The organism is Phenylobacterium sp., assembly GCF_036723115.1.
Classification (GTDB): domain Bacteria; phylum Pseudomonadota; class Alphaproteobacteria; order Caulobacterales; family Caulobacteraceae; genus Phenylobacterium.
In genome coordinates this window covers 1-44,549 of sequence record NZ_DAIMHV010000009.1, presented here as the reverse complement: position 1 = coordinate 44,549, position 44,549 = coordinate 1, and the positions used below count along the sequence as shown (strand labels likewise).

Genomic DNA, 44,549 nt, shown 5'->3' with positions numbered 1-44,549 from the left:
GCTGAGCGCGCCGTCATGCGCCTGTCTCATGCCGGCCAGGCCATGATCGAACCCACCGAGGGCGGCCTCTATCGCGTTGTGCTGGACGCCGGTTCCGACGAGGGCCTGGCCTGGCAGGTGCGCGAGCAGGTGGCGCAGGCCGGCTTCTTCGACGCCCGGGTGATCCACCCCTATTGAGCGTGAAGCCCTGGACTTCGCGGGCGAAGCGGACAATTTGGAGCCGTGCGCAGAGGCCGGTTCATCACATTCGAGGGCGGGGAAGGGGGCGGCAAGTCCACCCAGCTCAAGCTGCTGGCCGAACGCCTTCGGGGCCTGGGCCTGGAGTTGGTGACCACCCGAGAACCCGGGGGTTCGCCCGGCGCCGAGGCGGTGCGCGACCTGCTGGTCCAGGGCGCCGCCGATCGGTGGTCGCCGCTCACCGAAACCCTGCTGATGTACGCCGCGCGGCGCGACCATCTGGAGCGGGTGATCACGCCGGCGCTGGAGCGGGGCGCCTGGGTCCTGTGCGACCGCTTCGCCGATTCCACGCGGGCCTATCAGGGCGCCGCCGGCGGCGCGCCGGCCGAGCTGATCGCGACCCTGGAACGGCATGTGGTCGCCGACCATTGGCCGGACCTGACCCTCGTCCTGGACCTGCCGGCCGAGACCGGCCTGGAACGGGCGGCGGCGAGGGCGGGGCTGGAGACCCGTTTTGAATCCAAGGGCGCGGCGTTCCATGCCCGCCTGCGCCAGGCCTTCCTCGACATCGCCCGGGCCGAGCCTGACCGGTGCGTGGTGGTGGACGCCGCCCGCCCCCTGGAGGCGGTGAGCCAGGCCGTCTGGGACGGCGTGGTCGCCCGGCTGGAGCCGCCCGGCCATGGCTGAGGCTGCGCCGCCCCATCCCCGCGAGGTCTTCGATCTGGAGGGCCACGCCGAGGCGGAGGCCGGCTTTGAGGCCGCGCGCGCCCGGGGCCGACTGCACCACGCCTGGCTGCTGGCCGGGCCCGAAGGGGTGGGCAAGGCGACCTTCGCCTATCGCGCCGCCCGACGGCTGCTGGGCGCGCCCGCCGTCGAAGGGGCGTACCCCCTGACCTCTGACCCGGACCACCCGGTCAGCCGGCAGGTCACCGCCCGCTCCCATCCCGACCTGCTGGTGATCGAGCGGCTGGGCGAGGACGGCAAGATGCGCAAGTCCATTCCCGTGGATGAGGCGCGCAAGCTGTCGGACTTCTTTTCCAAGTCGCCGGCCTCGGCGCCGCACCGGGTGGCGATCATCGATCCGGCCGACGATCTGAACGTCAACGCCGCCAATGCGGTGCTGAAGACACTGGAGGAGCCGCCGCCGCGGGGGGTGATCTTCCTGGTCGCCCATGCGCCGGGGCGGCTGCTGCCGACCATCCGCTCGCGCTGCCGGCGGCTCGTGTTCCGCCCCATGGGACTCGAGGCCACCGCCGCCTTCCTGCGCGCACGAACCTCGCTCAATGTCGAGGACAGCCTGCGCCTGGCGCGGATGTCGGGCGAGGCGCCCGGCCGCGCCCTGACGCTCGCCGCAGGCCCCGCCATCGCCCTGGACGATGCGGCCCGCGACATCCTGGCGCGCCTGCCGGACCTGGATGAAGGCGCGGCCCTGGGGCTCGCCGACCGCTTTCGGGGCGGGGAGGGCGGCGCCAACTTCGCCCTCTTCGTGGAGCGGCTCAGCGATCGCCTGCACAGGCTGGTGGCCGAGCGCGCCGCCGCCGGGATCGGCGGCCTTGATCCCTGGGCCCAGGCATGGGAGAGGCTGAACGCCCTGCCGCGGGAGGTGGACGGTCTCAATCTCGACCGGGCCGACGCCCTGTTCTCGGCGCTTCGAGACCTGCGCTTCGCCGCCCGCGCCTGACCCCGGACCGTTCGCCGCCCCGCCATGCTCATCGACAGCCACGTCAATCTGCACGCCCCTCAGTTCGATGAGGACCGGGACGAGGTGATCGCGCGCGCCCGGGCCGCGGGCATCGCCCTGATGGTCAATATCAGCGACAAGGTGTCGGGTTTCGCCGCGGTGCGCGCGGTGGCCGAGGCGCCTGACATCTGGTGCACGGTGGGCACCCACCCGCATGAGGCCAAGGAAGATCCGGACCTGTCGCCCCAGACCCTGATCGACCTGGCCGCCGACCCCAAGGTGGTCGGCATCGGCGAGACGGGGCTCGACTTCCACTACGATCTCAGTCCGCGGGACATCCAGGCGAAGGTGTTTCGCGCCCATGTGGCGGCCGCCCGGCGGACGGGCCTGCCGCTGGTGGTCCACACCCGCGAGGCCGACGCGGTGATGGCCGACATCCTGGAGGATGAATACGCACAAGGCCCCTTCCGCATGCTCATGCACTGCTACACCAGCGGGGCGGAGCTGGCCCGCCGGGCCGCGGCGCTGGGCGCCTGGTTCTCGGTTTCGGGCATCGCCACCTTCAAGGCGGCCGAGGATGTGCGCGCCGTGATCGCCGATATGCCCGCCGAGCGGATCATCGTGGAGACCGACTGCCCCTATCTGGCGCCCGTGCCCCACCGGGGGCGTCGTAACGAGCCGGCCTTCCTCCCCCATGTGCTGGCCCGTCTGGCCGAGATTCGGGGCTGGACCCTGGCCGACGCCGAGGCGCGGACACAGGACGCCTTCTTCGACCTGTTCGACCGGATCCCCCGCCCGTGAGCGCGCTTGAGTTCACCATCCTAGGCAGCGGGTCATCGGGCGGCGTGCCCCGGGCGGACGGGGACTGGGGCGCCTGTAACCCCGCCGATCCGCGCAACCGGCGCAGCCGCTGCTCCCTGCTGGTCAGGCGGCCGACGGAGGGGAGGGCGGCCGACGCCTGGACCACCCTGCTGGTGGACACATCGCCGGACCTGCGACTTCAAACCGCAGGCGCCGGGGTTCAGCGCCTGGACGCGGTGTTGCTGACCCACGACCACGCCGACCAGACCCACGGCATCGATGACATCCGCGCCTTCTTCATTCGTCAGAGAGCGCGCATTCCCTGCCACATGGATGCGGCCACCTGGTCGACCATGGCGCTGCGGTTTGGCTACATCTTCGAGCCGGTGGGCGGCTATCCGGCCATCTGCGACCATCGGCCGCTGCCCCCGCTGGGCGAGAAGTTCGAGATCGACGGCCCCTCAGGCGTCATCCCCGTGACCACCTTCGACCAGGACCATGGCGGCGTCCGCTCCGTGGGTTACCGGTTCGGGGACGTGGCCTATTCCAGCGATGTCGTGGACCTGCCGGAGGGGGCCTTCGCGGCCCTGGAGGGCCTGTCGGTCTGGGTCGTGGACGCCCTGCGATGGCGTCCCCACCCCACCCATGCCCATGTGGATCTGGCCCTGTCCTGGATCGAGCGGGTGCGCCCGAAGCGCGCGATCCTGACCAATCTTCACATCGACCTCGACTATGAAGACCTGGCGGCGCGCTTGCCTGCGGGCGTGGAGCCGGCCTTTGACGGCCTTCGATTCAACGCCAAGCTTGAGCCGCAAGACCTGAATTACTCCAATGCTTAAGCTCGCTTTCCTGGCATCCCGAAATGGGAGCAGCATGCGCGCGGTGCTGCAGGCCATCGCCGAGGGAGAGCTGGCGGCGGAGGCTCGGCTGGCGGTCAGCAACAACCGGGCCGCTCCCGCCCTGGAGGCGGCCGCGGCCGCAGGCGTGGCGACGGCCTGGATCCCGACCCGCGACGATCCCGCCGCCGCCGACATGGCCCTGGCCCAGGCTCTGCGCGACAGCGGCGCAGACCTCGTCATCTTGTCGGGGTACCTGCGCAAGCTCGGCCCGGAGGTGCTGAGGGCCTTTCAGGGACGCATTCTCAATATCCACCCGGGCCCCCTGCCGCAGTTCGGCGGGGAGGGGATGTACGGCCGGCGGGTGCACGAGGCGGTTATCGCGTCCGGCGCGCGGGAAAGCGCGGCCGTGATCCACCTCGTCGACGGCGACTATGATCACGGCCCGGAGGTCGCCCGCCTGAGCGCGCCTGTCCTGGAAACCGATACCCCAGAAAGCCTCGAGGCGAGGATTACGGCGCTGGAGCCGGGCTTCTTCGTGAGGACGCTCAAGGAGATCGTCTCCGGTCAGCGGCGGCTGCCTGAGGCGTAAGGTCTCACCGAACGGGATTCACCCGGCCTTAAGCGCCTTCAGCGCAAGTTTCACCGACTCAGGGGAGCGATTCATGACTGCGTTGGCCGCACAGATTCTAGACCGTGTCCGTATCAGCCCGGCCAAAGCTTTGAATCTACTTGCGGGCGAAATCGCCATGGCCTGCAACGCATCGCAGCATCTGGACGACACGCTGGGCCAGCTGCTCGATCTGATCAGCCCCGAAGAGCGGCTGCGGATCATGCCGGACCTGCACCGGATCGACATGCTGAACCAGCATCTCACGGCCCTGGCCAACTTCGCCCGCGACCTGGGTCTTCAGGCCAGCGAGGAAGAAGCTGTCGATCTGACCTCGGCCCTCAGCCACATCACCCTGGGCGATGTGGTCAAACGCATCCAGGGCGCGGCCACCGGCGAGGACATGGGGCCGTTCCACGAAGACGACGGCGACCTGGACCTGTTCTGAGCCGGCTGGCGGGCGGCGATCGTCAAATCCCGCAAGCTTCGCCTTGCGGGCGGAATTGTGCGTGCTACAACCCCGAGGTGCGTTGATCTGGGGGGATAGATGCGCCGACTGTTCGCCGTGGCCACGGCCTGTCTTCTGCTGGCCGCCTGCACCACCACAAATACGAAACTGGCGACCGAGGCGGGCATAAAGCCCCCGCCGGGCGCGCGCGTGCTTCTGCTGCAACCCGATGTGCAGCTGGGCATGCTCACCGCGGGGGGCGTCACCGAGCCCCGGGCCGACTGGAGCCAGGCGGCCCAGAGCAATCTCGCCGCCCAGCTTGAAGCCCAGCTCGGCGCCCGGTCTCACACGCTCAAGGTGCTTGATCCCGAGGTCGCCATGGACGGCCGCCAGGGGCAGTTGCTCCGGCTTCACGAGGCGGTCGGCCAGTCTATTTTGAACTTCAGCTACGGCCCTCAGAAGCTGCCCACCAAGCGGGGGTTTGACTGGACGCTGGGTGACGGGGTTCAGACGCTCGCGGTCGAGCACGAGGCCGACTACGCCTTGTTCGTTCGCGGGCAGGGGACCTATGCCAGCTCCGGCCGGATGGCGACGGCGGTAGGCATGAGCCTGCTGGGGGTTTCGGTGCCGTTGGGACAGCAACAGATCTTCGCCTCCCTGGTCGATCTTCGGACGGGAAAGATCGTGTGGTTCAATGTCGCGGTCGCCGGACCCCAGGCCGACATGCGCGAGCCGCCGGGGGCGGAATCTCTCACGACCTCGCTGCTGGCGAATGCGCCTCTCTGATATGACGCCGGCCCGCGGCGCGCGCATCTGCGCCATCGCCGTCACATTGGCGTTGACGGGCGCCCAGGCGTGGGCCCAGGCGCGTGCGCCTGGGCTGCGCCCTGCGGCGGAATCCGCCGAGGCCGGCCTTTGGGACATCATGGACAAGGCCGAGGCGCAGGCGCGCCGCTCGGCGGAGATCAATTCCGATCCCGCCTTGAACGACTATGTGCGCAACCTGACCTGCAAGGTCGCGCAGGAATATTGTTCCGAGCTTCGCATTTACGTCATGGACCGGCCGTTCGCCAACGCCACCATGGCCCCCAATGGCTATGGCGAGGTGTGGTCGGGCCTGTTGCTCAGGGTGGAAAGCGAGGCTGAACTCGCCTTCGTGCTCGGGCACGAGGTGAGCCATTTCGCCGAGAACCACAGCGCTGAACAGTTGCAGGCCCGGAAGGTGCGCCAGAACCTGGTTCTCGCCGCCTCGGTGGGCGTGGCGGTGGTCGGTGTGTCCGCCGCGGCTGGCGCCACCACCTATGACGGCGCCCAGGCCATTCTCGATGCGACCGGAAACCTGATCGACGCCCTCTATCTGGGCGCGGTCGCCGCCCATTTCCGCTTCTCCCGCGAGAATGAGAGCGAGGCCGACCGGCTTGGTCTGGCGCGGATGGCCGCGGCGGGCTACCCGGCTGCGGCCGGACCCGCCATGTGGCGCAACACCATCGGTGAGAGCGCCTCGTCGGATTTCGAGCGCGTGCGCAAGCGCGACGCCCGTCTGGGGATTTTCGACAGCCACCCGCTTACCCAGGAGCGCGTGAAGCTGCTGGATGTGGAGGCGGCGCGCCTTGAGGTCACCGGGGCCGATGAGGGGAGGGAGCGCCTGCGTGCGGCGATCCGTCCTCATCTCGGACGTTGGCTGAAGGACGACCTGCGGCGGCGGGACTATGGCCAGACGCTGTTCCTGATTGACCGGCTGGCTCGGCCGGAAACTGATCTCGGCGTGCTCGAATTCTACCGCGGCGAAGCCTACCGCCTGCGACGCCATGCCGGCGACGAGGTGCTGGCCGAAGCGGCCTATGTGGCGGCCAGCGCTCACCCCGACGCGCCGGTGGCGCTCTGGCGCGAGCTGGGCGATCTGCGCAAGCGCCGCGGCGACGCCGCCGGGGCGAGATCAGCCTATGAAACCTACCTTCGTCTCGCGCCAGCGGCTGAAGACGCCTGGCTCGTTCAAGACGCCATGCAAGCCTCGTAAGGACTAAGCGATGACTGTTATACTGCGTCCCGTCTCGGCCGCCGTCGCCGCCAGCCTGCTCCTCGCCAGCTGCGCCAGCATCGCCAGCGTGCCCGCCGGCCCCGTATCGGTGGGGTCGGCCCAGGCCCAGCTGGGTCGGGAGTGGTCCGACATAACCCTCCTGACGCCCGACAGGTCCAAGAAGGTGAAGCTGCTCACGATCGATGGGCCGCTGCTGAACCGTCTGTACATCAGCGATGGCCTGGCGCCCGGAGACTATATTGTCCGGGCGAGCGCCAAAGAGCGGCCGACGCCCACTATTCGCAGCGGCATGTCGGCGAGCGAGCGCATGGAGTTCGTGGCCGACAGTCTGGCGGCCGGAGGGCTGCTGAGGGTTGAGACCTCAAGGCCGGCGCCAGCGACAATTGACGGACATGCCGGCGTCAGATTCGATATCAGCGCAAAGTCAGCAGAGGGCCTGGATATCGCCGGGGTCGCCGTGGCGGTTCAGGCTGGCGACAAGACCTATGTGGCCATCTTCGTCGCGCCGGCTGAGCATTATTTCGCCGCCTTGCTGCCAGAGGCCGAGCGTGTGTTCAGTTCGTTGAAGCTGAAATCCTGATCGCGCCGCCGGACGCGCCGCCCTGTGGGAAATTATGGCACGGCCGGACGTTCACGCTACAATTTCCGATAATGTATATTAGGCGATAAACCGATCCCGACGCAGATGCGCCGGCCGACTGGACCGCGATGGTCAGCGGGTCCCTGCCGCCTGAGGTTTGAGCGTGGGTCGGTACTGGCTGGCGTCGGTGGCGTACTCGGCGTGACCGTAGCGCTTGAGGAGTCGGTTCAGACGTTTCACCAACAGCTTGTCAGCCGGCTTCGCCAGCCGTGGCGTGCGGACGGCGTGCTTGAAGACGGTGAGTTGCAGGCTCAGTCCGGCGAGCGCCAGGCCCGCCACCGCAAGGTCGGCGGGCGTCACGTCAATGCCCATGGCCCGGGCGGCTTCCTGATCTCCGCCCAGGAAGTGGCGCAGGAAGAAGACCTTGGCGAAACGGCGTTCCAGGTGGTTGTGGACCCGGTTGGCCAGCGACCGGTCCGGCGGCAGATAGGCGCTCAGCGTCGCGCGGATCAGCTCGCCGCAGATCTCGTCCACGAAGCCGTCGCGCAGGGTGCTGTTGCGGGCGGTCATCAACCGCACGATCCCCTGAGGCGTATCAGCCAGCAGGTCGGCCGGGAGGCCCAGCAGGAAGCAGCGGTAGCGGCTGAACTCCACCCTCGCCCGCTCGGTGGGATTGAATTCCGTCCGCCCTTCCCGCAGGACGCCGAAGGCCATGAGGAAGACCGGGATGAGCCCTGCGGGCATCTGGTCCACCTGCGGAATCGGCACGCCATAGACCCTGGCGTCCCACTGACCAGAGCGGATGGCGTTAAACCGCACCATGGCGTGCATCAGCCGCACCATGGCTGCGGCCTTGAACCCTGGCCCGAACCGCTCCAGCGCACCGGGCAGCACCGTGGTGGTGAAAAAGGCCGCGGTCTCGTTCACGCGCCGGGCGGCGGTCTCGTGGCCCAAGGTCCCGGTCAGCGCCATGGGCAGGGCCGAGTACTTGTTCAGGAATGTGGCCAGGAAGGCCCCGCGGATGGCGAAGGGCGCCAGATTGGCCATGGCGTTGCGCTCGAGCCGCGCCCCCTCGCCCACCAGATCCATGTCCAGCCAGTTGGGCCTGGCCTCCATGGCATGGATGAAGTCCGCCAGCTCGGGCGGCGCGTCCTGGACAGCGTCGATCCCGTGGTCGCAGGCCAGGGTGAGCTGGTCGATCAAGCCGCGGAAGCCGTATCGCGGCATCAGGGCGGCATAGGCGTCGGCGACGGCGTCGCCCAGCAGGGTGTAGGCGCGGACCGTCTCCAGGTCCTCCGGTTGCACTTCGACGCCCAGGGGGCGGCGGTCCTTGACGATGGCGTCGGCGGCATCGTCGGCGAACCGTTCAGGCATCCGGTCGAAATCGATCTGGCCATAGAGGGCCGGAAGGGCCCGGGCCTGCGCCCTCACCCGTTCCCAGACATTCGATTCGGCCATGGTGGTTTGCTTTCCGCAGGGCCGGCGTCGGCACGACGCCCCAGTGGAAAGATAGGTCGATGATCGCCCGGCCGCCAGAGCCGGCTCACGAGCGAGGGCTGGGGCGCTGCGTCTGGGAAGGGAGCGTGCAACCGGGCGCGGGGGCCGGCTGAGAGGTGGGAGGGGCGAGGCGGCCTCGCCCCCTCGCCCGCTCAACCTGGTCCGCCCGAATTCGGGCGGCCGTGAGGGCGATCAGCCGTTCACGGCGTCCTTGAGGGCCTTGGCCGGCTGGAAGGAGACCTTCTTGGAGGCGGCGATCTGCACCGCTTCGCCGGTCTGGGGGTTGCGGCCGGTGCGGGCGGGCTTGTTCTGGACCTTGAACTTGCCAAAGCCCGGGAGGGACACTTCCTCGCCCTTGATGGCGGCGTCGCGGATAGCGGCGAAAACGCCGTCCACGATCTGCTTGGCCTGAGCCTTGGTCAGCTTCTCGTCGGCCGCAGCCACGCGGTCAATGATGTCGGAGGTGTTCATGGATGGCTCCAGGTTGAGAATCGGCTTCCGACACTGCCAACAGCGCAGACGGGAGTCACGCGGCCAAATGGCTCTAAACCCCCGTTTCAAAGGGTTTTCTGCGCCGGTTTGGTGAATTTCCCGCTTACGCTGAAGCTTATCCGGGGCGAATGGGGTCATTCCGGCCCCGGTTGGACCCGCCGGCCGGTTTCCGGCAAGAAGAGATAATGACCGGTTCCCTCCCCCGCCCCGACTCAAATCTCAGCCAGATGGGCTCGCCGTCCTATCGTCTGGCCGCCCTCGATCAGGACTTCCTCTTGGCCGACTCCATGCGCGGCGTGCGCTTCCTTCTTGAATACGCCAAGGCCGAGGAGGCGCTGCGGAACTGGGGCGTTCTGTCCACCATCGTGGTGTTCGGCAGCGCCCGGGCGACGCCGGAAGGGCCGCCGCGCTCGGCGGGCTGGTACGAGGCGGCCCGCGCCTTCGGGCGGCTGGCCTCCGAACGGGGCGGCGCCCTGCTCGACAGTCTCGAGGGCCGGCGCAACGTGATCGCCACCGGCGGCGGCCCGGGCATCATGGAGGCGGCCAACCGCGGCGCGCACGAGGCCGGAGCGCCCTCCATCGGGTTCAACATCACCCTGCCCCACGAGCAGGAGCCGAACGCCTACTCCACGCCGGAGCTGACCTTCCGCTTTCACTATTTCGCCATGCGCAAGATGCATCTGGCCATGCGCGCCTCGGCCCTGGTCATCTTCCCGGGCGGGTTCGGCACCCTGGACGAGCTCTTTGAACTGCTGACCCTGCGCCAGACTCAGAAGAGCCCGCCCCTGCCGATCGCCCTGTTCGATCAGGACTACTGGCGCACGGTGATCAATTTCGACGCCCTGGCGGAGCACGGCATGATCGCGCGCGAGGACCTGGACCTGTTCGGTTTTGCTGAGACACCGGAGGAGATCTGGCGGGTTCTGGAGGAAAAAGGCCTCCATCTGGTGGATTGAGGCGGGCTGGTCTTGCCGCTAAGCCACCTTCATCCTGCTGCGCCACAGTCGCGCCAAGGTTCGGCCGCAACCTGCCGCGGATTTGATCGGAGGCTGTTCATGTCACGGCTCGCCCTCGTTCTACTGGCGTTGGGGTTGCTGGTCCTCGCGCGCCCCCTCCCCGCTCTCGCCGCCGTTCCGGGCGGCCCTGTGGTCCACGTGACCCTGGCGGAGTCGCTTCAGGCGAAGGCCGATGCGACCTATGGCCGGGCGGAGGTGGACCGTCTGGCCGAGGCCCTGCGGCGCGAGGTGGAGCGGGAGCTGGAGCGGGTGGGCGTCATGGCCGGCGGGCGTGTCGAGCTCATCCTCACCGATGCGCGGCCCAGCCGGCCCACCCTTCAGGAGCTGGGCGCCCGGCCGGGCCTGTCCTCGCGCAGTTTCGGGCTCGGCGGCGCGGCCATCGAAGGCGAGATGATCAGCTTTGACGGCAAGACCGTGCCGGTCTCCTTCAGCTGGTATGCTAATGACATCAACGACTCGCGGCGCCAGGCCGTCTGGGGCGACGCGGAGTGGGCGTTCGAGCGCTTCGCCCGTCGGCTCAGCCGGGGACAGTTCTACGCCCTCCGCTAGGACAGGCCGCGGGCGCCGTCGGGAGTGAACGAAGAGAGCCATGCCGCGTCCCGCCCCGCCGAGTGACCTGGACCCGCTGGAGCGGCTGTTGGCCATTATGGCGCGCCTGCGCGACCCCGTGGACGGTTGTCCCTGGGACCTGCAGCAGACCTTCGCCACCGTCGCGCCCTATACAGTGGAGGAAGCCTATGAGGTGGCCGACGCCATCGAGCGCGATGATCTGGCCGATCTGAAGGACGAGTTGGGCGATCTTCTGCTGCAGGTGGTGTTCCACGCCCGCATGGCCGAAGAGGCCGGCGCCTTCGACTTCGCCGACGTGGCTCGCGCCATCAACGACAAGATGGTCCGCCGCCATCCCCACGTCTTCGGCGAGACCACCTATGAGACCGTCGGCGCCCAGGGCGAGGCGTGGGAGGCCATCAAGGCGCAGGAGCGCCTCCGGAAGGGCCGGGCCGTCAGTCTCCTGGACGATGTGCCCACCGGCCTGCCCGCCCTGACCCGGGCCATGAAGCTCACCAAGCGCGCGGCGCGCGTGGGATTCGACTGGCCCGACATTTCCTTCGTGCTGGACAAGCTGCGGGAGGAGATCGGCGAGATGGAGGCCGAGATCGCCGCCGGCGATCGCGAAAAGCTCCGCGGCGAACTGGGCGATGTCTTCTTCGTCCTGGCCAATCTGGCGCGCAAGCTCGACATCGAACCCGAGGACGCCCTGCGGGCCACCAACGCCAAGTTCGTACGGCGTTTTCAGTTCATCGAGGCCGAGCTGGCCAAACTTGGCAAGACGCCCGATGACGCCGACCTGGCCGAGATGGACGCCCTGTGGGACGCCGCCAAGGTCGCGCTGGCCTCAGACTGAGGCTTCGGCGGCCGCCATCTGCTTCACCTGGGCCAGATAGGCCGGGGCGTCGAAGCTCTTGAACATGTTGGCGCCCATGGACCGGACCGTGCCGAACACCGGCTGGCTTGGCCACGGCCGGTCATGGAGCCCGAAGATCCAGCCGACATTGGCGTAGGAATTGGCATCCCGCCCGTCCAGCAGATAGCGGTTGTTGAGGGACAGCACCGTCTCGAACGCCGCCTCCGGCGTCGCCGACCACTGGAGGATCTTCTTGCCCCAGTACATGCGCATCCGATTGTGCATATAGCCGGTGGCGGTCATCTCCCGCATGGCCGCGTTCCAATAGTCGTCATGGGTGGCGGCCGCTTCCAGGGTGGCAGCGTCATAGAGGTGCGGCCGCGCATCGCTTCCATGGTCTGCGAGGGTGGCCCGCGCCCAGTCCGGCAGGCCCTCATAGCGGTCATAGGTGTCCGGCGCGTGCCAGGCGTGGTTGATCGCCAGTTCGCGCCGGATGATCAGCTCTTCCAGATAGGCCTTGCGCCCCTCCGAGCCCGCCGGGGCGGCGCCCCGCACCGCCGATGCGATCTCCATCGGCGAGATCTGGCCAAAGTGCAGATAGGGGCTGAGATGGGACACGGCGCCCGCCTCGGGCTTGCCGCGCAAGGCGCCATAGTCGGCCAGGGCGTGATTTACAAAGGCGTCCAGCCGCCGCCTCGCCTCCCCCTCGCCGCCTCGGAACCGGCGGACGGGCGGGACGCTCCAGTCCACGTCCAGGCGCTTCAGAGCCGCGAGCGGGTCGGACAGGTCAATGTCGCTGGCGAGATCGATCGCCGTGCGATTGGCCAGGGGCGCAGCGTCCAGCGGGACGAGATAGTCGTCCCACAGCCGCTCGATCTTCGGGCGGATGGTGCGCGCCGCATATTCATGTTTCTGGCTCACCGTCAGCAGGGGGACGACCACCTCGCCTTCCACGCGCACCAGGGGGCGGTCCAGGGCCTGGGCCAGACGCCTGCGCCACAGCCTTTGCAGACGCAGATAGCCCGCGTCGCACACCACCAGCCGGGCTTGGCGGGAAAGCTCCAGCGCCACCGCGTCAGGCTCGCCCTGGCGGATGACGAAGGTCGCGCCCCTGGCCTTCACGCCGCGGGCCACGTCGGCCAGCCCTTCCAGCATGAAGGCGTAGTGGCGCGCCGCGGCCTCGGGATAGGCGCAGGTCAGGCCGAACCCCACCACCAGCGGCAGCCCCAGCCGGTTGGCCTCGGCGACGGCGTGCTCCAGGGCCGGGTTGTGCTCAGTCCGCTGGGCCGACTGCATCCAATAGAGGACGTAGCGGCCGTCAGCCGCCTCCGGCGCCTCTTTCAAGGTCCGGATCCGAGACGACTGAACCCCCATGGCGGTCAGGGTTACTTCTGACGCCAGCCGCCGTCGGCGCCCTGGAAGTACTCCCCGGGCCGCAACCGCGCGGACACCACCTCTTCGTAGGCCGCCGCACCGGCCGCGGCCACGGAGACGCCGTTGCGGGCCGCAGCCTGGCGATAGAGGGCCGCGCGGCCGGCGTTGATCTCGGCGACAGCGGCCTCCAGGGCGGCGTCCGAGGCGGGTCGAACAAAGCCTAAGAATCCGTCGGCCTTTTCGCCCACCACGCCCTGGGCCTTGGCCGCGTCCACCAGGGCCTTGGCCTGGGCGGTCTGGGCCACAGCCGCGCCGGCGTGGACGCCGACCGTGACGACGCCGGCCGCGCCGAGGATGGCGGCGGCCAGGGCGATGAACTTCAGTCGAGTCATGAGCGCGACTCCTAGAACAGGTTGGGGTTCTGCTGGATCAGGGCGCGGACGTCTTCGTCCAGCCGCAGTCGCACATCGGCGTCCAGCTTGGCGTAGATGTTGATGGGGTCGACCTTCACCCGCACGGTGGGGGCGCAGGCGCCGAGGGTCGCGCCAAGCGCCGCCACGCCGAGCACGGCGCCGATCAACGGTCTTTGAGGGGGTGTCAAGCGCTTGGCTCCTCTGGTCTGCGGCGAAGGGGACGGGTCATGGTCGCCCCTAGTCTGGTTGTTCTGGCTGAACCGGGGCTGAACCTGTCTCGCCCCGGGCGCGGGAATAGTCCGCCAGGAGTTGATCGAGGTTGAGCGAGGTGTCCAGCGTCAAGTCCACCTCAGTGCCCGACGGCAGGGGGAGTTCCCGGTTCAGGAAGTCGCGGCGGATCAGCTCGCCGAGGGTCAGGCGGATTTCCTGTCGCTGCGGCGGCGCGTGACGCCCGCGCACGTGGAACAGCACCCCCAGCCGGCCGCCGGGCAGGCTGTTGACCTCGGCGTCGAGCAGATCGAAGGCGAGGTTCTCCATGGCTTGGTAGGCGAACTCCACGGCGGTATTGGTCTGTTCCACCGCCGCGCCGGCGCCCTCCGTGCGCGCGGCCCCGCCGGTGGCGTCCACCTGGGTGATGGCGTTGCGGCGGATGGACAGCCGCCCCGGGCCATCGGCGGCCAGCCGGCCCTCGACGAAGCGCACGCCCTCTGGCGACGCGATGAAGGGCAGCCGGCCGCTGACCTTGGCGCTCAGATCCACCCGATCGCCAAAGGGGCTCGCCTCGACGATATCGGAAAGTTCCACCCCTTCGAACACCAGTTCCCCGCGCCAGGCCTGGGTGCGGTCCAGCGGAATGGTGGTGGGCTCCAGCCGCACCGTCCCGTCCCCCAGCGTGAATGCGCCGCCCAGGATTTTCAGCCCCTGAGCGTCCAGTTCGAACTCCACCTGCGGTGAGGCCAGGGGGGCGAGGCTCTGGACGCTCATCGCGGTCAGGCGTTGGTTCGGCGCGCTCACCAGGGGGGTCAGGCTGTCGAACTGCACCGTGCCGGCCAGGCCGCGGACCTCGCCGGCGGGGCTCTTGAAGGTCAGGTCGAAGACGTCCAGCCGCCCGCCGCTGGACACCCCCTCGCCGGTCCAGTCGAACCGGCCCTGAAACTGGGCGGCGCCGCTGGCGGGAGAGCCGATGGCCTCGGCCAGGGGGGACAGGTCGTCGGGCTGGCGCCCAAACTCGTCGAACGTCAGCCGCCCGGTGTCGATCGCGACGCCGCCTGACCCCGTCGCGCCGTCATGCCGCAGGGCGACGACGCCGAGGGGCGCCTGATCCTGCAGAAGCTGCAGATCGGCTCGCCACTGGTCGGCGGCCAGTCGCGCCTGACCGGACAGATCGATCGGGTTGAACCGAGGGGATTCCGAAGCGTCCGTCACCTGGGCGGTCAGGCCGGAAAGCTGCAGGTCCAGCCCCTGGCGGCCCGCGCCCACGGACAGGCCGCCCGCCAGACGGCTCGCCCGCGCCTGAAGAAAAGGAACATCGGCCGAGGCGCCCGTCAGTCGCCCATCCAGCCGCCAGGCGCCGTCGGCAAAGGTGAAGGTGGGCGCGGGTCCGGGACACAACCGACCCTCAGCGTCGAGCACGCTGTTGTCTCCGGCCTCCAGCCTTGCGATCGAGACTGGCGCACAACCCCGGGCGCGATAGGTCAGGCGCCCCGAGCTGATGTTGAGGCCGCCAGAGGTGTCGACCTTCAGTCCCTGAAGGGGGCCGAGGTCGGTCGCCAGGATCAGGCGCGCGACGGCCTGCAGGCCGTCGCCCTGAAGGCTGTAGCGCTCGACCTCCAGCCGCGTCTCCGGCAGGCCGTCCCCGGCCAAGGTCAGGTGCAGAGCCCCCTGCCCGTCGCCGTAGATGGGCCGACCCTGCGGGGCGGTCAGGCGCATCGCCCCGCCCTTCGCACCGCGAACCAGCGCCCCGGTATTCCCCAGCGACAGGCGCGGGCCTTCGGCGCCGACGTCGAGACGAAGGTCCCTGGCGCTGAGCTCGAAGCCTCCGGCCAGTCGCTTGACGGCGGCGATGGCCTCCAGATCACCGGCGCCGACAGGTCCCAGTCCGGCCCACCGTCCCTGGGCGGCGATGTCCCCCTGAAGGGCGGCCGTGAGCCCGTTGTTCTGTGTCACCCGTCCCCGGGCGGTGATGACGGCCCGGTCCAGGCGCAGATCCTGGGCGGCCAACTCGGCGGCGTTGAGGCTCACCTCCACCTGACTTGCGATGTCTGCCCCCTGGGTCCAGGCGAGGTCCTGAGCGCGAAGGCTGGCGGTGAGCGGTCCGGTCGATCCCTGTTCGAACGTGGTTGCGCGGGCCTGGAGGGTCGCCCCGCCATCGCCGCTCAAGGACAGGCGAGACCAATCGCCGCTCAGCGCGCCGCGGAAGCCCCCCTGCAGGTCCACGTTCTCGGCGCCCAGGCCGCGGCCGTTCAGCTGTTCGGCCCTGAGATGGGCGGCCAGGGTCACAGGCCCCGCGCCAGGGGAGCCGTCCTTGTCCGGATAGGGAACCGCCGCGGCCAGGCTGAGCTCCCCGGCCTGGGTCTCGTAACCCGCCCATCGGCCGGCCTTGAGATTGGCCACCAGGGAGGCGGCGCTGCGTCCCTCACGGGTGATCAGGCCCAGGCGGGCGTCGGTGATCTCGACATCGAGACCCTCAGCATTGGGTGCGCGGAAACGCATCGGCGCCATGCGGCCTGACAGGTCGGTGAGCACCCCGTCGGCCATGCGGGCGTCCAGGGTGATCACCGCCTCGCCGCCGGGGTGGGAGAGCCGCAGCACGCCTTCGCGCACCAGAATCACCGGGGCTGCGGCGCCGGGTACAGACGGCCGTTCCCGGAACTCGGCGATCAGGGGATCGAGGGCGCCCAGGCTGAAGCCCGCCTCTCCGAAACTCGCCCGGACCGTGGGGTGGATGAGCCGCAGGCGGCGCACCTCGACCCCCAGCGCCCGGCCGGCCCAGGGGCCGGTGATCCGGTAGTCCACCTCCGCCCGTTCCGCCAGGATGATGGGATTGTCCCGTGGGCCGATCCGCAGGTCGCCCACCAAGCCTTGCAGGCCCAGGGTCTCAAACCGCGCTTCGGCCTCCACGCCCCGGCTCTGCAGCCAGCCCACCAGGGCCTCCCGCGCCAGGGCGCGCCGGGCCAGATAGGCCGTGGCCAGGGCCAGGATGATCACACTGACCAGAATCAGCACGATCCAACCCCGCCGGGCGATGCGCGCAGCGGCGCCTGTGGGGGGGGCGGTCTCAGGCGATGAGGACGATGGGGAGGTCACGATCAGGGCAAGCTTATAGGATCAAAACGGCAGGGTCGTCTCGCCCGTCGCCAGGCCCACGCCGCTGCGAGATTTTCCGCGGTGGAGGAGCCTCTCACCTCAAGGCACGTCGTCCGGCGCCAGGGACAGGGGCGGCGCCACCTCCTCCAGGGGGCGGCGTTCGGCGGCGATGCCCAGCTTCAGTTCGACCGCCGCCGCCAGCATCATCAGACCGCCGCCCAGCAGGTAGCCCCACAGGATCTGGCTGCGTTCGCCGGTGTCGATGAGGGCTCCGAAGAGGGCCGGCCCGCCCACCCCGCCGATCAGAGTCCCGAAGGCGTAGAACATGGAGATGGTGACCGCGCGGATTTCCAGGGGAAAGCTCTCGCCGATCGTGAGATAGGCGGCGCTCGCGCCGGCCGAGGCGAAGAAGAAGATCACCGTCCAGGCCGCGGTCTGGGCCTCCGCCGACAGGACGCCGATGCTGAACAGCCAGCCGGTGACGCACATGAGCGCGCCGGCCATGCCGTAGGTGAGGCTGATCATGGGCTTGCGACCCCAGCTGTCGAACAGGTGACCGAGCAGAAGCGGACCCATGAAGTTGCCCAGGGCGAAGGGCAGCATGAACCACCCGATACTGGCCGGAGCGATCCCGTAGAAACGGGTGAGGATCATGGCGTAGGTGAAGAAGATCGCATTGTAGCAGAAGGCCTGGGTGGCCATCAGCGTGACCCCCAGCACCGTCCGCCGCGGATGGCGACGCACCAGGGTGGTCAGGATCTCCCACCAGCTGGTGGTGGCGCGGCGCACCAGGCGCAGGCTTGGCAGCTCCACGGCAGGAACCAGGGGGCGACCGGTGTCGCGCTCAATGCGCGCCTCGATGGCCGAGATGATGGCTTCGGCCTCGGCCTCGCGCCCGTGGGTCATCAGCCAGCGCGGGCTCTCGGGCATGAACCGGCGGATATAGATGATGATCAGGGCCAGGGCGCCCCCGATGATGAAGGCCAGCCGCCAGGCCCATTCCGGATCGATGAAGGTGGCGTTGAGCAGGATGATGGAGCCCGTGGCCCCGAGCGCCGCGCCCAGCCAGAAGCTGCCATTGATCACCAGGTCGGTGAAGCCGCGCCGGCGGGCGGGGATCAGTTCCTGGATGGCGGAGTTCACCGCGCCATATTCGCCGCCGATGCCGGCTCCGGTGATGAACCGGAAGACCATGAAGGACCAGAAATCCCACGAGAATCCGGTGGCTATGGTGGCGCACATGTAGACGAAGACGGTGGCGGTGAAGAGCTTCTTGCGCCCGAACCGGTCCGTCAGCCGGCCGAAGAAAAGCGCCCCCAGCACCGCGCCCAGAATATAGGCGCTGCCGGTCAGCCCCATCTGGGTGGCGGTGAGGTTCAGGCCGTCTGAGCCGGAGATGGCCGGCGCCAGCGAGCCGACCAGGGTGACTTCCAGTCCATCCAGGATCCAGGTCACCCCAAGCGCTATGACCACCAGCCAATGGAACCGGCTCCAGGGCAACCGGTCCAGCCGGGCTGGAACATTGGTGGCGAACACGTCGGGACTGGCCATGGTCTCCCCTCCACTGGCGCGGCTTGCCCCTAACGCACGAAGACGGGATTGGCGCCGCTTCCGCGACGCGGGCGGTCGGCGTATGGGGAGGAATGGCCTCTGACGTGCTTCTGATCGACGCCCGCGGGCATCGTTGCCCGGTGCCCACCTTGCGCCTGCGTCGCGCCGTGGAAGCGGCGGCGCCCGGCGCCCGCCTGCGCCTGTTGGCGGATGATCCGCTGGCCCGGATCGACGTGCCCCACTTCGCCGCGGGGCAAGGCTGCGCGGTGCTGGCGGTGGAGGAGGACGGAGGCGTCCTCAGCTTCCTGGTCGAGAAGTCAGCCTAGGATTCTGCGGACGCAGGTCCCGCAGCAGGGCGATGCGTCGGCTCTCATCGATGCGAATCTCGATCTCGGTGGCCAGGGCGCCGCCGAAGAAGACGGCGTTGACGCTCCAGGACAGCCAGATCAGGAAGACCACCACGGCGGTGACCGAGCCATAGGTGGCGCCGAGGTGGGCGATCTGCTCCACATAGAAGGCGCTGGCCCAGGAGGCGAAGAGGCACAGCAGGGCCGCGAAAAAGCCCCCCACCAGCGCCGCGGGCCAGGCCACCTGCCGCCGGCACATGGCGAAGCGGTAGACCAGGCTCATGCCCAGGGTCAGACCCACACTGGCCCAGGTCCACTCGCTATAGAGCCACGACACGCCGGCCAGGGGCTTGAGGTCGAGGGTGGCTGACAGCAGGCGCAGACCCAGGAACAGGGACGAGACCAGACCCATCATCACGGCCGAAGCCAGCAGCACCACCAGCGCCAGCAGGTTGAACCCCACAAACCCCCGGGGGTCGGGTTCGTCGTGAATGAAGGAAAGGCCGGCCAGGAGCGCCTTGAATCCCCTGTGGGCGGCATAGGCGCCGATGACCAGGGCCACGCCGCTCTGGGCGGAGATGGCGTCCCGAGGCGCGCGGGCCAGACGTTCAAGCTCGCCCTGAAAAAGCCCCCTCGCCCCGTTGGGCATAAGGCGGGCCAGGGCTTCGGCCTGGAACTCCGCCTGGCCGGGGTCGGACAACAGGCTGTAGGCGCCGATCAGCAGCGCAAGCCCCGGGAAGATGGCCAGCATGATGAAGAAGGACGCGCCGCCCACATAGAGCATCACGTCCCGGCCCCACAGCCGCGCCAGCGCCCGACCCAGAGTCGCGAAGGCCAGACGCCCCGCTCGCACCGGGTCCCAATTGCGCAAGTCCACGCGGTCGAGCTCCTGGTGGATCGACATGCGGGAGGTTGACCAAGGAAATCGCCGAAAAGCAAGGCTTTGGAACGACTTGACGGCGCGCCTCCGGAAATTGCGGAGGCGCGCCGTCGATGGGCGTGTCTGCCATCGGGTCGGCGCCGCTTCGAGGGACGGGAGAGCGCGACGACCAACCTGGGGTCAATATGGCGGGGGCTCCGTGAACCCCCGCTGAACGGCGTTTGTCCTTCCCGTTCAGACTCTTATGGTGAAGCTCAGACGGCCTGCGACAGGGCGCCGGCGCCCCGCAGGCCTTCGATGTCCGAGGCCGAGAACCCCCAGTCGGTCAGCGCCGCCTCGTCATGGGCCCCGATGGCCGGAGGCGGCCCCTGGATGGCGCCAGGGGTTGCGGAAAATCTGGGCGCCGGCGCCGGCTGCATGACGCCGGAGACCTCGACGAAGGTCTGGCGGGCGGCGTTGTGCGGATGGCGGGGCGCCTCGTCCATGTCCAGCACTGGGGCGAAGCACACATCGGTGCCCCCCATGATCTCGGTCCACTCGTCCCGTGTCTTGGTGGCGATCACCTCGGCCAGCTTGGCGCGCAAACCCTCCCAGGACCCTCGGTCCATCTGCTGCTGGAAGGCCGGGTCTGTGATGCCGGTCTTCTCCAGCAAAAGGGCGTAGAACTGCGGCTCGATCGACCCGATCGACACCCAGCGGCCGTCCTTGCACTGGTAGGTGTCATAGAAGTGGGCGCCGCCGTCGAGCATGTTCTCCCGACGTCCGCCCGACCACATGCCCGAGGCCTTGAAGCCGTAGAACATGGCCATGAGCGAAGCCGCCCCGTCGCTCATCGCGCAGTCGATCACCTGACCTTGGCCGGTGGCCCGGGCATGGATCACCCCGGCCAGCAGGCCAAAGGCCAGATAGAGCGCGCCGCCGCCGAAATCCCCCACCAGATTGAGCGGCGGCACAGGCTTGTCGCGGGTCCCGATGGCCTCCAGGGCCCCGGTGATGGCGATGTAGTTCATGTCGTGGCCCGCGGCATGGGCATAGGGGCCGGTCTGGCCCCAGCCGGTCATGCGGCCATAGACCAGGGCGGGGTTGCGCTGCAGCGCCACGTCCGGCCCCAGGCCCAGGCGTTCCATCACCCCTGGACGGAAGCCCTCGAAGACCGCGTCGGCGCGCTCCATCAGGGTCAGGCAGGCCTCGATGGCCGCCGGCGACTTCAGGTCCATGCCCACCGAGCGCCGGCCGCGGGCGGTGACGTCAGCCGGCGAAGCGCGGCCCTTGCCCTTGCGGTCGATGCGGACCACGTCCGCGCCCAGGTCCGAAAGCAGCATGCCGCAGAAGGGGCCCGGCCCGATCCCGGCGAATTCGACGATCTTCAGTCCGCTCAGCGGTCCCTGGGCCATGTTGATCTCTCCCTGGTGTCGCGCCCGCCAGGCTCAGCGGGGCGCTCTTGTCTTCGCCCTCTGGTCTAGGAGCCCTGACGCCCCGTCAGCCAAGGGATTGCCCGTCATCGACAGTGATGAGGCTGCCGGTCAGCGCCCCGGCGCCGGGGCCGGCCAGGAGCAGAAGGGCGTCGTCCAGGGCCTGGGCGTCCATCAGCCGGCGGCGGGGAAAGGTCTTGATCTGCTTCTGGCCGCCTTCGGTGGCGAACCAGTCGCGGTTGATATCGGTCTCCACATAGCCGGGGCACAGGGCGTTCACCGCGATGTGGTGGCGCGCCCATTCCCGGGCCAGGGACCGGGTCATCATGCCTACGGCGGCCTTGGAGGCGTTGTAGGCCACCAGGCCCGGCAGCACGGTGTGGGCGGCGATGGAGGCGACATTGATGGTCCGGCCGCCGCCGCGGCTGGCGGCGTCGCTGTCGATCATCTGGCGGGCGGCCGCCTGAGCGCAGAAGAAGACCCCGCGCACATTGACGTCGAAGGCCTGGTCCCAGGCGTCCGGCGTCAGGTCGATCGCCCGCCCCTCCCCGCTCACCCCGGCGTTGTTCACCAGGATGTCGACGGGGCCGATCGCGGCGGCCGCCTCGGCGAAGACCGCGGTGATGGAGGCTGGGTCGCTCACGTCCAGGGCGCGGGCATGGGCCTCGGCCCCCGTGCGGCCAATGGCCGCTGCATAGGCCTCCACCTTGTCCAGCCGTCGGGCCGTCAGCACGACGCGAGCGCCTTGCCGGGCCAGGACCTCGGCGAAATGAGCGCCCAGTCCGCCCGATGCGCCGGTCACCAGGGCGGTCCTTCCCTCGAGGCGCCGTTCGTCAGCCATAGACCTCTCCTGTTCAGCGCCGTCGAAACCTTGATCCCTCGCCGGGGCGCCCGCGGCGGGATATCCTAACGGCGGCCGATTCCCGAAGGCGCCCGAGTGGGCGGCTCGCGGGAAAGACGGCTTGGTGAGTTGCCGACGAGGGTTGCAGAGAATGGCCGCAGGCGTCCAGGCGCGAGTATTGATCGTCGCGCGCGATGATAGCCTGGCGGGGCCTCTGGCCGAGGGGCTGGACCGTCTGGGATGGCGGACCATCACCGCCCGCGGTCCCTATGCCGGCATCGCCGCCCTGGCCGATCTCCAGATCGAGGCGGCCATCGTCGATCTGACGAGCGGCGGGCCTGAGGCGCGCACCCTGGCGCGGCGGCTCAAGGCGGCCTGCGCCCCGCGCAAGCTGCCGGTGGTGGCCATCGGCGAGCCGGACGCCGACGTGCAGGACTTCGACCTTATCCTCGCCCCGCCCCTTCACCCGGCCCAGGCCGTGCTGCGGTTGGAAAACCTGGTGCGGATGGCCGTGGCGGAGGAAGAGTTCGAGCTTCGTCGCGAGACCTTCGGCGAGCGCGGACGCCTGCTGGAGCCGGTGGACGAAGACGCCCTGCCGATCCGGGTTCTGGCCATCGGCGAGCCTGCGCCGCAGTTCCTGGCCCTGTCCAACGCCCTGACGCAGGCGGGCGCCGAGGTGGTCGGCGCCTTCACCGCCTATACGGCCTTCGACTATCTGCACGAACGGCCCTTCGACGCCGTCGTGCTGTGGGCCGGGGACAACCCTAACGAGGCCCTGTCCATCGCCGCGGGAATGCGCCGCAACACCCGCCTCTATCACGTACCGGCCATGCTCTACATGCGCGAGGACTCGTTCCTGACCATGTCGGAGGCCTATCACCGCGGCATATCGGACGTGGCCTCCCCCGGCACGGCGGAGAGCGAAACCGCAGGTCGGGTCATCGAGCTGGCCCGCAGCCACCGCCGCCAGACGGCGATCCGCCACGCCCTGGAGCGCGCCCGCAGCTCGGGCCTGATGGACCCGGCCACCGGCCTCTTCACCCGCGAACTGTTCGCCGTTCACCTGGGCCGGCTGGCCCAGGCCGCGCGCATCCGCAACCGGCCCTTGTCGGTCTGCGTCCTCAAGGTGTCGGGCCGGGCCGAGGTGGCCGAGGCTCGCGCCCAGGGCTGGCTCGACCGGGCCATTCCCCAGATCGGCGCCATGATCGGGCGTCTGGTGCGGGTGGAAGACACCGCCGCGCGCCTGAGCCACGAGGTCTTCGCCCTGGCCCTGCCGGCCACGGCCGCGCCGGCCGCGCGGGCCGCCGGTGAACGGATCGCCGCGGTGATCGGCTGCACGGCCTTCGAGGCGGGCGAAGGCCGCCCGCCCTTCGTGGTGGAATTCGATATCGGCGTGGCCGAGGTCAGCCCCACCGAGGGCGCCGTCCGCGCCCTGGAAGAGGCCGCCCGAAAGGCCCTGGCGACCTGAAGCCCGGCCTCAGCCGGCGACCTCCAGGGCCAGGCGCGAGAGTTCGGTCATCACCCGCTCGGCGGCGTTGAGTCGCTGTTCGGCGTTTTCCCACTCGCCCTTGACGACGACCTTGTTGTCCGGCCGCAGCTTCCAGCCCATGGCGTTCTTCTGCACGAAGCCGATCAGGCCGGCGGGATTGGGGAAGGCGTCGTTGCGGAAGGTGACCACGGCGCCCTTGGGCCCCACATCGATCTTGGCCACATTGGCCTGGCGGCACATGCCCTTGATCGCCACCACCTTGAGCAGCTGATCGGTTTCCGGCGGCAGGGGGCCGAACCGGTCGATCAATTCGGCGGCGAGAGCCTCGCGGTCCTGGGCCTGTTCGGCTTCCGACAGGCGGCGGTAGAGCGACAGGCGGACATTGAGGTCTGGGACATAGGCCTCGGGGATGAGCACCGCCGCGCCCGTGTTGATCTGTGGAGACCAGCCGCGGTCGGCCACGCCCTCGGCGCCGGCCAGGGATTTCAGCTCGTTGACCGCGTCCTCCAGCATCTGCTGGTAGAGCTCGACCCCGATCTCGCGGATGTGGCCGGACTGCTCCTCGCCCAGCAGGTTGCCGCCGCCCCGGATGTCCAGGTCGTGACTGGCCAGTTGGAAGCCGGCGCCCAGGCTGTCGAGGGATTGCAGCACCCGCAGGCGCTTCTCGGCCGACAGGGTGATGGGCTTTTCCTCCGGGGTCGTCAGATAGGCGTAGGCCCTCGCCTTGGCCCGACCCACCCGACCGCGCAGCTGATAGAGCTGCGACAGCCCGAACATGTCGGCCCGGTGGATGATCATGGTGTTGGCGGTGGGGACATCAAGGCCGGACTCCACGATGGTCGTGGACAGCAGCACGTCGTACTGGCCGTCATAGAAGGCCGACATCACCTCTTCCAGCTGGGTGGGCGCCATCTGGCCGTGGCCGACCACATAGCGAACCTCCGGGACCTGCTCGCGCAGGAACTGCTCGAGCCTGGGCAGGTCGGTGATCCGCGGGGTCACGAAATAGGCCTGACCGCCGCGATACTTCTCCCGCAGCAGGGCCTCGCGCACCGTCACCGGATCCCAGGGCGTGACATAGGTCCGCACCGCCAGTCGGTCCACGGGCGGGGTGGCGATGATCGACATCTCCCGAATCCCCGACAGGGACATCTGAAGCGTCCGCGGGATCGGCGTCGCCGTCAGGGTCAGCATGTGCACGTCGGCGCGAAGCTCCTTGAGCTTCTCCTTGTGCTTGACCCCGAAGTGCTGCTCCTCATCGACGATGACCAGGCCGAGGTTCTTGAACCCGACCTGCTTGGACAGCACCGCATGGGTGCCCACCACGATCTCGATCTCGCCGCTCTTCAGGCCGTCACGGGTGTCCGACGCCTCCTTGGCTGGAACCAGACGTGAGAGCCGGCGCACCTTCACCGGCCAGCCCTGGAAGCGGGCCTCGAAGGTCTTGAAGTGCTGGCGGGCCAGAAGGGTGGTCGGACAGACCACGGCCACCTGCTGGCCGCTCATGGCGGTGACGAAGGCGGCGCGCAGGGCCACTTCGGTCTTTCCGAAGCCCACATCGCCGCAGATCAGCCGGTCCATGGGCTTGCCCGACGACAGGTCGGTCAGGACATCGCCGATGGCGTTGAGCTGGTCCTCGGTCTCCTCATAGGGGAAGCGGGCGCAGAACTCGTCGAACACGCCCTGGGGCGGATCGATCTCTTCGGTGGACTTGGTGGCCCGTTCGGCGGCGATCCGGATCAGGCCCTCGGCCATCTCCCTCAGCCGCTCCTTGGCGCGGGCCTTGCGCGCCTGCCAGGCGGCGCCGCCCAGCCGGTCCAGCACCACGCCTTCCGATTCCGCGCCGTAGCGGGTGAGAAGGTCGATATTCTCCACCGGAAGATAGAGCTTGGCCTCGCCGCCGTACTGCAGCTCCAGGCAGTCGTGGGGCGCCTCCTGGACCTCCAGGGTCTTCAGGCCCTCATAGCGCCCGATGCCGTGCTCGATATGAACCACCAGGTCGCCGGGCGTCAGCGCCGAGGCCTCGGCCAGGAAGTTGGCCGCCCGCCGACGCTTGCGCGGCCGCGCGAGACGGTCGCCCAGGATATCGGTCTCGGAAATGACCGCCAGCTTGTCGGTCTCGAAGCCTGATTCCAGCGGCAGGACCACCCGTTGCGGCGTCTTGGGATCGGCCGCCTTGGCGGCCTGCCAGTAGGGCGCCAGGGCCAGCTTGGGCAGGCCGTGATCCTTCAGCATCGACCCCAGGCGCTCAGAGGCGCCTTCCGACCAGGAGGCGAACAGCACCCGCTTGCCGGCGCCGCTCAGGCGGCGGGCATGGTCCACGGCGGCCTCGAACAGATTGGCGCTGTCCTTCTGGCGTTCCGGCGCGAAGTTCCGCCCCTGGCGCGCGCCCATGTCGATGGCCTGCTCGCCCTCCACCGCATTGAAGGCGGAAAAGCGCCGCACGGGGCGATCGGCGAGGGCCGCCTTCCAGCTCTCGGCGGTGAGATAGAGGGACTCCGGCGGCAGCGGTCGATAGTTGGCCTTTCGCTCAGCCTCGGCCCGGGCCGAATAGGCGTCGGCGATCATGGCCAGCCGCTCGTCGCGCGCCTCCAGCGCCAGATGGTCGATGGCCACCAGGGACTCGTCAGGCAGGTAGTCGAACACCGTCGCCAAGCGCGGATAGTAGAGTGGCAGCCAGTGCTCCATGCCGGCCCGGCGCCCGCCCTCGCTGACGGTGGCGTAGAGCGGATCATCGCCCGGGGCGCCGAACAGCTCCACATAGCCTTTGCGAAAGCGTGACACCGCCTCGGCGTCCACCAGGGCCTCGCTGACCGCCAGCAGGCGCACCTCGGTGAGCTGGCGGGTGGAGCGCTGGGTCTCTGGATCAAAGGCGCGGATGGATTCCAGCACATCGCCGAACAGGTCCAGGCGCACCGGCTCCTCGCCCGACGGCGGGAAGACGTCGATGACCCCGCCCCGGATGGCGAACTCGCCCTTTTCAGAGACTGTGGAGGCCCGCTGATAGCCGTTCACCGCGAAGTAGCGCTCCAGATCGGCGATGGCCACCGGGCGGCCGACCCGCGTCTCATAGGAGGCCGCGGCCACCGCCTCCCGCGGGGGGACCTTCTGGATCATGGCCGGCACGGCGGCCACGAGCAGGGCGCCACGCTTGGCGTCGAAATCCCCCTGGGCCAGGCGGGCGAGCGCAGTCATCCGCTGGGCCGCCACGGCGGGCGAAGGTCCGATGCGGTCGTAGGGCAGGCAGTCCCACGACGGCAGGCGCATCACCTCCACGTCGGGCGCGAAGAAGGCGAAGGCGTCGGCGAACGCGCTCATCCGGGCGGTGTCGCGCGCGATGAAGACGCTCAAGCCCCCCCGCCCGCGAACGATTTCCGCCAGGGCCAGGGCGTCAAAACCCTCCGGGGCGCCCACCAGGTCCATGTGGCCTGGGTCGGAATTGATGCGTTTGAGCTGGGTCGCGCTGGGGCTGCTCAGCCCCTCAACCGTCCCGTCAGCCCCCATGGGACGGACCAACCGACTTGTAAGTATCGTCCTTGAAGGTCTTGATCATACGCATCATTTCGCCATCGAACTCAGAAGGCGTCGGAGCGCGATCCAGGATCCAGGCATAGAGATCCTGATCGGCTTGCTCCAACAGGGCTTCCAGGGAGTCCAGCTGTTGGTCGCTGAAGCCCGCGGCATGGCGGTCAACGAACGAACCCAGGATCAGATCCGCTTCCACGAATCCCCTGTGCCAGGCGCGGAATTTGAGGCGCTTCAGTCGGATATCGCGAGTTTCAGTCATTTGGGCCGCGGTTCTAGGGAGGTCGCGGATATAGAGCCGCGCGCGCCGGGGCGCCAGCGCTCATGGCCGATCAATCGCCACCAAACCAGGTGAAGGAGAGATTGCGAAACGCCTGGGCGCCGATCTGGGCCGACATCCGCAGAACGGGGTGCGCTTCGTCCTGGGGCCGTCCGTTGGTGGCCTTTTCGGCCTCCAGCTGGGCCAGATCGAGCTGGCCGTCCATCACCACCTCGCCCACCTCGGGATGAGCGCCGACGAACCGGAAGTCGCCGTCCCCTATGCGGTAGGCGCGGGGCAGGACGCGGATGCTGCGGGTGTGGAATTCCTGACCTAGCTCGTTGGACGCCTGCGGGCTGGTCACGTCGGAGAATTCCAGCATCACCGGGCCATAGGTCTCCATCCGGTCGCCGGACTCCCAGGCCAGGAAGGCCTGGCCGTCGCCCACATGGATGTGGTCGAGCCGGTAGTTTCCCACTTGGACGGGCTGGGTCGGAAGGTAGTAGCCGAAGAGATCCTCGCCGCCGGCATGGCCGAAGCCCGTGATCTGGGCCGCGGCCGGCGCAGCCTCGCCGGTCGGCGGCGCCTGGCTTGCATCGCATGCGGCCAGGGCCAGGGCGAAACCGGGAGCGGCGATCCAGTACTTCACGGGACAATTCCGAAAAAATGGGGGGTCTGAAATCCGCGCCAATGGAGCACGGCCAAGCCTGCGATCCAAGCGCGCCGGCGTCGCAGGCGCTAAGGTGCGACGCCATGCGGCCCGAGATTCTCTTTCCGCTCTTTGCGCCCACCGACACCCTCAAGGGCGTCGGCCCCAAGGTCGCGCCCCTGTTGCAGAAGGTGGCCGGGCCGATCGTGCGCGACGTGCTGTTCCTGGCGCCCCACGGGTTGATCCACCGGCATCCGTCTCAGGTGAGCGCCGCGGTGGAGGGCTCGGTGGCCACCTTCGAGGTGACGATCGAGGCCTACCAACGTCCGCGGACGCCCGCCCAGCCCTGGCGGGTCCGCACCTTCGACGGCACGGGCTTCCTCACCCTGGTCTATTTCGGCGGCGCCGGCGCCCGGCTGGAGGCGGCCCACCCCCCGGGGGCGCGGCGCTGCGTCAGCGGCCGGGTGGAGCGGTTCGGGTCCGAGATCCAGATCGCCCATCCCGACTATCTGCTCCCCGTCGAGCGCGCCGACCAGATACCCCTGCACGAGCCTGTCTATCCGGCCACGGCAGGCCTGCCACCGCGGTCGGTGCGACGATACGTGCTGGAGGCGCTTGAGCGGGCGGCCGCCCTGCCGGAGTGGCAGGACCCGGCCTGGATTGAGCGCCAGGGCTGGCCCGACTGGCTCACCGCCATTCGCGCCCTTCACGCCCCCCGGAGCGAGGCCGACCTCTCGCCGGGCGCGCCCCATCGTCGTCGGCTGGCCTATGACGAACTGCTGGCCCACCAACTGGCCATGGCCCAGAGAAAGGCCGAACGCCGGGCCGAGCCTGCGCCCTCCATCGCCGCCGGGCCCCGGGCCGCGGCGCTGGAAGCCGCCCTGCCCTTTCGCCTCACAGGGGCCCAGAGGCGATCGCTGGCGGAGATCCGGGGCGACCTCGCCCACGGGGAGCGCATGTCGCGCCTGCTTCAGGGCGATGTGGGGTCAGGCAAGACCGTGGTGGCCATGCTGGCCATGGCGGATGTGGCCGACGCCGGCGGCCAGAGCGCGCTCATGGCGCCCACGGAAATCCTCGCCCGCCAGCATTTCGAGACCCTGGCCGGCCCCCTGGAGGCGCAAGGGGTGGCGGCCGTCCTGCTCACGGGCCGCGACAAGGGCGCCGGGCGGGCTGAGAAACTCCGGGCGCTCGCCTCCGGCGCTGTCCAGGTGGCGGTGGGGACCCACGCCCTGTTCCAGAACGATGTGGTTTTCCGCGATCTGCGCCTGACCGTCATCGACGAGCAGCATCGCTTCGGCGTGGCTGAGCGCCAGCGGCTGCAGGCCAAGGGCGCGGCCACACATCTGCTGGCCATGTCGGCCACACCGATCCCGCGCACCCTGGAACTGACCCTCTATGGCGACCTCGACGTATCGCGGATCGACGAGAAGCCGCCCGGTCGCACGCCGGTGGCCACTCGCGCGGTCCCCCTGTCACGGCTGGGCGAGGTGGAGGCGAGGTTGCGCCAGGCGGTGGCCGCCGGCGCCCAGGCCTTCTGGATCTGTCCGCTGGTGGCCGAGTCTGAAACCTCGGACCTGGCGGCGGCCGAACGGCGGGCCGCGGAGCTGAGATCCCGCCTGGGCCCGACGGTCGGTCTGGTTCACGGCCAGATGCCGGCGGCGGAGAAGGACCTGGTCATGGCCCGCTTCGCCGACGGGGAACTTTCGGTGCTGGTGGCCACCACAGTGGTCGAGGTGGGCGTCAATGTGCCCAAGGCCACGATCATGGTCATCGAGCAGGCCGAGCGCTTCGGCCTGGCCCAGCTGCACCAGCTACGCGGCCGGGTGGGGCGTGGCGGGGGCGAAAGCGCCTGCGTGCTGCTCTATGACCCGCCCCTCTCGGAGACCGGCCAGAAACGCCTGGATATCCTGCGGCGCACCGATGACGGGTTTCTCATCGCCGAGCGGGATCTGGAGCTGCGCGGAGGGGGCGATCCCCTGGGCCTGAAGCAAAGCGGATTTCCCGCCTATGTCTTCGCCGATCCCGTGGCGCACCGCGACCTGCTGGCCGTGGCCGGCGACGACGCGCGGCTGATCCTGGCGCGCGACCCAACCCTGTCCTCGCCCCGAGGGGCCAGCCTGAAGGTGCTGCAGGCGCTCTTCGACTGGCAGGGGCGACTGTCGATCGAGAGCGCCGGCTGAGCCTGACGGGCACGCCACAGGGCGGCGCTCAGTCGATCCGGTGCACGGGGGAGTCGTCCACGGTCTCGCGCCTTAAGATCGGCTGGGCGGCCCTGGGGAAGTTCGGGTCGGCCAGCAGGGTGCGCAGGCGCGCATCGGCGTTGGCCTCGATGTCGCCGTAGAACAAATTGTAGCTGGCGACCTTGCGGCGCTCGGCCCAGCCGCCGCTGCGGTGAAAGGCGCCGGACCGGGGGCGGCTGACGCGCAATATGCCGGCCTGGCACTGGGCGGAGACCTGGCGGGTCTGCAGGGGCGGACGGGCGCCCCATTCCAGTCCGGTGGCGTTGGTGGCCCCCTTGGCCAGACGCGCCGGGGCCTCTTCGTCGGTGACGCGTCCCAGGATCGGGTTGAAGCAGAGGGGCGGACCCGACAGGTTCACCAACTCGCCGCGGCTGTTCCAGACGAGCGAGCGGTCGCGCAGCATCTGGGCCTGGTCGCGCTCGATCTCATAGACCGACAGCCAGGCGGCGAGGCACCCCGGTTCGGTGGAGGCGTCGCAGGCGGGGATGGGCGGAGCCTCGGCCGGAACCGCCGTCTCGATCAGATAGGCCGCCGCCAGACGGCGCCGCAGGTCAGGGTCCGGGGCCACCACATCGGTCAACAGGCGCGAGGCCAGGGTTCCCCCCTGCTCCACGCCCACCAGGAAAAAGGGCCGGCCCTGGTTGTAGTCGCGAAGGAAGAGCTCAAATGCCGCGCGAACGTCGCCATAGGCGAAACGCCGGGCCTCCCGCGCGTCATCGCGTAGAGTCAGGAGGCTGTAGAGGCTGGCCTGGCGATATCGCGGGGCGTAGAGGCGCCCCACCGAGGCGAAGGCCCCCGCATAGTTGGGCTCGGCGGTCCGCCGGAAGAACCGCTCGGCCTGGGCTTCGTCCAGGGGCGCATTCCAGTGGCGGCCTCCGTCATAGGCCGTCGGACCGATGAAAAAGACGTCGGCCGGGAGGTCCTCCTCGGTCCAGCGGGCCGGTTCGACGGGGCGACGCAACCAGGCCGCCGCCTCTGTATAGTCCGGCGCCGGGGGCGGATCGTAGGTCTGGAACGGCTCCTTGGGATCAAGGCCAGTGCGCAGGATGTCGTCGCGCCAGACCAGCCCGCCCAGGGCCAGCAACGCCACCGCCAGGGCCGTCAGCGCAGCCAGCCAGCGACGGGTCATGCGGGGGGGATCGGCCATGTCTCAACTATTCCACAGCCGTCGGGGCCTGGGGAGCCGTCACCGATACGGGTCATCCGTGGCGAGATAGCGGCTCACATAGTCGGCGATCCCGTCCTCAAGCGAGGTGAAGGGCGCCTCATAACCGGCCTGACGCAGGCGCCGCATGTCGGCCTGGGTGAAGTACTGATAGCGGTCGCGGATCTGCGGCGGCATGGGGATGTAGTCGATCTGGGGGGCGCGGCCCGCCGCAGCGAACACGGCCTTGGCCATGTCCTCGAAGCTGCGCGCTTCCCCCGAACCGAGATTGTAGACGCCGTTCACCGAGGGATTGTCCAGAAGCCAGGCCACAACCTCGGCCACGTCACGGACATAGACGAAGTCCCGCAACTGGCCGCCGTCGGCGATGCCGTCCCGGTGGGACTTGAACAGCTGAACCCCCTGGCCGTCGCGGACCTTGGGCCAGATCTGGGCCGCCACCGACTTCATGGCGTGCTTGTGGCCTTCATTGGGGCCGTAGACGTTGAAGAACTTCAGCCCCGCCCACTGCGGGGGCGCATAGTCCCGCGCGGCCTGGCGCACGGCGAAGATGTCGAAGATCGCCTTGGACCAGCCATAGGTGTTCAGGGGACGCAGGGCCGCCAGGGCTTCGAAACTGTTGTCGTCGCCGAAGCCCAGATGTCCGTCCCCATAGGTGGCCGCCGACGAGGCGTAGATCAGCCGCCGCTGGTGATCGGCGCACCAGCGGAAGAGATCCCGCGACAGGCTGAAATTGGCGTGGACGATCTTGTCGGCGTCAGGCTCGGTGGTGGAGGAGACCGCGCCCATGTGGACGACGGCCTCAATGTCGCGCCAGCGCTTGTCCAGCCAGTCGAACATGGCCTCCGGCGCCACGAAGTCCCCGATGGGATGCTTGGCGATGTTGCGCCACTTGCCGAGTTCGGCCTCCCGCAGGCGGTCGCAGACCACCACATCGAGGCTGCGGTCCTGCGCCAGACGGGCGACGATGTTGGAGCCGATGAAGCCGGCGCCCCCGGTGACGAATACGATGCGGCGGCTCATGGCTTGTCCTGCATGCGGGAGATGGCGGCGGTGGTGGAGAAGCCCTGGACGATCTGGGCCAGCTTGACCTCCCCGCCCCAGGCGCGGACCTGGGCGGCGCCCACCACCTGATCCTCGGAATAGTCGGCGCCCTTGATGAGAACGTTCGGGCGCGCCGTCTCGATCAGGGCCAGCGGCGTATCATCCTCGAAGGGGACCACCAGATCCACCGCCCCCAGACCCGCCAGGACGATGGCCCGGCTCTCCAGGTCGTTCACGGGGCGGCCGTTCCCCTTCAGGCGTCGCACCGAGGCGTCGTCATTGACCCCCACGATCAGCCGGTCGCACCAGCCGCGCGCCTGATCCAGATAGGCCACATGCCCCTTGTGCAGGATGTCGAAGCACCCGTTGGTGAAGCCCACCCGCAGGCCCTGCGCCTTCCAGCGAGCCACTTCGTCGGCCATCCGTTGCGGCGTGGCGATCTTGGCCTCGGCGGGCGCCATGTGCGCCGCCAGGGCGGCCTCGATCAGCTCTCCAGGAGTGACCACGGCGGTGCCGGCCTTGCCCACCGCCACGCCGGAGGCGAGCATGGCCAGGGAAACCGCCGCTTCGATGGGCGCGTCGGCGGCCAGGGCGAGGCCGAGGGCCGCAAGCGTCGTATCCCCGGCGCCCGAGGCGTCGAACACCTCCTTGGGCACGCCGGGGAAGTGGCGCACCGCCTCCCCGCGAACCGCCAGGGAGATGCCCTTGGCCGAACGGGTCACCAGAATGGCCTGGGCCTCGCAAAGCTCCAGGGCGCGGGCCAGGGCCAGGGCCACCTCTTCGTCGGTGGAGGTGGGCATGTCCGTGGCGTAGGCCAGTTCGGCGGCGTTGGGCTTGATGATGTCCACCGCGCCGTAGCGGGCGAAGCTGCGGGCCTTGGAATCCACGATCACCCGGGCGCCGGCCGCACGGCAGGCGGCGATCACGGCGTCAGTCACCACCCCCTTGCCATAGTCCGACAGAAGGATCAGCCCCACATCGGAGGCCACGTCGCGGATCGTGCGGACCAGCCGCTCCTCCACCTCGCCGGCGGCCGGGGCGCTCACCTCGCCGTCCACCCGCAGCAGCTGCTGCCCGCCGGACACGAAGCGGGTCTTGAGCGTGGTGGGCCGCGAAGGGTCGCTGACCACGAACCCCTCGACCCCGCCTTCGGCCGAGATCAGCCGCAGGGCCTCATGCCCCTCGGCGTCGGAGCCGATCAGCCCCACCAGGCACACATGGCCGCCCAGCGCGGCGACGTTGCGCGCCACATTGCCCGCCGCGCCCAGCATGACCAGCTCGCGCTCCCGCGCCATGACGGGGATCGGCGCCTCGGGGGACACCCGGGTCACTGACCCGTAAACGAAGCGGTCGACCATGAGGTCGCCCACGCAGGCGACGCGCACGCCGGCGACGGACGAAAGAAGGATTTGCAGAGAGCCCAGATCCATGGCGTCAGGCCTGGGGGCTGACCGCGTCGCGAACGGCCTTCAGCGTCCGCAGCAGGGGTTCGGCCTCGCGCAGGGGCAGGCAGCTGGGCCCGTCGCAGAGCGCCCGGTCCGGGTCGTGGTGGAACTCCAGGAACACCCCATCGGCGCCCGCGGCGACGGCGGCCTTGGCGATGATCGGCACTCCGGCCCGCCGCCCGCCGGTCGATGCGCCGTTGGAGGCCGGATTGGCGCCGGGCAGTTGCACGGCGTGGGTGGCGTCGATGGTCACCGGCGCGCCCAGGGCCTGCATCTCGGCGATGCCCAGCATGTCCACCACCAGGTTGTTGTATCCAAAGGACACTCCCCGCTCGCACATGATGGTCATGTCCACGCCGACGGCCTCCTTGATCTTGTCGAGGATGTTGCGGCTGTCCCAGGGGGCCAGGAACTGGCCCTTCTTGACGTGCAGCAGACCGCCGCGCGCCTTGGTGGCCTCGGCTGTGGCGATCACCAGGTCGGTCTGGCGGCACAGGAAGGCGGGGATCTGCACCAGGTCGGCGACCGCGGCCACGGGCTCGGCCTGATCCACCTCGTGCAGGTCGGTGCACACAGGGACGTCGAACTCGTCCTTCACCCGGGCGAGGATCTCCAGGCCGGCGGCCATTCCCGGGCCACGATAGCTCCGGATTGACGAGCGGTTGGCCTTGTCGAAGCTGGCCTTGAACACATAGGGCAGCTCAAGGTCGGCGCAGACCGCCTTAAGGTGGCGCGCCGCATCGCGGGCCAGTTCCAGGTCCTCGAGCACATTGAGCCCGGCGATCACCACCAGGGGCTGGCTCGTCCCGATGGAAATGTTGCGGTCTTTCAGCGCGAGGACGGCCATGGCTTGCTCCGGTTGATGGGCGGACCCGGGCCTAAGTGGCGCCGGGTTCTGCGCTTCACAAGCGCAAATCCCGCGCCTCCGGCCACGCTGGGTGCGTCCGTCCCCGCCCAGGCCTCGTAACCCTGACGCCGGCAGTTTTCGCCGAGGCCAGGTATCGTGTTATGTTCAGTTGTGTTGATAACGAGGGCTAAGCGACCATGACGATCGCCCATGACTCGTCCCGCCGGCAGGAATTGCTGATGTCTCCGGGCGCCGTGCGCCGGGAGCCGGAACTCCATCGCGCCCCCGCCGCCTTTCGCACCGCCCTGTCGATCCTGGCCCGCAACTGGAGCGCGGGCGATCTGACCTTCGTCATGCCTTCGGGACGCGAAGTGCGGTTTCAGGGCGAGGCCCCCGGCCCCAGCGCACGCCTGTTGGTGCGCGATCCCCGCTTCATGAACCGGGTTTTGGCCGCCGGCGACATCGGCTTCGCCGAGGCCTATATGGACGGCCAGTGGGACACGCCCGACATGGCCGCCCTGCTGGGCGCGTTCAGCCAGAACTTCGACAAGATCGGCCGGCTGGCCCTGGGCGCTCCGGTGATGTGGGTGATCAACCGGCTCTATCACCTGTTCCATGACAACAGCCGGGCGGGCGCGCGGAAAAATATCCACGCCCACTATGATCTCGGCAACGCCTTCTATGGCGCCTGGCTCGATCCCAGCATGACCTATTCCTCGGCCCTGTTCGAAGCCGAGGGCCAGATCCTGCAGGACGCCCAGACCAACAAATACCGCCGCCTGGCCGAACAGATGGATCTGCGCCCCGAGCACCATGTGCTGGAGATCGGGTGCGGCTGGGGCGGCTTCGCCGAGTTCGCCGCCCGCGAGGTGGGCGCGCGCGTCACCGCCATCACCATCTCCGCCGAGCAGCATGACTTCGCGAGGCGCCGTCTGTTCGAGCAGGGCCTGGCCGAGCGCGCCGAGGTGCGCCTGTGCGACTATCGTGACGTTTCCGGTCCCTACGACCGGGTGGCCTCCATCGAGATGTTCGAGGCGGTGGGCGAAAAGTACTGGCCGGCCTATTTCGGCAAGGTCCACGGGGTGATGAAGGACGGCGGTCGAGCGGCCCTGCAGATCATCACCATCCGGGACGAGTATTTTGACGACTATCGAAAGCGGGCCGACTTCATCCAGCGCTATGTCTTCCCTGGCGGGATGCTGATCAGCGAAGAGCGCCTGATGCGCGAAACTGATCAGGCCGGGCTCGACTGGACCGGCGTCACCCGCTTCGGCCGGCACTATGCCGACACCCTGGCCATCTGGTCGCAGCGGTTCGAGGCGGCCTGGGACGAGATCGAGCCGCTGGGCTTCGACGAGCGTTTCCGGCGGCTGTGGCGGTTCTATCTGGGCTATTGCGAGGCCGGGTTCCGCACCGAGCGCACCAGCGTCATTCAGCTTGGCCTGTCGAAAAGCTGATCAGGCGGGCGCCGGGCCTCTGTTCGAGGTTCGGCGCGCGTCTTAAGTAGGTGTCCATGACGATCGCACGCAGCGTCCTGGACGCCATCGGCAATACGCCGCTCATCCGCCTCAACCGCGCCAGCGCCCTCACGGGTTGCGAAATCCTGGGCAAGGCCGAGTTCACGAACCCCGGCCAGTCGGTCAAGGATCGCGCCGCGCTCTATATTGTCCGCGACGCCGAAGCCAAGGGCCTGCTGCGCCCTGGCGGCCGCATCGTGGAGGGGACGGCCGGCAATACGGGCATCGGCCTGGCCATGGTGGGCAAGGCGCTCGGCTATCGCTCCACCATCGTCATCCCCCGCACCCAGAGCCAGGAGAAGAAGGACGCCATCCGTCTCTATGGCGCCGAACTGGTGGAGGTGGACGCCGTCCCCTACGCCAACCCTGACAACTATGTCCGCTATTCCGGCCGTCTGGCTGAGGAACTGGCGAAGAGCGAACCCAACGGCGCCATCTGGGCCAACCAGTTCGACAATGTGGCCAACCGCCAGGCCCATCTGGAGACCACCGGCCCCGAGATCTGGCGCCAGACCGGGGGCAGGATCGACGGCTTCATCTGCGCCGTGGGCTCCGGCGGGACCCTGGCCGGCGTGGCTGCGGCCCTGCGCCAGGAGAAGCCTGACATCGCCATCGGTCTGGCCGACCCCTATGGCGCCTCCCTGTTCAGCTATTACACCGAGGGCGAACTGAAGGCCGAGGGCGGCTCGATCAGCGAGGGCATCGGCCAGGGCCGGATCACCGCCAATCTGGAAGGCCTGAAGGTCGATCGCGCCTACCGCATCCCGGACGAGGAGATGCTGCAGGTGATCTTCGACATGGTCGAGCACGAGGGTCTGGTGATGGGCGGCTCCACCGGCGTCAATGTCGCCGGGGCCATGCGGCTGGCCCGGGACCTGGGTCCTGGCCACACCATCGTGACCATCCTGTGCGACCAGGGCGCGCGCTACCAGAGCAAGATCTTCAACCCCGCCTTCCTGCGGGAGAAGGGGCTGCCCGCCCCGGCCTGGCTCTGATGGCGGGGTTCGGGCCGCTCATCACGCCGGGCGAACTTCAGGCCCTCATGACCGCGGGCGGCGTGCGGGTGCTGGACGCCACCTGGCGGATGCCGGGCGATCCCCGCGATCCCCGCGCTGAACACCGGGCGGCCCACATTCCCGGCGCGGTCTTCTTCGACATCGACGCCCTGTCGGACGGCGCCTCTCCCCTGCCCCATATGCTGCCTTCGCCCCATGCCTTCGCTGAGGCGGCGGGCGCGCTGGGCCTCTCCCTTCAGGACAAGGTGGTCGTTTACGATCAGGCGGGGCTGATGACCGCCCCGCGGGCCTGGTGGACCCTTCGGGCCATGGGGTTCACACAGGTCGCCGTGCTCGACGGCGGTCTGGGCGCTTGGCGGGCTGCGGGCGGCGCGGTGGAGGCGGGCGAGGTCGCGTCCCCTCCCGCAGCCACCCGGGCGATCCTTAGGGCGGATCTGGTGCGCACCTTCGACGAGGTGCGCGCGGTCCTCGCCTCGGGCGCCGCCCAGCTGGCCGACGCCCGTCCCGCCGCCCGCTTTCGCGGCGAGGCGCCGGAGCCGCGGCCTGGCCTGCGCCGCGGCCACATGCCCGGCGCCCGCAGCCTGCCCTGGACCTATGTGACCACGCCGGACGGCTTTCTTCGCCCGCCGGTGGCGTTGCAGGCGGCCTTCGCCGCGGCGGGGATCGATGTGGAGCGGCCGGTCATCACCACCTGCGGTTCCGGCGTCACCGCCTGCGTGCTGGCTCTGGCCCTGGCGCGGCTCGGGCGGGAGGCCGCGGTCTATGACGGCTCCTGGAGCGAATGGGGCGGCCGGGACGACGCCCCTGTGGCCACCGGCCCGTGACAGGGGTCCGCCTGGCGCAGGCCGCCGAGCTTTCGCTGCTCCCGGCCATCGAAGTTTCGGCCGCGGGACTCTTCGCCGAATCGGGGATGCAGATATTCCCCGGCGATCCATCCGATCAGCCTGCGGACTTCACGCCCGTCGAGGCCTGGCGCGACCTCCTGGAGCGGGGATGGATCTGGGTCACCGAGGACCAGGCGGGCGCCGTGGCCGCCTTTCTGGCCGCCGAGCCCATCGAACAGCGCCTGCACATCCTGGAGCTTGACGTCCATCGCGACGCCCAGAGGCAAGGCTTGGGGCGACGACTGATGGCGACGGCCCTGGCCGAAGCGCGCGCCATGGGGCTGAGGGGCGCCAGCCTCACCACCTTCCGCGACGTGGCGTGGAACGCCCCCTTTTATGAGAGCTTGGGTTTCCGGATCGTCGATGCGCCCAGCGGCGCCTTGGCCGCGTTTTTGGCGCGGGAGGCCGAGCGGGGCCTGGAGCCCGGCCGCCGCTGCGCCATGGTCGTGGCGTTCTAAAGCGCCGGTGGCGCGTAGAGCAGGCCAGGATCGGGGGCGCTCCAGAGGGCGTTGAGACCGCGCTCCAGCTTCAGGCCTGAATCAGCCCCGATATTGCGCCGGAAGATTTCGTTATAGGCGCCGACCTGACGGATCGCCTGAAAGGCCCAGTCCGTCTTCAGGCCCAGCAACTCGCCCAGGTCGCCGTCCACCCCCAGCAGACGCCGCGTGGCGGGGTCGGACGCCGTCTCGCGTGAAGCTTCCACCGTGGTTGAATTGATCCCCAGTTCCTCGGCCAAAATCAGAGCATTGACGGTCCATCTGACGATATCGGTCCAGGCGGGGTCATCCTGTCGCACCACGGGTCCCAGCGGCTCCTTGGAGATCACCGTGGGCAGGATCACATGGGCGTTGGGGTTGTTGAGGATCGATCGGGCCGAAGCCAGGGCCGAGACATCGGCGGAGAAGACGTCGCAGCTTTCGGCCTCATAGGCGGTGCGCGCGGCCTCCTCGGTATCCACCACCACAGGCGTGTAGGACAGGGCGCGCGCGCGGAAGTAGTCCGCCAGATTGCCCTCGGTCACCGTCCCGGCCTGGACGCAGATGCGGGCGCCGTTCAACTCATCGGCGCTGGTGAGATTGAGCGCCCTTCGGGCCAGGAAGCCCTGGCCGTCATAATAGGTCACCGCCGCGAAATCGACGCCCAGGCCCGCATCCCGCGACAGCGTCCAGGAGGTGTTGCGCGACAGGATGTCGATGCGGCCGTCCTGCAGTTCGGCGAACCGGTCCTGGGCCGAAACGGGGCGGAAGCGCACCGCCTGGGCGTCGCCCAGCACCGCGGCGGCCACCGCCCGGCAGATGTCCACGTCGAATCCGCGCCAGGCGCCGCGCACGTCCCTCACGGCGAAGCCCGAAAGCCCGTTGTGCACCCCGCAGGTCACATAGCCCCGTCGGCGGACGCTCTGCAGGGTGGGGCTCGGCGTGGCGGCGAAGTCGCGTGAGGCCGCAGGCCGCGGCGTTTCGGCCACGGGTTCAGGCTCAGGCGCTTCGCCAGAGTCGCGGCCGCAGGCGGCGAGAACAAGCGACAGGAGGGCGGACGCCGCGAGGCGTCGGATCATGGGGCGCTCCTTGATCGGACAGGACGGGGAAGGTGTAGTAGCAGAGAGTTTCGCCCCTGATGCTTCATGGCCGTCAACCCGCATGAACGAAGAAACACGCCTGATCCATGCCGGTCGGGTCCAATCGCCTCTCGTCCGCACGGTCGGCCCGCCTATTCAGCGCGGCTCCACAGTACTGCTGCCGAACGCCGCGGCGCTCTATGACGACGCCCATCACCTGACCTACGGCCGGCAGGGCCTTGCGGCCCAGGACGGCCTGATCAGCGCGCTGTGCGCTCTGGAGAGCGCGCGGACCGCCACCCTCTATCCCTCAGGCCTGGCGGCGCTGACCGGCGCCATGCTGGCGGTGCTGAAGGCCGGCGACGATGTGCTGGTGGTGGACACCATCTATAAGCCCACCCGCCGGTTCTGCGACGCCGTGCTGGCGCGCTACGGGGTGGGCGTGCGGTACTATCCGGCCGAGATGGACGCGGCGGGGCTGATGGCCCTGGCCTCGCCGCAGACCCGGCTGATCGTCATGGAATCGCCGGGCTCCCTCAGTTTCGAGATGCAGGACGTGCCCGCTATCGCAAAGGCGGCGCGAGCGCGGCGCATCCTGACCCTGATCGACAACACCTGGGGGGCGGGCCTGCTGTTCAAACCCCTGGATCACGGGGTCGACATCAGCGTCCAGGCCCTGACCAAGTATGTGGGCGGCCACTCCGACGTCTTCATGGGCTCGGCGGCGGCCAACGACATCCAGGTGGCGCGGGCCCTGGAGGACGGGGTCCTGCACCTGGGCTGGGCGGTTTCGCCCGATGACGCCTACCAGATGCTGCGCGGCCTGCGCACCCTGCCCGCCCGCATGGCCCGGCATGGCGCCTCTGGCCTTGAGGTGGCGGCGAAGCTGAGCGAGCGGGCCGAGGTGGTGGAGGTCTTTCACCCCGCCCTTCCCGGCGCTCGGGGCCATGGCATCTGGGCGCGGGACTATTCAGGCGCCTGCGGCCTCTTCGCCTTCTCGCTTCGGCCCTCGCCGGATCGCGCGGTGGAGGCTTTCCTCGACGCCCTGGAGCTGTTCGGACTGGGCTTTTCCTGGGGCGGGTTCGAAAGCCTGGCCATCCATTGCGGGCCGCAACTGCGCAGCCGGGAGACTCAGGCGGACTATGGCGGGCCGCTGATTCGCCTGCATGTGGGCCTGGAGGACCCGGCCGACCTCCTGGCCGATCTGGACCGCGGGTTCGACGCCTGGCGCAAGGCGCTCTGAGCCGTGAGCCCCGCCCGGGCCTGGGTGGCGGGTTTCCTGGCCGCCGAGCGCCTGCCCCCCGCCTATGAGGCCGTCATCGAGCATGTCGCTGCCCCCTTGGCCGAGTGGGCGGCGTCCCAGGCCGTCTCGGGCATCACGTTCCGGTTGGGCCTCTGCGGGCCGCAGGCCAGCGGCAAATCCACCCTGACAGCCGTCCTGGCCCGGCTGCTAACCGAGCGGGGGCTGACGGTCGCTGTCCTCTCCCTCGACGATCTCTATCTCTCCAGGTCTGCGCGCTCAGAGCTGGCGGCCGCCGTCCATCCCCTGCTGCGCACGCGCGGTCCCCCGGGCACGCATGATCTTGACCTGGGGCATGCGGTCTTCGACCAGCTCCAGCAGTCGGGACCGGTCCCCCTGCCCCGCTTCTCCAAGGCCCAGGACGATCCCGTCCCCCGCGCTGACTGGCCCACCGTTCAGGGCCCGGTTGATGTCGTGCTGTTCGAAGGCTGGTGTGTCGGCGCTCAGGCGCAGTCGCCCGAGGCGCTGCTGCCTCCAGTGAACCGGCTTGAGGCTGACGAGGACCCCGACGGCGTCTGGCGCGACTATGTGAACCGGCAGTTGGCCGGCGCTTATCAGGGGTTCTTTTGGCGGCTGGACCGGCTGATCTATCTGCGCCCGCCGAGTTTCGAGGTCGTGCTCAGTTGGCGCGAAGAGCAGGAAGCCAAGCTCCGGCGCCGTCTGGCGCAGACCGGCGAGTCGGCCGGCCAGGTCATGGACGCCCCGGCCGTCGCGCGGTTCATCCAGCACTATGAACGGCTGACCCGGGCCATGATGGCCGATCTGCCGGCGCGCGCCGATCTTACGCTTCAGTTGGACGCGGCGCGTCGGATCGAACCGTTTTCGCTTCCCCGCTGACCAGGCCGCTGGGCTGAGCGGGAAAACGCAGGGCGCCGACCTGCACATTGCGCCGGTCATGCACGACCACCTGGGCGTCGCCCCCGTAGGCGGCGATGAGCTTGGCCAGGCTGCGGGCCTTGGCCTCGGCCTGGGCGCCCGACAGGAACATCAGCGGCTGATCGGAAAGCCCGGAGGTCACAGCCCAGCCGCCCTCCACCGGCGTCACGCTGATGATGTTGTCTCGGGCGGAGTCCACCTTCCAAAGCCAGGGCATTGCGTCACTCCCGTACGTCACCGGCCTTCTCTAGGGGCCGGGCATGTCGACAGGATGACGCTGCCGTGGCGCCTGCGCCATCGCTCAGCCACAAGTTGTCGAAAACTTGAAAGCGCCCCGCCTGGCGCGCCCTGCAGGACTCGAACCTGCAACCGTCCGCTTAGAAGGCGGATGCTCTATCCGGTTGAGCTAAGGGCGCCTTTGAGGGGGTCAGTGGGTCCAGGGCGTCTTGCGGCCGAAGGCGAAATTGTCCGCATAGGCCTTGATGATCCGCTTGGCGGGTTTGGGGTCGAAGATCTCGAAGGCCAGGCCGTGCTGCTCGGCATAGGCCACCGCTTCGTCCTTGGACTCGAAGGTCAGGCGGATCTGACCGCGGGTGTCATCGGTCTGGGTCCAGCCCATGAGGGCGTCGGGGCGACGCGCGCTGGCCGGTTCAAACTCCAGCACCCAGTCCTGCGACTTGCCGCGTCCCGACTGCATGGCGTTCTTGGCCGGACGAAAGATGCGCGCGAGCATGAGGCTGTTCCCAAAGCAGAGCCAGATCGTCGGCGTCTGGTCGGGGCGGCGTGATTCGAACACGCGACCCTCTGCTCCCAAAGCAGATGCGCTACCAGGCTGCGCTACGCCCCGAGACGGACGCCGACGTTGCCGTCTCATGCCATTTAAGGCGCCGCCCCGCAACGCACGCCGCGCCAGATCAACGTCTCTGGTGCATCAGTTTGAAGATGCCGCTGGCGCGGACCACATCGCGCCCCCCCACATGGGCGCGGCTCTCGACGAAGGCCACGTCCTGGGTTTTCCGGGTGACGCGAGCCTCCCCCATGACCCAGTCGCCCAGGCGCGCCATGTGCAGGAAATCCACCGAGAGGTGGATGGTGACCCCAGGCCGGCGGCTGGCCCGGAAGACCGCCGCCCCCATGAGGCCGTCCAGAAAGCTGGTCAGCATGCCCCCATGCACAAGCCCCAGCCCATTGGCGTGACGCGGCAAGGCGAAGAAGGCCTGTTCCGTCAACTCGCCCTGGTCCTGCCGGTGGAAATAAGGCCCGTTGTGGCCGGAATAGGCGCCCCGCCCCTCCGACTGAACGAAGCCTTCTGGCGGCGGGGGAATCTGGTCGTCCGCGGGCTCAGCCACGGGGGAAGATCCGGTGGAGGATGCGGTCGCCCGGCAGGGCGCCGATCTCGGCGGCGCGCCCGCCGATCACCTCAAGCACCGCCCGCACCGGCCCGCCGGAGGGGACCGGCGCATCGGACAGGGGTCGGGTCTTGCGCGCGATGGACAGGATGGTCCCGTCGGCGCGGATGAAGATCATGTCCAGGGAGATGTAGGTGTTGCGCATCCAGAAAGAGACGGGCCTGGGGGTGTGGAAGTCGAACAGCATCCCCCGGTCCGGCGCCAGGCTGCGCCGGTTCATCAGCCCCTGAGCGCGGCTGGCGTCATCGTCGGCGATCTCCACCATGAACTTCACCGGTCCGCGCGCGGTGAGGATCTCCAGCGGCTCCAGGCGCGGGCTGGCCGGCGTGACAGCGCGCGCCGGCGCCGAAAGCCCAAGGGCGGCCAGACCGCCCAGCAGGACACGACGGTCCACGACAGATTGAGACAATGGTTCGCTCCGAGGCTCGCAGGATCGCCCTCAGGCGAGACCTAGCGACTCGATCTCGGCGACGACAAGGCCTTTAGGCCCCTCGGCGAACCTCACCATCACGTCATCGCCCGGTTGCAGGTCTTCGATGCCGGCGCGACGGAGGGTCTCGATGTGGATGAAGATGTCCCCGGACGCCGTCTCACGGACGACGAATCCATAGCCCTTGGCGCGATTGAACCACTTCACCTTGGCCCGCTCCAATGGGCCCGCCATCAGGGGCGGACGGCGCGTGCGCGGCTGGAAGCCGCCCCGGTCGCCGAACCCGCCGTCTCTGCGAGGCGGCTCGAAGTCCCTCGGTCGGCGAGCTTCCGGCGCCGGAGCGGTCGATTCGTCCAGCTCGTGAACTTCTGACACCTGCCACCCCTTGGGGCGACGGATGGCGTCACAGACGATGACCGCGCCCTCAAGCACGCTCTCATGGCCCGAATTGCGCAGGGAGGTGACGTGAAGAAGCACATCCTTGAGGTCGGTCTTACTGGGATCATCGGGGACGACGAACCCGTAGCCCTTACCCGCATCGAACCACTTTACGCGGCCGCTGATCCGTACTGAGTCGTACGCCCCAGCATCATCAAATTCGTAACCAGACATGCGCCCCTCTGGCCCGGTCTCCCCCGTCATCCTTCCGGATTGGGCCAACTATAACACTGTTCTCGCTACGGTGGGGCCGTCAATCGGTTTTCGATGACAAGACGCCGCAAAGGTCGTCGGAGACCTTTGCGGCGCAGGGCGGGCGGCGGAGCGCCTGCCGTCTGATCAGTTAGGGACCTGGGGAAGATCGACCGGAGGCAGATTCTGCTCGGTTTCGGCGGTGGCGTCGACGCCGGTGGCCGGCTGGGCGCCCGGGCCCGCGACGCCGGTCTCTCCGGCGCTGGGCGCGGGGCTCTGCGTCGTCGTGGTGTCGGGCATGGCCGCCGCGGTCGCCGTCTCCTCGGGGTTCGGGTTGGTGCAGGCCGCCAGGGCCAGGGCGGCCGCGCCAAGGGCGGCGATGACGATGGTGCGCATCAGGAGCTCTCCGTCCGTTGAAGGTCGGACAGCCAACGCCCAAGGCGAAGGTTCGTTGCCCGCAATCTGGCGGACCCGTCTTCATATGGTCGCGGAGGAAGAGAACTCCGCGCTGGCAGTCCCTAGGGGAGTCGAACCCCTCTCTCCAGGTTGAAAACCTGGCGTCCT

Annotated in this window: 46 protein-coding genes and 2 tRNA genes; 22 read left to right on the top strand and 26 right to left on the bottom strand. The window is 69.1% G+C overall.

Translation table 11 applies throughout. The features are described 5' to 3' along the window. From V7D28_RS02375 to V7D28_RS02330, 10 genes are all read left to right on the top strand, one after another. A partial coding sequence (locus V7D28_RS02375) for an SPOR domain-containing protein (protein WP_333585753.1) occupies positions 1-177 on the top strand: 177 nt, incomplete at its 5' end. Between the two features lie 45 nt (positions 178-222). Next, positions 223-864, top strand: coding sequence for a dTMP kinase (gene tmk, locus V7D28_RS02370; RefSeq protein WP_333585751.1), 642 nt, complete (start codon positions 223-225; stop codon positions 862-864). Next, the gene (locus V7D28_RS02365; protein ID WP_333585750.1) at positions 857-1,858 is read left to right on the top strand and encodes a DNA polymerase III subunit delta'; all 1,002 of its coding nucleotides are present in this window, start codon (positions 857-859) and stop codon (positions 1,856-1,858) included. The genes tmk and V7D28_RS02365 overlap by 8 nt, the downstream gene beginning before the upstream one ends. 24 nt (positions 1,859-1,882) lie before the next feature. Next, positions 1,883-2,659 (top strand): TatD family hydrolase, encoded by a 777-nt coding sequence (locus tag V7D28_RS02360; RefSeq protein ID WP_333585749.1) that lies wholly within the window; start codon positions 1,883-1,885, stop codon positions 2,657-2,659. Beyond that, positions 2,656-3,498, top strand: a complete 843-nt coding sequence (locus tag V7D28_RS02355; protein ID WP_333585748.1) for an MBL fold metallo-hydrolase — start codon at positions 2,656-2,658, stop codon at positions 3,496-3,498. The genes V7D28_RS02360 and V7D28_RS02355 overlap by 4 nt, the downstream gene beginning before the upstream one ends. Continuing rightward, the gene (locus V7D28_RS02350; RefSeq protein WP_333585747.1) at positions 3,491-4,087 is read left to right on the top strand and encodes a formyltransferase family protein; all 597 of its coding nucleotides are present in this window, start codon (positions 3,491-3,493) and stop codon (positions 4,085-4,087) included. Before V7D28_RS02355 ends, V7D28_RS02350 begins: the two co-directional genes overlap by 8 nt. A gap of 157 nt (positions 4,088-4,244) precedes the next feature. Next, a complete protein-coding gene (locus V7D28_RS02345; protein ID WP_333585746.1) occupies positions 4,245-4,553 on the top strand; it encodes a hypothetical protein in 309 nt (102 codons plus the stop codon). A gap of 99 nt (positions 4,554-4,652) precedes the next feature. Next, positions 4,653-5,339: a hypothetical protein gene (locus V7D28_RS02340; protein WP_333585745.1), complete on the top strand. Its 687-nt coding sequence runs from the start codon at positions 4,653-4,655 to the stop codon at positions 5,337-5,339. Beyond that, positions 5,326-6,570, top strand: a complete 1,245-nt coding sequence (locus V7D28_RS02335; RefSeq protein ID WP_333585744.1) for a M48 family metalloprotease — start codon at positions 5,326-5,328, stop codon at positions 6,568-6,570. The genes V7D28_RS02340 and V7D28_RS02335 overlap by 14 nt, the downstream gene beginning before the upstream one ends. A 10-nt stretch (positions 6,571-6,580) precedes the next feature. After that, positions 6,581-7,171, top strand: coding sequence for a hypothetical protein (locus V7D28_RS02330; protein ID WP_333585743.1), 591 nt, complete (start codon positions 6,581-6,583; stop codon positions 7,169-7,171). A gap of 132 nt (positions 7,172-7,303) precedes the next feature. Here V7D28_RS02330 and V7D28_RS02325 read toward each other — a convergent pair whose 3' ends face one another. Both V7D28_RS02325 and V7D28_RS02320 read right to left on the bottom strand, forming a co-directional pair. Next, positions 7,304-8,629 (bottom strand): oxygenase MpaB family protein, encoded by a 1,326-nt coding sequence (locus V7D28_RS02325; RefSeq protein ID WP_333585742.1) that lies wholly within the window; start codon positions 8,627-8,629, stop codon positions 7,304-7,306. Positions 8,630-8,860: 231 nt separating this feature from the next. After that, on the bottom strand, positions 8,861-9,139 hold the full coding sequence (locus V7D28_RS02320; RefSeq protein WP_333585741.1) for an HU family DNA-binding protein: 279 nt from the start codon (positions 9,137-9,139) through the stop codon (positions 8,861-8,863). A 206-nt stretch (positions 9,140-9,345) separates the two neighbouring features. On the opposite strand from V7D28_RS02320, the gene V7D28_RS02315 reads away from it, so the two are divergent. The 3 genes from V7D28_RS02315 (at position 9,346) to mazG (ending at position 11,581) form a co-directional block, all read left to right on the top strand. After that, complete coding sequence (locus tag V7D28_RS02315; protein ID WP_333585740.1) at positions 9,346-10,116, top strand: LOG family protein; 771 nt, start codon at positions 9,346-9,348, stop codon at positions 10,114-10,116. Between the two features lie 99 nt (positions 10,117-10,215). Then, positions 10,216-10,725, top strand: coding sequence for a hypothetical protein (locus tag V7D28_RS02310; RefSeq protein ID WP_333585739.1), 510 nt, complete (start codon positions 10,216-10,218; stop codon positions 10,723-10,725). A 40-nt stretch (positions 10,726-10,765) separates the two neighbouring features. Then, positions 10,766-11,581, top strand: coding sequence for a nucleoside triphosphate pyrophosphohydrolase (mazG, locus tag V7D28_RS02305; RefSeq protein ID WP_333585738.1), 816 nt, complete (start codon positions 10,766-10,768; stop codon positions 11,579-11,581). Here the strand turns inward: mazG and V7D28_RS02300 are convergent. The 5 genes from V7D28_RS02300 to V7D28_RS02280 all read right to left on the bottom strand — a co-directional run bounded on the left by V7D28_RS02300 (position 11,573) and on the right by V7D28_RS02280 (position 18,225). Then, the gene (locus V7D28_RS02300) at positions 11,573-12,925 is read right to left on the bottom strand and encodes a deoxyribodipyrimidine photo-lyase (protein ID WP_333585737.1); all 1,353 of its coding nucleotides are present in this window, start codon (positions 12,923-12,925) and stop codon (positions 11,573-11,575) included. The genes mazG and V7D28_RS02300 overlap by 9 nt on opposite strands. A 41-nt stretch (positions 12,926-12,966) precedes the next feature. After that, complete coding sequence (locus V7D28_RS02295; protein ID WP_333585736.1) at positions 12,967-13,347, bottom strand: YdbL family protein; 381 nt, start codon at positions 13,345-13,347, stop codon at positions 12,967-12,969. 11 nt (positions 13,348-13,358) lie between these two features. Continuing rightward, complete coding sequence (locus V7D28_RS02290; RefSeq protein ID WP_333585735.1) at positions 13,359-13,556, bottom strand: YnbE family lipoprotein; 198 nt, start codon at positions 13,554-13,556, stop codon at positions 13,359-13,361. A 49-nt stretch (positions 13,557-13,605) separates the two neighbouring features. Then, positions 13,606-16,593: an intermembrane phospholipid transport protein YdbH family protein gene (locus V7D28_RS02285; RefSeq protein ID WP_333585734.1), complete on the bottom strand. Its 2,988-nt coding sequence runs from the start codon at positions 16,591-16,593 to the stop codon at positions 13,606-13,608. A gap of 180 nt (positions 16,594-16,773) precedes the next feature. Continuing rightward, the gene (locus V7D28_RS02280) at positions 16,774-18,225 is read right to left on the bottom strand and encodes an MFS transporter (RefSeq protein ID WP_333585733.1); all 1,452 of its coding nucleotides are present in this window, start codon (positions 18,223-18,225) and stop codon (positions 16,774-16,776) included. Positions 18,226-18,317: 92 nt separating this feature from the next. Here V7D28_RS02280 and V7D28_RS02275 point away from each other — a divergent pair, with 92 nt between their 5' ends. Next, positions 18,318-18,551: a sulfurtransferase TusA family protein gene (locus V7D28_RS02275; protein WP_333585732.1), complete on the top strand. Its 234-nt coding sequence runs from the start codon at positions 18,318-18,320 to the stop codon at positions 18,549-18,551. Here the strand turns inward: V7D28_RS02275 and V7D28_RS02270 are convergent. From V7D28_RS02270 to V7D28_RS02260, 3 genes are all read right to left on the bottom strand, one after another. After that, positions 18,523-19,449: a YihY/virulence factor BrkB family protein gene (locus tag V7D28_RS02270; protein ID WP_333585731.1), complete on the bottom strand. Its 927-nt coding sequence runs from the start codon at positions 19,447-19,449 to the stop codon at positions 18,523-18,525. The genes V7D28_RS02275 and V7D28_RS02270 overlap by 29 nt on opposite strands. 257 nt (positions 19,450-19,706) lie before the next feature. After that, positions 19,707-20,846: a CaiB/BaiF CoA transferase family protein gene (locus tag V7D28_RS02265; protein ID WP_333585730.1), complete on the bottom strand. Its 1,140-nt coding sequence runs from the start codon at positions 20,844-20,846 to the stop codon at positions 19,707-19,709. An 85-nt stretch (positions 20,847-20,931) separates the two neighbouring features. After that, complete coding sequence (locus V7D28_RS02260) at positions 20,932-21,705, bottom strand: SDR family NAD(P)-dependent oxidoreductase (RefSeq protein WP_333585729.1); 774 nt, start codon at positions 21,703-21,705, stop codon at positions 20,932-20,934. A gap of 151 nt (positions 21,706-21,856) precedes the next feature. Here V7D28_RS02260 and V7D28_RS02255 point away from each other — a divergent pair, with 151 nt between their 5' ends. Then, positions 21,857-23,173, top strand: a complete 1,317-nt coding sequence (locus V7D28_RS02255; RefSeq protein ID WP_333585728.1) for a diguanylate cyclase domain-containing protein — start codon at positions 21,857-21,859, stop codon at positions 23,171-23,173. A gap of 9 nt (positions 23,174-23,182) precedes the next feature. On the opposite strand, the gene mfd is transcribed toward V7D28_RS02255, so the two are convergent. From mfd to V7D28_RS02240, 3 genes are all read right to left on the bottom strand, one after another. Beyond that, entirely contained in the window at positions 23,183-26,617 is a 3,435-nt protein-coding gene (gene mfd, locus V7D28_RS02250; protein ID WP_333585752.1) for a transcription-repair coupling factor, read from the bottom strand. Positions 26,618-26,687: 70 nt separating this feature from the next. Continuing rightward, the gene (locus tag V7D28_RS02245; protein WP_333585727.1) at positions 26,688-26,981 is read right to left on the bottom strand and encodes an FAD assembly factor SdhE; all 294 of its coding nucleotides are present in this window, start codon (positions 26,979-26,981) and stop codon (positions 26,688-26,690) included. Between the two features lie 70 nt (positions 26,982-27,051). Then, complete coding sequence (locus V7D28_RS02240; RefSeq protein ID WP_333585726.1) at positions 27,052-27,627, bottom strand: hypothetical protein; 576 nt, start codon at positions 27,625-27,627, stop codon at positions 27,052-27,054. A gap of 104 nt (positions 27,628-27,731) precedes the next feature. Between V7D28_RS02240 and recG the strand changes: the two genes are divergently transcribed. Continuing rightward, a complete protein-coding gene (gene recG / locus V7D28_RS02235) occupies positions 27,732-29,807 on the top strand; it encodes an ATP-dependent DNA helicase RecG (protein ID WP_333585725.1) in 2,076 nt (691 codons plus the stop codon). Positions 29,808-29,835: 28 nt separating this feature from the next. Here the strand turns inward: recG and V7D28_RS02230 are convergent, their stop codons facing one another. Genes V7D28_RS02230 through kdsA form a run of 4 tightly spaced genes read right to left on the bottom strand, consistent with a single transcriptional unit; the run spans position 29,836 to position 34,368 of the window. After that, positions 29,836-31,014, bottom strand: a complete 1,179-nt coding sequence (locus V7D28_RS02230) for a DUF3089 domain-containing protein (RefSeq protein WP_333585724.1) — start codon at positions 31,012-31,014, stop codon at positions 29,836-29,838. Between the two features lie 39 nt (positions 31,015-31,053). Continuing rightward, a complete protein-coding gene (rfaD, locus tag V7D28_RS02225; protein ID WP_333585723.1) occupies positions 31,054-32,055 on the bottom strand; it encodes an ADP-glyceromanno-heptose 6-epimerase in 1,002 nt (333 codons plus the stop codon). Then, on the bottom strand, positions 32,052-33,506 hold the full coding sequence (rfaE2, locus tag V7D28_RS02220) for a D-glycero-beta-D-manno-heptose 1-phosphate adenylyltransferase (protein ID WP_333585722.1): 1,455 nt from the start codon (positions 33,504-33,506) through the stop codon (positions 32,052-32,054). The genes rfaD and rfaE2 overlap by 4 nt, the downstream gene beginning before the upstream one ends. A gap of 4 nt (positions 33,507-33,510) precedes the next feature. Then, positions 33,511-34,368: a 3-deoxy-8-phosphooctulonate synthase gene (gene kdsA, locus V7D28_RS02215; RefSeq protein WP_333585721.1), complete on the bottom strand. Its 858-nt coding sequence runs from the start codon at positions 34,366-34,368 to the stop codon at positions 33,511-33,513. A gap of 197 nt (positions 34,369-34,565) precedes the next feature. Between kdsA and V7D28_RS02210 the strand changes: the two genes are divergently transcribed. The 4 genes from V7D28_RS02210 to V7D28_RS02195 are packed head-to-tail and all read left to right on the top strand — an operon-like array spanning position 34,566 to position 38,243. After that, a complete protein-coding gene (locus V7D28_RS02210) occupies positions 34,566-35,825 on the top strand; it encodes a cyclopropane-fatty-acyl-phospholipid synthase family protein (protein WP_333585720.1) in 1,260 nt (419 codons plus the stop codon). Between the two features lie 56 nt (positions 35,826-35,881). Further along, the gene (locus V7D28_RS02205) at positions 35,882-36,880 is read left to right on the top strand and encodes a cysteine synthase A (protein ID WP_333585719.1); all 999 of its coding nucleotides are present in this window, start codon (positions 35,882-35,884) and stop codon (positions 36,878-36,880) included. Next, positions 36,880-37,725, top strand: a complete 846-nt coding sequence (sseA, locus tag V7D28_RS02200) for a 3-mercaptopyruvate sulfurtransferase (RefSeq protein WP_333585718.1) — start codon at positions 36,880-36,882, stop codon at positions 37,723-37,725. The genes V7D28_RS02205 and sseA overlap by 1 nt, the downstream gene beginning before the upstream one ends. After that, positions 37,722-38,243: a GNAT family N-acetyltransferase gene (locus V7D28_RS02195; RefSeq protein WP_333585717.1), complete on the top strand. Its 522-nt coding sequence runs from the start codon at positions 37,722-37,724 to the stop codon at positions 38,241-38,243. Before sseA ends, V7D28_RS02195 begins: the two co-directional genes overlap by 4 nt. On the opposite strand, the gene V7D28_RS02190 is transcribed toward V7D28_RS02195, so the two are convergent. After that, a complete protein-coding gene (locus V7D28_RS02190; RefSeq protein ID WP_333585716.1) occupies positions 38,240-39,340 on the bottom strand; it encodes an amino acid ABC transporter substrate-binding protein in 1,101 nt (366 codons plus the stop codon). The two genes, V7D28_RS02195 and V7D28_RS02190, sit on opposite strands and share 4 nt — an antisense overlap. 82 nt (positions 39,341-39,422) lie before the next feature. Between V7D28_RS02190 and metC the strand changes: the two genes are divergently transcribed. Together metC and V7D28_RS02180 are read left to right on the top strand one after the other, a co-directional pair. Next, positions 39,423-40,583 (top strand): cystathionine beta-lyase, encoded by a 1,161-nt coding sequence (metC, locus tag V7D28_RS02185; RefSeq protein ID WP_333585715.1) that lies wholly within the window; start codon positions 39,423-39,425, stop codon positions 40,581-40,583. 3 nt (positions 40,584-40,586) lie between these two features. Then, positions 40,587-41,477, top strand: a complete 891-nt coding sequence (locus V7D28_RS02180) for a kinase (RefSeq protein WP_333585714.1) — start codon at positions 40,587-40,589, stop codon at positions 41,475-41,477. On the opposite strand, the gene V7D28_RS02175 is transcribed toward V7D28_RS02180, so the two are convergent. The 8 genes from V7D28_RS02175 to V7D28_RS02140 form a co-directional block, all read right to left on the bottom strand. Further along, positions 41,422-41,733, bottom strand: coding sequence for a hypothetical protein (locus V7D28_RS02175; protein WP_333585713.1), 312 nt, complete (start codon positions 41,731-41,733; stop codon positions 41,422-41,424). The genes V7D28_RS02180 and V7D28_RS02175 overlap by 56 nt on opposite strands. A 122-nt stretch (positions 41,734-41,855) precedes the next feature. Then, positions 41,856-41,932, bottom strand: a tRNA-Arg gene (locus tag V7D28_RS02170). An 11-nt stretch (positions 41,933-41,943) separates the two neighbouring features. Continuing rightward, positions 41,944-42,249: an ETC complex I subunit gene (locus V7D28_RS02165; protein ID WP_333585712.1), complete on the bottom strand. Its 306-nt coding sequence runs from the start codon at positions 42,247-42,249 to the stop codon at positions 41,944-41,946. Positions 42,250-42,286: 37 nt separating this feature from the next. Beyond that, a tRNA-Pro gene (locus tag V7D28_RS02160) sits at positions 42,287-42,363 on the bottom strand. A gap of 67 nt (positions 42,364-42,430) precedes the next feature. Beyond that, positions 42,431-42,865 carry a PaaI family thioesterase gene (locus tag V7D28_RS02155; protein WP_333585711.1) on the bottom strand — a complete coding sequence of 145 codons (435 nt, stop codon included), beginning with the start codon at positions 42,863-42,865 and terminating at the stop codon, positions 42,431-42,433. Further along, complete coding sequence (locus V7D28_RS02150) at positions 42,858-43,334, bottom strand: DUF192 domain-containing protein (protein ID WP_333585710.1); 477 nt, start codon at positions 43,332-43,334, stop codon at positions 42,858-42,860. Before V7D28_RS02150 ends, V7D28_RS02155 begins: the two co-directional genes overlap by 8 nt. Before the next feature lie 30 nt (positions 43,335-43,364). Then, on the bottom strand, positions 43,365-43,967 hold the full coding sequence (locus V7D28_RS02145) for a cold-shock protein (RefSeq protein WP_333585709.1): 603 nt from the start codon (positions 43,965-43,967) through the stop codon (positions 43,365-43,367). A 165-nt stretch (positions 43,968-44,132) separates the two neighbouring features. Next, positions 44,133-44,381: a hypothetical protein gene (locus V7D28_RS02140; protein ID WP_333585708.1), complete on the bottom strand. Its 249-nt coding sequence runs from the start codon at positions 44,379-44,381 to the stop codon at positions 44,133-44,135. Positions 44,382-44,549 lie beyond the last annotated feature (168 nt).

Bases quoted from the DNA above. Each gene is read 5' to 3' on its own strand.
- V7D28_RS02365 (WP_333585750.1), top strand. From the start codon at position 857: ATGGCTGAGGCTGCGCCGCCCCATCCCCGCGAGGTCTTCGATCTGGAG.
- V7D28_RS02360 (WP_333585749.1), top strand. From the start codon at position 1,883: ATGCTCATCGACAGCCACGTCAATCTGCACGCCCCTCAGTTCGATGAG.
- V7D28_RS02350 (WP_333585747.1), top strand. From the start codon at position 3,491: ATGCTTAAGCTCGCTTTCCTGGCATCCCGAAATGGGAGCAGCATGCGC.
- V7D28_RS02345 (WP_333585746.1), top strand. From the start codon at position 4,245: ATGGCCTGCAACGCATCGCAGCATCTGGACGACACGCTGGGCCAGCTG.
- V7D28_RS02340 (WP_333585745.1), top strand. From the start codon at position 4,653: ATGCGCCGACTGTTCGCCGTGGCCACGGCCTGTCTTCTGCTGGCCGCC.
- V7D28_RS02335 (WP_333585744.1), top strand. From the start codon at position 5,326: ATGCGCCTCTCTGATATGACGCCGGCCCGCGGCGCGCGCATCTGCGCC.
- V7D28_RS02330 (WP_333585743.1), top strand. From the start codon at position 6,581: ATGACTGTTATACTGCGTCCCGTCTCGGCCGCCGTCGCCGCCAGCCTG.
- V7D28_RS02325 (WP_333585742.1), bottom strand. From the start codon at position 8,629: ATGGCCGAATCGAATGTCTGGGAACGGGTGAGGGCGCAGGCCCGGGCC.
- V7D28_RS02320 (WP_333585741.1), bottom strand. From the start codon at position 9,139: ATGAACACCTCCGACATCATTGACCGCGTGGCTGCGGCCGACGAGAAG.
- V7D28_RS02315 (WP_333585740.1), top strand. From the start codon at position 9,346: ATGACCGGTTCCCTCCCCCGCCCCGACTCAAATCTCAGCCAGATGGGC.
- V7D28_RS02310 (WP_333585739.1), top strand. From the start codon at position 10,216: ATGTCACGGCTCGCCCTCGTTCTACTGGCGTTGGGGTTGCTGGTCCTC.
- mazG (WP_333585738.1), top strand. From the start codon at position 10,766: ATGCCGCGTCCCGCCCCGCCGAGTGACCTGGACCCGCTGGAGCGGCTG.
- V7D28_RS02295 (WP_333585736.1), bottom strand. From the start codon at position 13,347: ATGACTCGACTGAAGTTCATCGCCCTGGCCGCCGCCATCCTCGGCGCG.
- V7D28_RS02280 (WP_333585733.1), bottom strand. From the start codon at position 18,225: ATGGCCAGTCCCGACGTGTTCGCCACCAATGTTCCAGCCCGGCTGGAC.
- V7D28_RS02275 (WP_333585732.1), top strand. From the start codon at position 18,318: ATGGCCTCTGACGTGCTTCTGATCGACGCCCGCGGGCATCGTTGCCCG.
- V7D28_RS02265 (WP_333585730.1), bottom strand. From the start codon at position 20,846: ATGGCCCAGGGACCGCTGAGCGGACTGAAGATCGTCGAATTCGCCGGG.
- V7D28_RS02260 (WP_333585729.1), bottom strand. From the start codon at position 21,705: ATGGCTGACGAACGGCGCCTCGAGGGAAGGACCGCCCTGGTGACCGGC.
- V7D28_RS02255 (WP_333585728.1), top strand. From the start codon at position 21,857: ATGGCCGCAGGCGTCCAGGCGCGAGTATTGATCGTCGCGCGCGATGAT.
- mfd (WP_333585752.1), bottom strand. From the start codon at position 26,617: ATGGACCTGGTGGGCGCCCCGGAGGGTTTTGACGCCCTGGCCCTGGCG.
- V7D28_RS02245 (WP_333585727.1), bottom strand. From the start codon at position 26,981: ATGACTGAAACTCGCGATATCCGACTGAAGCGCCTCAAATTCCGCGCC.
- recG (WP_333585725.1), top strand. From the start codon at position 27,732: ATGCGGCCCGAGATTCTCTTTCCGCTCTTTGCGCCCACCGACACCCTC.
- V7D28_RS02230 (WP_333585724.1), bottom strand. From the start codon at position 31,014: ATGGCCGATCCCCCCCGCATGACCCGTCGCTGGCTGGCTGCGCTGACG.
- rfaD (WP_333585723.1), bottom strand. From the start codon at position 32,055: ATGAGCCGCCGCATCGTATTCGTCACCGGGGGCGCCGGCTTCATCGGC.
- rfaE2 (WP_333585722.1), bottom strand. From the start codon at position 33,506: ATGGATCTGGGCTCTCTGCAAATCCTTCTTTCGTCCGTCGCCGGCGTG.
- kdsA (WP_333585721.1), bottom strand. From the start codon at position 34,368: ATGGCCGTCCTCGCGCTGAAAGACCGCAACATTTCCATCGGGACGAGC.
- V7D28_RS02210 (WP_333585720.1), top strand. From the start codon at position 34,566: ATGACGATCGCCCATGACTCGTCCCGCCGGCAGGAATTGCTGATGTCT.
- V7D28_RS02205 (WP_333585719.1), top strand. From the start codon at position 35,882: ATGACGATCGCACGCAGCGTCCTGGACGCCATCGGCAATACGCCGCTC.
- sseA (WP_333585718.1), top strand. From the start codon at position 36,880: ATGGCGGGGTTCGGGCCGCTCATCACGCCGGGCGAACTTCAGGCCCTC.
- V7D28_RS02190 (WP_333585716.1), bottom strand. From the start codon at position 39,340: ATGATCCGACGCCTCGCGGCGTCCGCCCTCCTGTCGCTTGTTCTCGCC.
- metC (WP_333585715.1), top strand. From the start codon at position 39,423: ATGAACGAAGAAACACGCCTGATCCATGCCGGTCGGGTCCAATCGCCT.
- V7D28_RS02175 (WP_333585713.1), bottom strand. From the start codon at position 41,733: ATGCCCTGGCTTTGGAAGGTGGACTCCGCCCGAGACAACATCATCAGC.
- V7D28_RS02165 (WP_333585712.1), bottom strand. From the start codon at position 42,249: ATGCTCGCGCGCATCTTTCGTCCGGCCAAGAACGCCATGCAGTCGGGA.
- V7D28_RS02145 (WP_333585709.1), bottom strand. From the start codon at position 43,967: ATGTCTGGTTACGAATTTGATGATGCTGGGGCGTACGACTCAGTACGG.
- V7D28_RS02140 (WP_333585708.1), bottom strand. From the start codon at position 44,381: ATGCGCACCATCGTCATCGCCGCCCTTGGCGCGGCCGCCCTGGCCCTG.